Below are 55,564 nucleotides of genomic sequence, written 5' to 3'. Positions count from 1 at the left end.
GGCTCGCGGTCAGCCGCTCCCGGGAGTACGAGGCCGACCAGACCGGCTCGCAGCTCACCGGCGACCCGCTGGCCCTGGCGAGCGCCCTGCGCAAGCTCGAAGCCGGCACGAAGCAGCTCCCGCTGCCCCCGGAGCCCCGGATCGAGACGGCGAGCCACATGATGATCGCCAACCCGTTCCGGCGGGGCTCGGGCAACATGTCGCGGCTTTTCTCCACGCACCCGCCGATGGCGGAACGTATCGCCCGGCTGGAGCGCATGGCCGGCCGCGACCTGGGCCACTGAACGGGGCCCCGGCCGCTCGGGTAGCGTGAGGCGCATGTCAGGTGCTTCTGGAGCCGGCTGCGCCGGTGTGACGAGGACGCCCCGCTAGCGGCGGGGCGCAGGTCACCACTCTTCCGTACGTCCGCACGTGATCCGCAGCCGGATCCGTGCGCCCGCGTACGTGCTCGTGTGCGTTCACACGTTCCGTCGCTTCGCGATTCGACCGGAGCGGCCCCTTGTGCTGCCCGGAACCCGTCTTCCGAGCAACGGAGCTTTCAGGTGCACCCGAAAACTGTTACCCCGGCGCGCGCATGGCTGGTGCTGTGCTGCATGGCCATGCTGCAGTTCCTCATCGCGGTCGACGTGACCGTGGTCAACGTCGCGCTGCCGTCGATCGGCGCCGACTTCGCGGCGGACGACCGCCGGCTGACCTGGGTGGTCGTCGGATACACGATCACCGGCGGCGGGCTGCTGATGCTCGGCGGCCGGCTGGGCGACGTCCTGGGCCGGCGCCGCGTCCTGCTGTCCGGCACCGCGCTCTTCGGCCTCGCGTCGCTGCTGGCCGGGCTGGCGCCGTCGTTCGGCTGGCTCGTGGCGGCGCGGCTCCTCCAGGGCGCCGGCGAGGCGGTCGCGCTGCCGGCGGCGATGGCGGTGGTCGTGCTGATGTTTCCCGAGGGGCCGCGCAGGTCGCGGGCGCTGAGCGTCTGGGGGGCGGTGGCCAGTTGCGGCCTCGTCCTCGGCTTCGTGCTCTCCGGGGTGATCACGGAGCTGTTCGGCTGGCGGTGGATCTTCCTCGTGTCCGTACCGTTCATCGTGGTCGTCCTCGCGGCGGCGCTCCTCCTCGTACCGGCCGATCCGCCCGCGCGCCGCACCCCGACCGACCTGCCCGGCTCGCTGCTGCTGACCGCGGCGCCGCTGCTGTTCGCCGTCGGGGTCGTGGAGGCGGGGGAGGAGGGCGGCGCGCTGCCGTGGCTGCCGCCCCTCGCCCTGGCCGGTGCGGCGCTCGCGGCGGTCGCCTTCGCCGCGGTGGAGCGCCGCTCGGCCAACCCCCTGGTGCCGCCGGGCTTCTTCCGCAACGGCCCGCGGGTCATGGCGAACCTGGCCACGGCGCTGCTGAGTGCGGCGCTGTCGACGTCGTTCCTGCTGTTCACCTACTACTTGCAGGACCACCTGGGCCTCAGCCCGCTCGACGCGGGGCTGACGATGCTGCCGCTGGCCCTCACCCTGATCGGGGCGTCGGTCCTCGTACCCCGGCTGCTGGGCCGCTGGGGGGCGCGGATGTGCGCGCTGACCGGGATCGGGTTCACGGCGCTGGCCCTGGTGGTGCTCGCGTGGGTGACCCACGCCGGCGGGGGGCGGGCGGCGACGGTCCCGGCGATGCTGCTCGTCGCGGCGGGGCTGGGGTTCGGGATCATCGGCCTGCAGTACGCGGCGGTCAGCGGGGTGACGGAGGACGACGCGGGCATCGCCTCGGGCGTCCAGCGGGCGGCGGACCAGTTGGGGGGAGCGACGGGCGTCACGCTGTACGTGGGCGTGGGGTTCGCGCCGGGGCTGGGCGCTGAGAACCCGTTCGTGACGAGCAGCGCGCTGGCGGTCGGCGGGCTGGCGGCGGCGGGGGCCGTGGCGTGGCGGATGGGGGCGGGCCGGGCGGTGCGGTAGGCGGCCGGGGGCGCCGGGCCCTCCCACACCCGGCGCCCCCGCACCCCCGCTCCCGCTCTCGCACCCCCGCCTCCTGGACGGTGCGCGGGCAGAGCCTCCTCATCCCTCCGTGGCCCAGGCGGGCTCCGCGGGCTCCTCGGCCGGGGGCGCGGTGAAGCGGCGGGTGGCCGCGGCGACCGCGAAGGCCGCGACGGCGATGCCCAGCGCGGTGAGGACCGCCGCCTGGACCGGGAAGCGGTCGATCGCGACGCCGCCCGCGAACGAGCCGAACGCGACCCCGGCGTTGATCGCGGAGGCCGGCAGCGACTGCGCGAGCCCGCCGCCCGGCCCGGCCAGGCCGACGACGCGGTACTGCAGCGAGGGCGCCATGCCGAAGACGCAGAGGCCCCACACCAGCATCGCCGCGGCCACGACGACCGGGTGCGCACCGAGGACGTACAGGGTCAGCAGGGTGACGGCACAGCCCGCGGTGCCCGCGACCAGGGTGCCCGCGGCGTTCCGGTCGGCGAACCGGCCGCCGCCGAAGGAGCCGACGGCCGTCGCGGCGCCGTACGCGAGCAGGAACACCCCGGCCGCCGCACCGGAGACGCCGGTGACCTCCGCGAGGAACGGCACGATGTACGTCAGCGCCGCGTAGGTGGAGGCGAACACGAGGAAGCACAGGCCCAGGACGGCCAGGACCCGCGGCGCGAACGCGTGCCGGGCCTGGTCGGCCGCGCCCTCCTTCGCCGGCGGCACGGACGGGACCAGCGCCACCGCCGCGGCCGTGGCGGCGCCGGCGAGCACGATCACGGCCGCGAACGTGCCGCGCCACCCGAGGAGGTTGCCGGCCACGGTGCCCAGCGGCACGCCGAGGGCGGCCGACACGGAGACACCGGAGATGACCACCGCGATGGCGCGGCCCGCCCGCTCCGGCGGGACGCTCGCGAGGGCCACCGCGAACGCGGTGGCGTCGAAGAGCCCGGCCGCCGCACCGGTCAGGGCCCGGCACGCGAGCAGCACGCCGAAGCTGCCGGTCGTCACCGCGACCACGTTGCCCAGGATGAACACGAGGAGCGCGCCGACGAGGACGGTGCGCTTGTCCAGCCGCATCGTCAGCGCGGTCAGGAGCGGCCCGCCGAAGGCGAGGCCGAGCGCGTACGTCGTCACCAGCGCGCCGGCCGAGGAGACCGGGACGCCGAGGTCGCGCGCCATGACGTCGAGCACGCCGACCACGAGCAGCTCCGCGCCGCCCATGACGAACATGCCGAGGAACAACGTGCCGAGCACGCGGTTCGACCGCCGCGAGCCGCGGGAGCCTGCCTGGGTATTCACGGGTCCTCCTTCCGGTGCGGCGGCACCGGGTGCGCCGCCGCTGCCCCGTGGTCGGCGGCGTGTCCCGGAACCGGACACGGGACCTGGTGAAGAATCGGCCGGAGGCGGCATGTCCGGTCCGGCGCGGTGGCGACGACCACGGGGCGGACGGTGGGACGACGGGTCCCGCCCGGCGAGGAGGAGCGAACCGTGAAGTACCTGCTGATGGTCTACGCCTCGACGGAGGACTGGGAGGCGCTGAGCGAGAGCGAGCGCGCGCGGGAGGACGCGGAGTACGAGCAGCTGCTGGCCGACTGCACGGCGTCCGGCGAGTGGCTGGCCGGCGATCCGCTGGCCGGCCCGCCGGCCGGCCGGGCGGTCCGGGTCCGCGACGGGCGGACGCTCGTCACCGACGGCCCGTACCTGGAGCTGAAGGAGCACATGGCCGGCTACTGGCTCGTCGACTGCGAGTCCATCGAGCGCGCGGTGGAGATCGCCGCCAGGTTCCCGGACGCCCGGCACTGGGGCGTCGAGGTCAGGCCGCTGCTCGGCCCCGGCGGCGCGGCGGACGCGCTCTAGCCGTGGTCACCGAGGCCCGGCTGGAGGAGCACCTGCGGGAGCTGCTCCCGCAGGTGCTGGGCGCGCTCACCCGCCGTACCGGCGACTTCGACCGGTCCGAGGACGCGGTCAGCGAGGCGATGCTGGCGGCGGCGCAGCAGTGGCGGGCCGAGGGCGTGCCGGCCGACCCGCGCGCCTGGCTGGTCACGGTCGCGAGCCGCCGGCTCACCGACATGTGGCGCTCGGAGTCCGCGCGCCGCCGCCGCGAGCTGCGGACCGCCGAGGCGGAGGCGCGGCTGACCGGCCCGGTGGAGTACGGGGCGGACGACACCGCCGACCTCCTCTTCCTCTGCTGCCACCCGGACCTGTCGCCGGCGTCCCAGGTGGCGCTGACCCTGCGGGCGGTCGGCGGGCTGACGACCGCCGAGATCGCGGCGGCGTTCCTGGTGCCGGCCGACACCATGACGCGGCGCATCTCCCGCGCCAAGCAGGCGGTCGCGGCGGCGGGCGGCGGGTTCGGGGTCCTCGACGCCGCGACCAGGTCCGCGCGGCTGCCGAGCGTGCTGCGGGTGCTCTACCTGATCTTCAACGAGGGCTACGCGGCCGCCACCGGCGACCGGCTCGCCCGGGTGGAGCTGTCCGGCGAGGCGGTCCGGCTGACCCGCCGGCTCCGGGAGAGCCTGCCGGAGGAGCACGAACTGGCGGGCCTCCTCGCCCTGATGCTGCTCACCGACGCGCGCCGCCCGGCCCGTCTCGACGCGGACGGCGGGCTGGTGCCCCTGGAGGCGCAGGACCGGAGGCTGTGGCGGCGCGAGCTGATCGACGAAGGGGTCGCGATCCTCACCGGCGTCCTGCCGCGCCCGCCGACCGGCCCGTACCAGCTCCAGGCGGCGATCGCCGCCGTCCACGACGAGGCCGGGCTGGCGCGGGACACCGACTGGCCGCAGATTCTCGGGCTCTACCGCTTCCTGGAGCGGCTGGACCCGAGCCCGATGGCGCGGCTCGGCCGCGTGGTCGCCCTCGCCATGGTCGAGGGCCCCCGGGCCGGCCTGGCCGCCTGCGCGGAGCTGGCCGGGGAACTGGGCGACCACCACCGGTTCTTCGCCGTACGCGCCCACCTGCTGGAGGAGTCGGGGGAGTCGCGGGCCGCCGTCCGCGCGTACCGCGAGGCGGCACAGCGCACCGCGAGCCTGCCCGAGCGCGACTACCTGACCCGCCGCGCCGACCGGCTCGGCGCCGGACCGCACTGACGTGCCGCGCCTGCGGCGGGGCGGTGCCCGGCCGCAGGCGGCTCACGCGGCCCGGCCCTGCTCAGCGGTCCCGGGGAAGTGCGCCGAGGAGACGGCTGCGGACGGCTTCCAGCGCGGCGATCTTGTCTTCCACGTCGGCGAGCCTGTGCGCCATGACCCGCGCGCTCGCGGGACAGACGGGACCACCGCTCATCTCCTCGTCGAGACAGGGCAGGAAGGCGCGGACGTCGTGGGCGGTGAGGCCGAGCGAGAGCAGCAGCCTGATGTTGCCCACCTGGCCGACCGTCGCCTCGTCGTACTCCCGGTACCCGTTCGAGGCCCGATGGGGGTGCAGCAGCCCCTGCTGCTCGTAGTACCGCAGGGCGCGAACGGTGGTGCCGGCCCTGTCCGCCAGTTCCCCTATCCGCATCGCGCCATCCCTATCCGGCCGCACCCAGCCCGCCGTCGACCCGGATGATCGTACCGGTGAGGTAACCGGCTTCGGGGCGCGCCGCGTTCACGATCCACCAGGCGATCTCCTCGGGTTCCGCGATACGGCCGAGGGGGATCCGGGCCCGGAGCTTCCTGCCCTCCTCGGCTATCTGCTCGTCCGAGAACCCGGCGTGGGTCAGCACCGGCGTCGCCGTTATCCCGGGCGCCACCGACACCACGCGAACGCCGCGCCGGGCCAGCTCGACGGCCCACGTGTGGGTCAGGTGGTCCAGGGCCACCTTCGTGGCCCCGTAGACCGAGTTGCCCGGCCAGCCGTAGTGGGGCGGGATGGACGTGATGTTGACGATGGCGCCGCCGTCCTCCAGGTGCGGCAGGGCATGTTGGGCGAGGAATACCGGGGCCAGGAGGTTCGTGGCGATCTGTGCCGCGGCGACCTTGCGGTCGATCGCGCCGAGAGGAGCCGGACGTGTGATCGCGGCGTTGTTGACCAGGACGTCGATGCGACCGAACGCCTCCAGCGCGGCGGCGACGACGTCGGCCGGGGCATCCGGCTCGGCAACGTCGGCCACGCACGTCCGGATACGCGGATGTGATGCGGCGGTCTCCGCCAGGCGTTCGGCGGTCCGGCCGACGACGAGGACCTCGGCCCCCGCGGCGGCGAACAGCCGGGCGGTCGCACGGCCGATCCCGGTGCCTCCACCGGTGATGACCACTGCCCGGCCGTGGAGGGAGTTCGTCTCTTCCATGGCCGGGACGCTAAACCCTGACCCCGGCGTCAAGGTCAAGGCCAAGGTGCCGCATCGGACATCGAATCCGGCGAACCCCCGCGGTCGGCGCCGGCATTGTCCGACCTGTCTGGCAGGCTGCGTCCGTGGCAGAGCTCATGGGAACCCAGAGACCGGCGCGCAGGATCCTCGACTGCGACGAGGCGATCGCCGTACTGGAGCGCGTTGTCCCCGGGCTGGTGGAACTCCGCCGGCGGGAACCGGCCGTGTTCGACTGGCGGGCGGTCGAGGAAGGAATCGGAACGGCACTGCCGTCCGACTTCAAGACGCTCGCCGAGTGGTATCCGGCCTTCGAACTGGACGACTTCCTGGGCGTCTTCACTCCATGGCCGGGGGAGGAAGGCGACTGGGTCGAAGCGAAGGTCAAGGAAGACACGGACTCCGAGTACCCCACCGACCTGCGACCGGCGGCGCTCACCTCGACGCACCTGATGTCCTGGGGGGACTCGAAGGAGGGCGACAGCTTCTTCTGGAGCGTCCTCGGGGACGACCCCGAGCAGTGGCCGGTCACCATCTGCTCCCGCAACAGCCCCTGGTGGCACTACGAGGGCGGAGTGGTCCAGTTCCTGGCGGAGCTTTGCGAGGGAACCCTGGAGCCCTGGGCGCTCCCTCCGGTCCGGCCCGAAGTCACCGGTTGGGGTGTGGCCGGCGGCGGCTGGCGGATGCGGGAGGGGCTGGACTAGGGCCCTTCCCAGGGGGGCATCTGTCCGACAAGGTGGGAATGGCGGTGTCCGCCCAGACCAGGATCCGGAAGAAGCGCTCTGACCGCGCTCTAGCCGCCCGCTTCGACCCGTCCGCCCGCCGCGGCCTCCTGCGGTGTCAGTTCCTCCCCGCGCCGCAGTGCCTCCTCGGCCTCCGCCGCCCCCAGGCCCGCGCGGATCCGGTCCGCCGTCCGGTCCACATCCCCCCGTTCCGCCGGCGGCAGCGGCGCGCCCGTGGCGCGGCGGGCTGCCGCCGCGGCGCCCAGGAGCAGGGCCGCCTCCCGCAGGGCGGCCGGGGTGTCCGTCAGGGTGCGGGCCGCGGACAGGCCCTCCAGGGACAGGGCCAGCGCGCGCGGGTCGCCCGTCGTCAGGGCCGTCTCGTAGCCCTCCTGCTGGAGGGCGCGGGCCCGCGGCGCGTCGCCGCGCAGCTCGGCCACGAAGCCCAACTCGGCGAGGACCAGAGCGTTGGCGCCGTTCAGGCCGACCTCGCGGTGCCAGTCGAGCACGGCGCGCAGATGCGACTCCGCCGCGTCCAGCCGGCCGTCCCGGCGGGCCGTGAGCGCCAGCCCCAGGCGGGCGTTGATCTCACCGGCGCGGAAGCCGATGTCGGCCGCCGCGCGCCGCGCTCCTTCGTGGTGGTCGTACGACGCCGCCAGGTCGTCCGCGAGCAGCGCGGCCCGGCCCAGGCCCGCCAGCAGGTCCACCGCCTGCGGTGACGCGCCGAAGCGGCGGGCGACGTCGAGTCCGTCGCGCCACAGCTCCGTTGCGCGGGCGTAGTCGCCGTGGATCTCCGCGAGCGAGGCCAGCGGGTACACCGTCCACAGCTGGGAACACGCGTCGCCCACGCCCCCGAACAACTCCGCGCTGCGCTCCGCCGCACCCGCCGCCGCGGCCAGGTCGCCCTTCAGCAGCCGCTGCACCGCCCGGTCCCCGAGAGCCGCCGCCTCGCCCCAGCCGTCGCCCTGCTCCCGGAAGGCGGCGAGGGCACGGCCCGTCAACTCCTCGCCCTCGGCCATGCTCCCCGTACCGCACAGCGTGTGCCCCAGGAACCACCCCGCCCACGCCGGGCCCCGCCAGCCCGACATGCCGTCGTCCCCCTCCGCGCCACCGCGGGTCTCGCGCCGCGCGCGGCTCCTCTCGTACGCCCGGACGGCCGCCGCGATCCGCGCCGTACGCTCCGTCCCGTCCCCCGTCAGGATCGCGAACCCCGTCCGCCACACGTCCACCCGCGCCCGCAGCGCCGCTTCGCCGGAGTCGCCGGAGTCGCCCGGGGCGCCCGGGCCGCGCGCGTCGCTCCCGCCGCCTGCCGGCAGCGCCAGCGCGTCCGTCGCCGAGCGCAGCGCCTCGGCGAGGCGACCGCGCAGCACCCAGTACCACCCCAGCGCGTCCACCAGCCGCAGCGCATCCGGCGCGCTGCCCCGGCGCGCCGCCGTGGCCAGCGCCGTACGCAGGTTCGCGCTCTCCGCGTCCAGCCGCTCCAGCCAGGCCAGTTGCGCCGCCCCGCGCAACTGCGGGTCCGCGCGCGCGGCCAGGCCCGCGTACCACTCCAGGTGCCGTGCCTGTACGGACTCCCGCTCGCCCGCCTCGTCCAGCCGCTCCAGGCAGTAGGCGGCGACCGACTCCAGCAGCCGGTAGCGCGAGCCGTCCGGCGCCGCGACCACCAGCGAGCGGTCGACCAGCCGCGCCATGATCCCCAGCACGTCCTGCGCCGCCACCCCGCCGCCCGCGCACACCGCTTCCGCGGCCTCCAGCGTGCAGCCCTCCGCGTGCGCGGCGAGCCGCCGCAGCACCGCCCGCTCCGGTGCGGTCAGCAGCTCCCAGCTCCAGTCGATCACCGCCCGGAGCGTCTGCTGCCGCGCCGGAGCACCGCGCTGGCCCGCGGACAGCAGCCGGAAGCGGTCGTCGAGGCGCTGCAACAACTGGTGGACGCCCAACGCGCGTACGCGCGTCGCCGCCAGCTCCAGCGCCAGCGGGATGCCGTCCAGCCGGCGGCAGATGGCCTCCACCGCCGCCCTGCCCGCCGCGTCGAGCGTGAACCCGGGCGCGGACGCGGCGGCGCGCGCCGTGAACAGCTCGCGCGCGCTGTCCGGGGCGAGGGGCGGCACCGCCCACAGCGTCTCCCCGGCGAGCGCCAGCGCCTCCTGGCTCGTCGTCAGCACGGTCAGGCCGGGCACGCTGCGCAGCAGCAGCTCCACCAATTCGGCGGCCTCGTCGACGACATGCTCGCAGTTGTCCAGTACGAGCAGCATCCGGCGGCCGGCGAGCGCCCCGGCCAGCCGCCCCGCCGTACCGGGATCCGCCTCGCCCGCGGGGCGCCGGCCCCACGTGCCGTCGTCGCGCAGCCCGAGCGCGGCGGCGGCGGTCTCGGCCAGCCGCCCGTGCGCACGGGCCGGCGCGTCTCCCGCACGGACCCGCCCGTCCGCCGTACGGACCCGCCCGTCTTCCGTACGGACCGGCCGGCCGCCCGCGCCCGCCGGCCCGCCCTCCGCGCCGGCCAGCTCCACCAGCCACTCGCCGTCCGGATACGTCCCGCGCAGCTTCTCCATCACCGCCAGCGCGAGCCGCGTCTTGCCGACCCCGCCCGGCCCCGTGAGCGTGACGAGCCGCCGCTCCGCCAGCAGCCCCGCCACCTCCCCGACGTCCTCGTCCCGTCCGACGAGGTCGCCCAGCGGGGGAGCGATGAGGTTCGTCCGCGCCGGGGCCGCCGCGGGCCTGCGCGCGGCGGCGGCCGGTGCGTCCAGCTCCGCGTCCTGCCGGAGCATCGCCCCGTGCAGCGCGGCGAGCGCCGGGCCGGGGTCGAGCCCCAGCTCGTCGGCGAGGCGGGCGCGCAGGTCCTCGTACCCCGCGAGGGCCTCGCTCTGGCGGCCCGCCCCGTACAGCGCCCGCAGATACACGGCGCGCAACTGCTCCCGCAGCGGATGCTGCGCCACCAACTCGGCCAGCTCGCCCACCACCTCGGCGTGCTCACCCAGCTCCAGCCGCGCCGCGGCCCGCGCCTCCGCCGCGGCCAGCCGCTCGTCCGCCAGCCGCGCCACCGCCGGCTGCGCGAACGGCTCCCCGGCGAAGTCCGCGAAGGCGGGCCCGCGCCACAGTGCCAGGGCCTCGTCCAGCAGGGCGATCCGCCCGGCGGCGTCCGGTGCCGTACGGGCACGGGCGGCCAGCCGCGCGAACCGCCGGGAGTCCAGGGCGTCCGGGTCGTTCAGGGCATCCGGCGCGTCGGCGGCAAGGACGAGCTGATACCCCGGGGCGCGCGTGGCGACCAGGTCCCGCCCGCCGGGCTCCGCGGCCTCCAGCACGGCCCGCAGCTGCGAGACCTTCGCCTGGAGCGACCGGGCCGGGTTCCCGGGCGGCTCGTCGCCCCACAGGTCGTCGATCAGCCGCGACGTCGCGACCGGCTGCCCGGCGTGCGCCAGGAGGGAGGCGAGGAGGGCGCGCACCTTCAGCTCCGGTACGCGCACGGGCACGCCGGCGTCGGTCCACACCGCCGTCTCGCCCAGCACCCCGAATCGCATGCCGATCACGGTAACCCAGGCCGCCGACACCGCCCCCGACCTGCCTCGGAGCCCGGGAGGGGCCGCCCCGGGGGACCGGGAGGGCCGCCCGGGGAGACGGGCCCGCACACCCGGCCCGCCCGGCCCCGCACACCCCCCGGGCCCGGTCCGAACAGGACCCGAGCCGGATCCGATGCGGTGCCCCGGACAGTGAGATGCACCGGACGAGGAACCCCCGGCCGGCAGGACCGCGAACGAGGAGCCGCACATGTCCGCCCACACCCACCCGGCGACCACGGCCACCAAGGCCGCCCCCGCCCCCGTGCCCCACCGCCTCACCGGCAGGACCGCCCTCGTCACCGGCGGCAGCCGCGGCATCGGCCGCGCCATCGCCGAGCGCCTGGCGGCCGAGGGCGCCCGCGTCGGCGTGCACTACGCGACCAACGACGTGGCGGCCAAGGAGACCGTCCGCACCATCGAGGCGGCCGGCGGCACCGCCTTCGCCTTCGGCACCGAGCTGGGCCGCCCGGGCGACGCGGCCGCGCTGTGGCGGGAGTTCGACGCCCACGCGGACGGCCTCGACATCCTCGTCAACAACGCCGGCGTCAGCGGCCCGGGCGAGATCCACCAGGTCTCCGAGGCCGGTTTCGACGAGGTGTTCGCGGTCAACGCCAAGGCCCCGTTCTTCCTCATCCAGCAGGGCCTGGAGCGCCTCCGCGACGGGGGCAGGATCGTCAACATCTCGTCGGGCGTCACCAGGACCGCCTTCCCCGCGATGGTCGCGTACGCCGCCGCCAAGGGCGCGATCGACGTACTGACGCTGACGCTCGCCCAGGCCCTCGGCTCCCGCGGCATCACCGTCAACGCGGTGTCCCCGGGGACCATCGAGACCGACATCCACCCCTGGCTGGCCGACCCCCGGGCCCGCGCCCACGCCGCCGCCTTCTCCGTCTTCGACCGCGTGGGGCGCCCCGACGACGTGGCCGACGTGGTCGCCTTCCTCGCCTCCGCGGACGCCCGGTGGGTGACCGGCCAGAACATCGACGTCAGCGGCGGCTCGGGCCTCGGCATCTGAACACGCCCCCCGCGTATTCCCGTTGCGCACACTCCTGGAGAGACCTCATGTCCCACACGCTCCTGGTCGTGGCCCACCCGCGCTCCGACTCCCTCACCGCGCAGGTCGCCGCCGGACTGCAGGCCCGGATACGGGACGGCGGCGGCACGGTCGACGTCCTGGACCTGTACGCCGAACGCTTCGACCCGCGCCTGTACCCCGAGGACGAACCCGACTGGGAGAACCGCGACAAGCGGTACTCCGCCGAGGTCCACGCCCACATGGACCGCATCGCCGCGGCCGACGACATCCTCGTCGTCTTCCCGGTGTGGTGGTACGCGCCGCCGGCCATCCTCAAGGGCTGGATCGACCGCGTCTGGAACTACGGCTTCGCCTACGGCCGCAGCACCCCGCGGCTCGCCGCGAAGCGGATGCTGTGGCTGGGGCTGGCGGGCGCCACGGCCGCCGAGTACGCCCGCGACGGCCTGGACACCGCGCTGGACACGCAACTGCGGGTCGGCATCTCCGAGTACAACGGCATCACCGCGTCGGCGGTGCGGCTGCTGCACGGCACGGAGCTGACGGGCGTGCCCGTACACGTACGGCCCGCGCGGGTGCGGGAGACGCTGGCGGCGGCGGAGGCCGCCCGGCGGGAGGTCCTGGGCAACGGGCCACGGCACCACACCCGGCAGCGCGATCCGCACCACACCCAGCCCCGTCCCCAGCAGCACACACCGCAGCGCGGCACGGCAATCGCGCGCGTGGAGGCCACCTCATGAGCACGAACGCCAACACCCTGACCCCCGACCGCCGCACGCCCCCACCGCGCGCCGGAGCCCGCCAGTGGCTCGGCCTGGCGCTGCTGCTGGTGCCGGTCGCCCTGATGACCGCCGACCTGGGCGTGCTCTGGCTCGCCACCCCGTACCTCGCCGCCGACCTGCAGCCCAGCGGCTCCGAAGTACTGTGGATCACCGACATCTACGGGTTCCTCACCGCGGGCACCCTCGTGATCATGGGCACGCTCGGCGACCGCGTCGGCCGCCGCAGGCTGCTGCTGGCGGGTTCCGCCGGGTTCATGGTCGCGTCGGTGGTGGCGGCGTACGCGCCGAACGCCGCGACCCTGATCGGCGCCCGCGCCGTACTGGGAGTGGCCGGCGCGGCCGTACTGCCCTCCACCCTCTCCCTGATCAGCCACATGTTCGCCGACCCGCGGCAGCGGGCGACGGCCATCGCGATGTGGGTCACGGCCCTGTCCGCGGGCCTGGCGGCGGGGCCGATCGTCGGCGGCGTACTGCTGGAGCACTGGTGGTGGGGCTCGGTGTTCCTGATCGGGCTGCCTGTGATGCTGCCGGTGCTGCCGGCCGCACCGCTGCTGCTGCCGGAGTACCGCGACCCGGACCCCGGCCGCCTGGACCTGCCGAGCGTCGCGCTGTTCCTGGCGTCGGTGCTGCCGCTGGTCTACGCGGTCAAGCACACGGCGGAACACGGCCCGGGCCCGACGGCCGGGCTGTCCACGGCGGCGGGCGCGGCGGCGGTGGCCGCCTTCGTACGCCGGCAGAACCGGCTGGCGGACCCGCTGCTGGACCTGGCGCTGTTCCGCCGCCGGGAGTTCACCGGAGCACTGCTCACCCTCCTGTTGGGCATGACGGCGCTCAACGGGGTCGAGTACCTGGTGCCGCAGTACCTCCAGGCGGTGACGGAACTGTCGCCGCTGGCGGCGGGGCTGTGGCTGGTGCCGGGCGCGGCCGGGCTGGTGGCGGGCTCGCAGCTCACACCGGTTCTGGCGAGGCGGTACCGCCCGGCGTGGGTCCTGGTGGCCGGCCTGCTGATCTCCCTCGCCGGCTACGCGATGCTGACTTCGGTGACGGGCGTCGGCGCCACGGCGACGGGGCTGACGGTGGTCATGTTCGGCGTCGCCCCGATCAGCGTCCTGGGCACGGCCCTCGCCGTGGGCGGCGCACCCCCGCCGAAGGCGGGCGCCGCCGCCGCGACCGGCCAGACGGCGTACGACCTGGGCCTCGCGCTCGGCATCGCGGTGACCGGCAGCCTGGCGGCGGCGGTCTACCGCAACGAGATGCCCTCCGACGCCCCCGCAGAGGCCCGCGACACCGTAGGCGCGGCCCTCGACACGGCAGCCGCCCTGCCCGGCCCCGAACGCGCCGCGGCCCTGGCGGCAGCGGCGAGGGACGCCTTCACGGCGGGCCTGCACACGGCGGCGGCGGCAAGTGCGCTGGTGGCTCTGGTGACGGCGGCGGTGGCGGCGGCACTGCTGCGGCGGGTACCGCCGATCACGGGGGAGGAGGAGCAGGAGGAACCGGAGGAGGAGAAGCAGGTACTGACGACCTGATAAGACGGCCGAAGCCCGGAGCCGAAGAGGCCCCGGGCTCCGCCACGAGGCCCGGGGAGCGGCCTGCCACCAGGCATTCGCGATGGCGGTCGCCGCATCCACGCCGTGCGTGTCCCGCGGATGTCAGGTCCCGCCGCCGGTGTCGATGCCGTCCCGGACCGTCTCGTAGATGCCCACGTAGTCGTTCCAGCGGTCCGCCGGGGCAGACAGGTACAGGGCGAAGTGGCGGCCGTCGGCGGTGTCGAAGCCGAAGTTGATCGCGCGAAAGCGACGCTCCTTGCCGGCGAAGGTGAACTCCCAGACCGCCGCGGCCTGTCCCCGGTGCTCCACACCGTCCAGACGGATCCGCTCGTAGCCGGGGAGTTTTCCCTCCGCCTGAGAGGACTCCTCGTTCTGTGCCAGGTTGGCCTTCGGGCCGACATCCTCGAAATCGGTCACGCCGATCTGCAGTCGCACCGTGTCGGTGGGGTCTATGTACAGTGCGTCGCCTCCCTCCGAGCCCTGTCGCCAGCCCTTGGGCACGGGCATCGCCAGCCCGGGACCGAGCGGTTCGGCCATCTCGTACCGCGGGCCGGGCGGAGCGGACGCGGTGTCGCTCTGCGACCCCTCTGGTGTGCCCGCGGAGTCGGAGGAGGCCGGTGAGCGGTCTTGCGTCCCCCCGGGGGAGAGCGACGCCCCGGGGGCAGATGCGTCGGGCGCGGAGTGCGAATCCCCGTCCTGAGCACGCAGATACGTCAGGACCCCGCCCGCGACCGCCACAGCGAGCAAGAGGGCCAGTCCCGCGTACAGCGCGGGTCGGCGTGTGTGCGTGCCGGCGGCGGTGGCCGCACCGGCGCCACTCCCGGCCGGCGGCAAGGACGCGGATCCGGTGTGCCGTTGCGCGGCGGGCCGCCGTTCTTCCGGGGCGGCCTGCCTCACTGGTGCGTCGGAGACCGCAGCGGCCTCCGCCTGGGAGGGGACCGGCAGCCCCGTGGTGTGTGCACCCGGCGCGGGAATCTGCACGGTAGCGGCCGTCGTCCCGTCCGCGGCCGCGGCGCGCAGGCGCTGTTCGGCCTCCGCGGCGGAGGGCCGTGAATCCGGCTCCTTGCGCAGGAGTTCGGCGACCAGTTCGGCCACCGGGCCGCGCGTGGTGAGCGGTGGAAGTGGGTCGGCGGCGATCGCGTACACCGTCTCCATGGCGGTGTCGCGGCGGAACGGGCTGTGACCTTCGACCGCTTCGAAGAGGGTCGCGCCAAGTGACCACAGGTCCGAAGCGGGGCCCTGGGTCCGGCCGCGGACCCGCTCGGGGGCGAGGTAACCGACCGAACCCACGATCTCGCCGGTCCTGGTGAGGGTGGATGCGCCGCTGGACATGGCGATACCGAAGTCGGTGAGCACCACCCGGCCGTCCGCGCTGAGCAGGACGTTGCCCGGTTTCACGTCGCGGTGCAGCACGCCCGCCGCGTGCGCGGCGCGCAGTGCGGCCGTCATCTGGTGGCCGATCCGGGCGGCTTCGGCCGGGGGCAGGGGCCCCTGTTCCTTCAGCACGTCCGCAAGGGTTCTGGAGCGGACGTATTCCATGATGATGCACGGCGACGGGCCGTCTGCAACGCCGGACGGGGCGGCGGTGTCTGCCGTGCCGTCGACTACATCGTGCACGACGACGACGTTCGGGTGGGTGATCCTGGCAGCGCTGCGAGCCTCGCGGCGAGTGCGTTCATGGAGACGCTCGCGTTCGTCCTCGGCGAGTTGCGGGGGGACTCGTATTTCCTTTAACGCCACTTCTCGGCCGAGGAGTTCGTCTTCGGCCCGCCAGACCGTGCCCATGCCACCGGTGCCGAGCAGTTCCTGGAGCCGGTACCGTCCGGCGATCACACGGCGGCCCTGCGGCATGTGACCGTTGTCGGGTCGCTTCGGTGTCCCACCAGCTCTTGGCATCGCACGACCTCCTGCGGCTGCTGCGGCCCCCCGTGGGCCGTGTCCGGTCAAGATATCCGCAGAGTCGGCACCGTCACCCCCGGGGCTCGTCGGCGGAGGAGGCGTGCAACAGGGCCGTGGAGCTCAGGAGCCGGGTCGCCCGCTCCATGAGCCCGTCCGGTCCTGAAGCACGTCGCACAAGGGCGAGTCCGGGCAGTCCAGGGCCGGTGAGTGCGGCTCTCCGGTCATGCCGCGAGAGCGAGGTCGTGCATGTGGGCGTCCCCCTTCCCGTGCGGTCGCCGACCGCCCTCAACACCCCGGCCGCACGCCGGGGATGCCCAGTTCACCGCCTTCTGCAAGACGCTTCAGAACGCCCCGCAGAACCTCAGACCCGGCGGATCTGCATCACCGCCACCCTCGCGTCGTGGCCGTCCACGTGCATCGGCACCACCTTCGTCCACCGCAGCCGCAACTGCGTGCCGTTCGTGCCCGGCACCCATCCGATCTGGTCGATCCCGCGCGCGAACGCGCGCTTCTCGTAGTTGGGCAGGAGCAGCGGCATCGGGGTGCGGTTCACGTCTCCCGTCCAGATCACCGGGAAGCCGCGGGCGCGCCAGTACCCCAGTACCTCGTCGCGGTGCTTGCGGAAGTGCCGTCGCCACATGTCGTCCCGCCACGCCTCGTGCGGGTCCTGCGTGCCGTTGAACGCCCCCGCCACGTAGTGGGTGTTGGCGAAGACGAACCTCGCCCGGGGATCGTCCGCCCGTGCCAGCACCGCCTCGGTGATGACCCGGTGCGGCGAGACCCCCGCCTTGCCGCCGTGGACGAAGGTGACCCTGCGGTCGACGATGTCGTACGCCTTGGGGATCGACATCGGCACCCTGCGGGCGCGGCCCTCCTGCTCGAAGATGTTCCGGTAGGCGCTGCCGAAGTACTGGTTGATCCAGCGGGGCTCCTGGTTGTCGCTCCCGTCCCCCTCGCCGATCTCCTGCCAGCCCACCAGCGGTCTGGTCAGCTTGCCGTCGATCGTCACGGCGTGCCGGACGTCCCGGATGGCGCGTTCCCGCTGTCCCATGTTCTTGCGGCCGATGTTGGCCGTGATGACGACGAGCCGCTGCCAGCCGGCGGCCGCTTCGGCGCTGTTCGCCGCGTCCGCGCTGTCGGCCGCGGCCAGGGCGCCGGCCGTGCCGGCCAGCGCCGTGCCGGCGAGGGTCGCGCCGCCGAGTCCCAGGGCGCGCCTTCTGGTGATCGCTTCCATGACTTCTCCCTCCGCGGGCTTCGGGTGCGGTCCCTACTGGACGTAGTAGCCGTCCGCGTTCAGGCGCAGCGCGCCGTTCATCGGGTAGCGGGGGCCGCCGTCCCACCAGTGCCACACCACCCGGAGGGTGCCGTCGGGGACGGCGAAGACGTCCATGCCGCCCGGCCCTCGGTGGTTGGCCGGCAGGCCGCGGTACGGGCCGAGGCCGCCGGAGCCGGTGTAGCCGAAGTACGGGCGCTCCACGCCGTTGCGGAGGGGCTTGCAGCGCGACGAGGGGAGCGGGGTGGTGCCGCACTCGGCGATGCCCGTGGCGTAGCGGGCGCTGTCCCAGTTGTTGCCGGAGTACATCAGGTACCAGGTGCCGTTGGCCCGCCGCCACATCGACGGGTTCTCGACGACGTGGGTGCCGCCGCTGGTCCCGCGGGTGTCCCAGGTGATGTCGGTGCTCTTGAGCACGTCCCGGCGGGTGCTCCAGACGGCCCGGCCCTCGCCGTCGGTGCGTACGGTCGAGACGCCGGTCTCGGCGCCGGCCGCGATCGCGTCGTCCCGGTAGGTGACGTACATGGTGCTGCCGCTGACGAAGGGGTTCGCGTCGATCGCCCACCGCCCGCCCGGCGGGCAGGCCCACTCGCCCGCGCTGCGGAACGGGCCGCGGGCCGACGCCGCGACGGCCCGGCCGATGCACTTCTGCCCGGAGCCCTTGCGCGAGGCGGTGTAGAACATGAAGTAGCGGTCGCCGTAACGGGCCACGCCGGGGGCCCAGATGGCGCCGCCCGGCTCTGCCCAGGCGCCCGGCCCGCCGGGCAGCGCGTCGCCCGAGGCGCAGTCGGTCATGCCGACCGTGTTGCCGGAGCCGTGGACGAGTACCGGGACGTAGAGCCGCCCGGTCGCGCCCTCGCACCGCTTCCCGCGGCCGGCGGGCACCGTGGTGCCGTAGGTGACGTACCGGCCGTCCTTCGCCCGCACGGTGTCCGGATCGGCCAGTTGGAAGGACGACGGGTTCGCCGCGGGGGAGAACGTGCCGTCAGCGGCAGGAGCCGACGCGGCCGGCGAGGGCGACGGTGCCGAGAGCGCCAACAGCGCCGGCGGGGCCGCGTCGGCCAGCGGCGCCGCGACGGCCAGGGCTGTGGCCGCGCTCATCACGGCGAGCAGTCGGCGGGTACGGGTGCGCACGATTCTCCCCTGTCGTCGGTGTCACCGCCGATTCAAGGGGGCTCGCATACAAAGCAGATACACGCCGCCGGCGCCCGCCGCCGCCCCCCGGAGCCCCGTCAGCGCGGGGCGTAGCCGAAGCGTTCGTCAGTGGAGACGATCTCGCGGCCCAGGGGCATGAGCGAGATCGGGATGAGCTTCAGGTTCGCCCAGCCGAAGGGGATGCCGATGATCGACAGGAAGAGCGGGATGCTGGTGATCAGGTGGCCGAGCGCCAGCCACCAGCCGGCGAAGATCACCCAGATCACGTTGCCGACGACCGACGGCGCGCCCGCCCCCGGCCGCTCCACCGTCGTGCGGCCGAACGGCCACAGCACGTACCCCGCGATCCGCAGCGACGCGATGCCGAACGGGATCGTGATGATCAGGATGAAGCACACCAGTGCGGCGATCGTGTACGCGATCGCCATCCAGATTCCGCAGAAGATCAGCCACAGGACGTTCAAGAGCAGATTGAACAGCTTCATGATCGGCACCTCTCCCGGGGCTCTTGCCTCTGTACGGTCCGTCGACACCAGTATCGGCGCGTGAGGCGCCGGGACGGAAACGCAGGACGTACGACACGGGGAATGTCCCGCGCCCCCCGGCGCGGGACATTCCCGGGCTGCTCCCGGCCGGACCGCCCGGCGGTTCCGACCGCCGGGCGGCCGGACCGTCAGACCCCCACCGGGGTACGGTCACTCTCCGGCGCCGCCGCCGCCCGCACCACCGCCGGCTCCGGCTCCCGGTGCCGGTGGATCAGCAGCGCGATCGCCGCCCCCAGCCCCACCGCCGCCGCGCCGACCCACAGCGCCGGCGTCAGGCCGTCGACGAAGCCCTGCCCCGTCTCGTAGCCGCCCTGGGCGGAGAAGACCGCCGCCAGCACCGCGATGCCCAGCGCACCGCCCAGCTCGCGCAGCGCGTTGTTCGCCCCCGACGCGATGCCCTGCTCCTCCGGGGCGACGCTGGACAGGACGACGTTCGCGGAGGGCGCGAAGTACATCGCCATCCCCACGCCGCTGACCGTCAGTGCCGGCAGGATCGACCCGTACGAGAAGCCCACCTCGATCGCCACCGCCCAGAGCGCCAGCCCCAGCGCCTGCAGCGCCAGACCGGCCGCGATGATCGGCCGGCCGCCGATGCGGTCGGAGAGCGCGCCGGCGATCGGGGTGACGATCAGCGGCATCGCGGTCCACGGCAGCATGCGCAGGCCGGCCTCCAGCGGCGAGTAGCCGCCGACGCCCTGGAGGAACTGGCTGAGCAGGAAGATCGAGCCGAACATCCCGATGAACATCAGCACGCTCGCCGCGTTGACGGCGCTGAAGCTGCGGTTGCGGAAGAGGCGCATGGGCAGCATGGGGTTCTTGGCGCGCAGTTCGTACGCGACGAAGGCGGTCAGCAGCACCGGCGCGGCGATCAGCCCGGCGAGGACGGGGGCGGCGGTCCAGCCGTCGGCGTTGCCGCGGACGAGGGCGTAGATGAGGCCGAAGAGCGCGGTGCTGGCGAGTACGGTGCCGGGGATGTCGAGGCGGTCGTTCGGGCCGTGGCTCTCGGCCAGCTTCAGCCGGACCAGCGGGATCAGGGCGATGCCGACGGGCACGTTCAGCCAGAAGATCCAGTGCCACGAGATGTGCTCGGTCAGCGCCCCGCCGACCAGCGGCCCGGACGCGACGGCCAGGCCCTGCACCGCGCCCCAGACGCCGAGTGCCATGCCGCGGCGGGCGGCCGGTACGGCGGCGGAGAGCAGGGTCAGCGACAGCGGCATCAGCAGCGCGGCGCCGACGCCCTGCGCGGCGCGGGCGGCGACGAGGCCGTCGATGCCGGTGGCGAGCGCGGCGGCGGCGGAGGAGGCGGTGAAGATGCCGATGCCGACGGCGAACATCCGGCGGCGGCCGAAGCGGTCGCCGAGGGAGGCGCCGAGCATGAGGAGGACGGCGAAGGTGAGCGTGTACGCGCTGACCGTCCACTCCAGGTCCTCCATGCCGCCGCCGAGGTCGTCACGGATGGCGGGGAGGGCGGTGGTGACGACGAGGTTGTCGAGCGCGCCCATGAAGCTGGCGAGGCTGGTGAGGAGCAGGGCCCAGAAGGTGGCGCCGGGGCGGCGGCGTTCGCCGGTGGGGTGGGTGGTGTCGGACATCGTCTCTCCAGGTAAGTTATTGATCAATAACTTCTGTGGGCATGCGGGGGCACGGGAGTGCCGGGGTTCGGGGGTTACGGCCTACGGGTTGCGGGTCACGCCCGCGGCAGGGTCTCGGGCCAGAAGCCCTCCCACACCCGGTCCTTCGGCGGGTAGCCGAGCGCGACGAGGGTGTTGATCAGCATTCCGTACGCGAGGAAGGTGGTGGTCGTCTCCGCGTCCCCCTCCAACGCCAGCAGTGCGACGTCGTAGAGCTGCTCGGACCACGCGGCCCGGATCGGCCTGCCGAACTCGTGGTCGCCCGACGACTCGGCCGAGGCCACCGCGACGTACATCTGCATCTGCATCAGCAGCAGGTCGCGGTCCTCGATGAGCCGCTGGTACGCCGCGGCCATCACCTTCTCCGCCCTGTCCGCCGGCACACCCTCCGCCGCGGCGCGCAGCACCGCGGCCGTGTCCTCGATGCAGCGCAGGGAGGCGGCGAGGAAGATGGCGCGCTTGTTGGGGAAAAGGCGGAAGAGGTACGGCTGCGAGACGCCGACCCGCTTGGCGATCGACTCGGTGGACGTGCCGTGGTAGCCGCCACGGCCGAACTCAGTGATCGCCGCACGGATGACGCTCTCGCGTCGCTCGTCTGCGCTCATCCTGACCATGGGCAGTAAGTTATTGGTCAATCACTAACTTGTCAAGCGGAGGGCCCGGGAGTCGTACGGGCGTGCCGTACGACTCCCGTACGTACCCCCGTGCGGCACTCGTTCGAGGGCCACGCCCCCGGGATGGCCCACTACCCCCGGGATCACCCGCGCCCCGCTACGCCAGTCGGACGACGGCTCGCGACATCCCCAGCACCTTCTGCCCGCCGCTCGTCGCCGTCAGGTCCACCCGGACCGTACGCGCCTCGTCGTCCAGCTTCTGCGCGACCTTCGCCGACACCTCGATCACCGCGCCCGCGCCGTCGTCCGGCACGACCACCGGCTTCGTGAACCGCACCCCGTAGTCCACCACCGCGCCCGGGTCGCCCGCCCAGTCCGTGACCACCCGGATCGCCTCGGCCATCGTGAACATGCCGTGCGCGATCACGTCGGGCAGCCCGACCTCTTTGGCGAACCGCTCGTTCCAGTGGATCGGGTTGAAGTCCCCGGACGCGCCCGCGTAGCGCACCAGCGTCTCGCGGGTCACCGGGAACGACTGCGCCGGCAGCTCCGTGCCGACCTCGACGGCGTCGTACGCCACCTTCGCCACCATCGGCCCTCAGCCCTCCTCGGCGGCGCGGGCCACCAGCTTGATGATCGTCGTCACCACGTGCTCGCCCGCCTCGTCGCGGATCTCGCCGCGCACGTCCATGATGTCGTTCCCGGCCATCGACCTGATCGTCTCGATCGTCGACGTCACCGAGAGCCGGTCCCCGGCCCGTACCGGACGGCTGTACGCGAACTTCTGGTCCCCGTGCACCACGCGGCTGTAGTCCAGCCCCAGCTGCGGGTCCTCGATCACCTGTCCCGCCGCCCGGAACGCGATCGCGAACACGAACGTCGGCGGCGCGATCACGTCGGGGTGGCCCAGGGCCTTCGCGGCCTCCGGATCGGTGTACGCGGGGTTGGCGTCGCCCACCGCCTCCGCGAACTCGCGGATCTTCTCCCGGCCCACCTCGTAGGGGGCGGTGGGCGGATAGCTCCGGCCCACGAAGGACTGATCGAGCGGCATGAACTCTCCTGTCGCGCGGGCGGTGGCCGGGAGGCGGCGGTCAGCAGGCGGGGGCCGGCGGCCGGTAGGCGCTGGTCGGCAGGCGGTGGCCGGTGGCCGGCCGGGCGGTGGTCGGCATCGCTGCCGAGGCGCTTTCGCTGCGGAGGCGCGTCCGGTGCCGGATCCGGTGCCGGACGCGGAGTGAAGCGCGGCGAACCCCTCGTCCCGAACGGGACGAGGGGTTCGATGGCCTGCGTTCAGCGGGTCTCGCGGTGCGCCGTGTGGGCGTTGCAGCGAGGGCAGTGCTTCTTCATCTCCAGGCGATCCGGGTTGTTGCGCCGGTTCTTCTTGGTGATGTAGTTCCGCTCCTTGCACTCCACGCAGGCCAGCGTGATCTTCGGGCGGACGTCTGTGGCAGCCACGTGAGTGCTCCTTGACGGACGGACAACTTCTTCAACGCAGAAAGAGTAGCCGACCGAAGGTCCGAGCCTGCAATCGGCTACATGAGGTGAGTAGCGGTGACCGGACTTGAACCGGTGACACAGCGATTATGAGCCGCTTGCTCTACCGACTGAGCTACACCGCTGCGATGCTCTGCGCCTCCCAGGATAGCGAGGTGCGAACCGCATCAGAGCCCCAAAACGGAATCGAACCGTTGACCTTCTCCTTACCATGGAGACGCTCTGCCGACTGAGCTATTGGGGCGAGCGATGAAGACACTACACGCTGAGCGGCCGAAGGTGAAATCAGTAACCCGCCCTTGATCGTGCCCGCCCGCACGTGCCGATCACCGCCGGTGGGCGGACCTGCCGGTTGCCGCGCCGGTACGACTTATCCCCTCCCCCTCCCCTCCTCCGCGGCGCGCGTGCCCGCCCCACCTAGGCTCGTTCGCGCCGTCTGGTGCAGTTTGATGGCTTCTGACTGTGATGGCGCTTTTTCTGATCTCGGTTATGCGATTTTGCTCACATCGGGGATGTTTACCCTGACCTGCCCGCAGGAGTCACATGCCCGCCAGCAGCCCCCCGCAGCAGCCTCGGCACGGGTCCGCCGCGGGGGGTGAGGGCGCACCGGTGCTGTGCGGTGCGCGGCTGGCCGACGGCAGGACGGTGGACGTACGCCTCGGGGGCGGGCGGATCCTGGCGGTGGGGACGGCGGGCAGCCTGGCTGGGCCGGAGGGCGGGTGCGGGGCGCGGGTGGATCTCGGGGGGTATGTGCTGCTGCCGGCGCCGGTGGAGGCGCACGCGCACCTGGACACGGCGCTGACGGGGGAGTCCCCGCGAGGCTCCGGGTCTGCGGGGACTTGCGGTTCTCCGGGTTCTGCCGGGTCCTCGGGGTCTTCCGGGGCTTCCCGGTCCCCCGGGTCTTCCGAGGCTGTCGTTGCCGGTGTGCAGCGGCGCGCCGTCGAGGCCGCCCTCCTCCAACTCGGGCACGGCGCCACCACCTTGCGCACGCACGTACGCATCGGCGGCGGTGCCGGGCTCGACCACCTCCGCGCCGTGCTCGCCGCCCGTGCCGCGCTGCGGGGGCTCGCCGACGTCGCGGTGGTGGCCGCGGCCCCGGTGCTGACCGGCGCCGCGGGGGCCGGGGGCCGGGCGCTGCTCCACGACGCCGTCGCCATGGGCGCCACCGCGGTCGGCGGCTGCCCGGACCTGGACCCGGATCCGGCGGGCCACACGGATGCCGTGCTGCGGGTGGCCGCGGAGTACGGGTGTGCGGTCGATCTGCACTGCGACGGTGCGGATCCCGCACGGCTCGACCGGGTGGCGGCGGTGGCGGGGGAGCTGCGGTGCCGGGTGGCCGTCGGGCCGTGCGGCGGGCTGGCGCGGGTGCCGTACGAGACGGCGGCGGGGGTGGCGGAGCGGCTGGCGGGTGCGGGGGTGGGGGTGGTGTGTCTGCCGCAGGGCGACTGCGGCGCGGTGCGGGGGGTGGGGCCGGGGCGGGGTGGTGCGGGTCGCGGTGCGGGGGCGCGGCCGTTTGCGTACGCCCCCGTGCGGCTGCTGCGCGCCGCCGGTGTGCGCGTCGCGGCGGGGAGCGGTGCCGTACGCGACGCCGCGAACCCCGTGGGGCGCGGGGATCCCCTGCAGTCCGCGTACCTCCTCGCCTCCAGCGGGGAGGCCGACCCGGCGGCGGCGTACGAGGCGGTGGCCGGGCAGGCACGGGCGGTGCTGGGGCTGCCGGAGGTGCGGGTGGAGGCGGGTTTCCCGGCGGAACTGCTGGCGGTGCGGGGCGACTCCGTCGCGGATGCGCTGTCGCTGGGGTACAGCCGGGTCGTGATCCACCGCGGCCGGGTGGTGGCCCGTACGAGCGCGGTACGGGAGTACTGCGACTCCGGCGCCGCGGACCCGGCGCTGCCGCGGCAGGGCCTGCGGCGTACGGCGGGCTGACGGCTACGGGCTGAGGGCTGCCGGCTCTCGCGCGGCGGCCGACTGCCGCGGGCTCACCGTCTCGCGGCCCGGCAGGGCTGTCAGAGGAGGCGCATACCCTTGGGCGGGTGTGAGGGGCTCTGCTGGGTGGCTCTGTTGAGTGTGCAGCGGGGTGCGTGCCGTACGGCGTACGCCGCATGACGCGCGGCTTGCGCGGTCACGCGTTACCGTCGGTCCCATGCGCATCGTCATCGCTGGAGGACACGGTCAGATCGCCCTGCGGCTGGAGCGGCTGCTCGCCGCCCGGGGCGACGAGGCCGCCGGCCTCATCCGCCGCCCGGAACAAGCCGACGACCTGCGGGCCACCGGTGCCGAACCCGTCGTCTGCGACCTGGAGTCCGCGGCCGTCGACGAGGTCGCCCGGCATCTCGAAGGCGCCGACGCCGCGGTGTTCGCCGCCGGTGCGGGACCCGGCAGCGGCGAGACGCGCAAGGACACCGTCGACCGCGGCGCCGCCGTGCTCTTCGCCGACGCCGCGGAGGCCGCCGGGGTGCGGCGCTTCGTCGTCGTCTCCTCGATGGGCGCCGACCGCGAGCCGCCGCCCGGCACGGACCCGGTCTTCGCCGCGTACCTGCGGGCGAAGACGGCCGCGGACGACGCCGTACGGGCCCGGGCCGGCCTCGACTGGACGATCCTGCGCCCCGGCCGGCTGATGAACGACGCCGGCACCGGCCTGGTCAACCTCGCCGAGCGGACGGGCCGTTCCGAGGTCGCGCGCGACGACGTCGCTGCGGTGCTGGTCGCGCTCCTGGACGAGCCGCGGACAGCGGGGCTGACGCTGGAACTCGTCGGCGGCGGCACCCCGGTGCTGGAGGCCGTCGAGGCCGTCGCGGGCACGGCGACCGCATAACCGCGGAACGCGGCCGCGCCCCGGCCCCGGGGCCGGGCACCCGCCCCGGGGGCCGGCGGCATCCGCCCCGGTCCCCGGCCCCGGCACCCGCAACCCCCAACGCCCCCACCCATCACCCCCCGCACATACCGCCACGCGCCCTTGTGCTCCCCCCGGGGCTGTAGTGCGCTGAGCCCCATGGGGAACAGGAGCACCGCCACACTCGTCGCCGTCCTCGCCGCCGGAGCCCTCCTCGCGGGGTCCACCGGCCTGCCCGGCACGTCCGCCCCGCCTGCCCACGCCGCCGCCCCGCCCGGTCCCGCCGCCGCGGCGGGCGCCGAAGCCCGGCTCGGGGTCGACCTCGACACCGTCACCATCCCCGAGCTGCAACGCCGCATGCACCGCGGCTCCCTCACCGCCACCGCCCTCACCCGCGCCTACCTCGGCCGCATCGACGCCGTCGACCACAAGCTCAACTCCGTCCTGCGCACCGACCCCACGGCGCTCCGCCAGGCCGCCGCCAGCGACGCCCGGCACCGCCGCGGCCGGACCCGCGGCCCTCTCGACGGCATCCCCGTCCTGCTCAAGGACAACATCGACACCCGCGACCTGCCGACCACCGCCGGCTCCTTCGCCCTCGCCGGACGGCCGCCCGCCGACGACGCCGCGCTCGTCACCCGCCTCCGCGAGGAGGGCGCCGTGATCCTCGGCAAGGCCAACCTCTCCGAGTGGGCCAACTTCCGCGCCGCCAAGCCGACCTCCGGCTGGTCGGCCGTCGGCGGGCAGACCCACAACCCGTACGTCCTCGACCGCAACCCCTGCGGCTCCTCCTCCGGCTCGGCCGCCGCGCTCGCCGCCTCCCTCTCGCAGGTCGCGATCGGCACCGAGACCGACGGCTCCATCGTCTGCCCGGCGGGGATGAGCGGCGTGGTCGGGCACAAGCCGAGCCTCGGCGTCGTCAGCCAGGACGGCGTGGTCCCCATCTCCGCCGAGCAGGACACCGCCGGCCCGATGGCCCGCAACGTCACCGACACCGCGCTCACCCTCGCCGCCCTCGCGGAGGACGAGTCCGTACGGACCTCCCTCCCGTCGTACGCGGCCCTCGCCCGCCCCGGCGAACTCCGCGGCAAGCGCATCGGGCTGTGGCGGCTGCCGGTCCTCGGGCCCGAGGTGGACGCGCTGATGACCCGTACGGCCCGGGAGCTGCGGCGCGCGGGCGCGGTGGTCGTCGAGGTGGCGCCGCCGTATCAGGACCGGCTCGGGGAGCTGGAGTTCCCGGCGCTGCTGACCGAGTTCCACCGGGACATCGACGCCTACCTCGCCACCCGCGAGGGGCCCGCGGACCTCGCCGGGCTGATCGAGTTCAACCGTACGCACCCCGAGGAGCAGACCTGCTTCGCCGGCCAGGAGCTGTTCGAAGAGGCGCTCGCCGCGCCGCCGCCCACCGACCCGGCGTACCAGGCGATCCGCGCGGAGCTGAACGACCTCTCGCAGCGCTCCATCGACGAGACCATGGCCGCCCACCGGCTCGACGCCATCGCCGCGCCGGCCAACCCGCCCGCGTGGACGTCGGACTGCGCGCGCGGCGACGACGACGTGATCCCGTCGTCCACGCCGGCCGCGGTGTCGGGGTATCCGTCGCTGTCCGTTCCGGCGGGGTTCGTCGGTGAACTGCCGGTCGGGCTGCTGCTGATGGCCGGGGACCGGCAGGACGGCGAGCTGCTGGAGCTGGGTGCGGCGGTGGAGGGGCGGCTGGACGCCTGGCGGGCGCCGCGCTACCTGCCCTCGGTGGGCGCCGGCGAGTGAGCTGCCGCGGCGTCAGCGGCCGCGGGTGGGCAACTGCGCAGTGCCTAGTGCAGGGAGAGGAGCAGAAAAGTGAGCGGCCGGGGGCGCGCAGCCGCGGGGTGAGCAGTGCCGCCTGCTACACCTCCGCGCCCAGCTGCTCCCTGAACGCCTCGGCCCCCCGCCGCGTCACCCGCACCGCCCGCCCGGACCCGACCCGCCGCACCCACCCCCGGTCCAGCGCCGCGGCGCACAGCGCCGCGCCCAGCGCCCCGGCCAGGTGGGGCCGGCGCTCCGTCCAGTCCAGGCACCCCCGTACGAGGGGCCGCCGGGAGCCCGGCGGCCGCTCGTAGCCCAGGGTGTCGGCCAGCCATGCCCGGCCGTCCGCCGTGACCGCGAGCCCCGCGTCGGTGGCGACCAGGCCGCGGGCGACCATCGCGTCGGCCAGGGCCACGCCCAGGTGCCCCGCCAGATGGTCGTAGCAGGTACGGGCCCGTCCCTCGGCGCTGAGCCGCACCGACTCGCGCAGGTTCCGCGGCTGCGGGGCGCCCGGGGCGTACGACGCGACGGCTTCGATCAGGGCCGCCGCCTCCGGGCCGGCGAGCCGGACGTAGCGGTGCCGGCCCTGGCGCTCCTCGGCCAGCAGCCCGCCCGCGATGAGCCGGGAGAGCTGCTCGCTGGCGGTGGAGGGCCGCACTCCCGCGTGCCGGGCCAGCTCGCCCGCCGTCCAGGCGCGGCCGTCGAGCAGCGCCTGGCAGAAGGCGGCCCGGGTGCGGTCGGCGAGGAGTCCGGCGGTCTCGGCGAGTGGAGGCATGAGGCCATGATGGCGCAGGGATGGTTCGGGGACCGCCGAACCGTTGTGGACCTAGCGTCGGGGCCATGACGCACACGACGCACGAGTTCGACCGCTACGCCGACATCGTGGCGGCGCTCGCCGATCCGGCGCTCGTCCCGGAGCTGCCGGCCGCGGACGGCGGCCGCGCGGGGGCCGGGGTGGTGTGGTTGCGCGCCACCGTGGCCCGCTTCAGCTCCGGTGAGGCGCACCGGCGGCGGCGCGCCCTGGTGGAGGCCGAGCTGGCCCGGCTGGAGCCCGCCGCCCTCCGCCGGGCGGCTGCGGCGGGGCCGGACGGAGAGGAAGGGGAGGAGGGGGAGGTCCGGGTACGGGTGGTGCGTACCCTCGCCGAGGCGCTGGGGATGCCGGAGCCCGCGGCGGTCGCGGAGGCGGTGACCGCGGTGGCCGGCGCGTACTTCGGAGGCGCGGACCCGGCCGCGGACGAGGCGGTGGAATGGCTGGTGGCGCGGCTGGCGCCGCCGCCGGCCGACGATGCGGCGCTGGAGGCCGCCGCGAACCGCATCGGGCTGCTGGTGCAGGCGTGCGCGGCGACGGCTGCGCTGGTGGAGGCCGCGGCCGGCAGCGACGTACCGCAGGCCCGGCTGCTCCGGGAGGCGCCGCCGGTCGCGGCCATGCGCCGGGTCGCCGCCCGCGCCACCCGGGTCGCCGGCCGGGAGATCGCCGAGGGCGACGTGGTGCTCCTCGACCTCGCGACCGCCAACCGCGTGCACCCCGTGCCCCTCGCCTTCGGCGCACCGCCGCGCGTCTGCCCCGGCCGGGCGCACGCCCTCGCCCTGGCCGACGGCCTGCTCCGCCGCCCGCGGACGCCCTTCGCCCGGCTCCACGACCAGGAGGCCCCGCTGCTGCTGCCCAACGCCTGGGACCACGCCTCCGCGGCCGCGCTGGCGGCGCGGGGCTTCCGGGCGGTCGGCACCACGAGTCTCGGCGTGGCCGCTGCGGCGGGTCTGCCGGACGGGGCGGCGGCGACCGCCGGGGAGACCCTGGCGCTGGCCCGCCGGCTCGGAGGGGGCTCCTTCCTGTTCACCGTCGACATCGAGGGCGGTTTCAGCGACGACCCGGAGGAAGTGGCCGGGCTCGCCCGCGCGCTGTACGACGCGGGCGCCGCCGGGATCAACCTCGAAGACGGCCGTACGGACGGCACCCTCGCCCCGGTGGAGCTGCACGCCGCGAAGATCGCCGCGGTCCGGGCCGCCGTGCCCGCGCTGTTCGTGAACGCCCGCACCGACACCCACTGGCTCGGCCGCCGCACGGACGAGACCGCCGCGCGCCTCGCCGTGTACGAACAGGCCGGTGCGGACGGGGTGTTCGTGCCAGGGCTGGCCGACCCCGACGGGATCGCCGCCCTGACGGCGACCCTCACCGTCCCGCTGAACATCCTGTACGCGCCGGCCGGACCCACCCTCGCGGAGCTGGCCGCGCTGGGCGTACGCAGGGTCAGCCTCGGGTCCCTGCTCTACCGCGCCGCCCTGGCGGCGGCCGTGGCCGCCGCGAGCGCCGTCCGCGACGGCCTGCCGGTGGCACCCGCGGCCCTCTCCTACGCGGACGTGCAGGCCCTGGCCGGGCCCGGCGTCACTGTTCCCGCAGCAGCTCCGCCAGCGCCGGGAGCACCTGCGAGGACCAGCCGCCGCCCATGATCCGGTGGGCCCGGCGCTGGAGCGGGTCGTCGGGGTCGAAGCCCGCGTGGACGAGGAAGAGGCGGGTGCCGCGGCCCTCGGGCACGAGGGTCCAGGTGATCGTCCAGTCGGCCGCCCCGCCCGCGGCCCCGGGTTCCGTCCCGCGGCCGCCGGCCTCCGCCCCGCCGCCGGGTTCCGCGTCGCCCGCGGCGTCGGTCCAGCGGACGCGGAGCATCCGCTCCGGTTCGTACGCGAGGACCTCCTCCGCCACCGTGCCCGAGAAGCCGGTGCCGGGGCGGGGGAGCGCGTGCATCGTGGTGCGGTGGCCGACTTCGAGGCGGAAGTCGCCGGGCATGAGCCAGCGGGCGCGCAGCGCGGGCTCGGTGAGGGCCCGCCACACCGTGCGGGGCGGGTGGGGGAGGAAGGCGTCGAGCCGGATCTCGGTGGGGTCGGCGGGCTCGGGAAAGCCGGGGACGCTCATGCCCCGGTCCCGGCCCCGCCGCCGTCCCCACGGTCCCCGGGACCCGCGGTGCCCGCAGTGCCCACGGAGTCCGCGGGGCCCGTACGGTCCCCGCCGCCGTCCGCCTCCGGCAGGTCGTCCAGTACCTCCGCGAGCCCCGCCAGCTTCGCTCGCCAGAACCGCTCGTACGGCCCCAGCCAGTCCCGTACCTCCGTCAGCGGCGCCGCCTCCAGCCGGTAGATCCGCTGCCGCCCGGCCCGCTCCTCGCTGACCAGCCCGGCCTCCCGCAGCACCTTCAGGTGCTCCGAGAGGCTGGGCCGCCGCATGTCGAAGTGCGCCGCCAACTGCTGTACGGGCTGGGGGCCCTCGTCGCGCAGCAGCCGCAGCACCTCGCGCCGTACGGGACTCGACAGCGCGCCGAAGACGCGGTCCTCGCCGCGGGTGTCCTCGGCCGTCGGGGTGGCAGGCAAGACCGCCGTCTCCTCTCTCCCCGGAGCGTCAGCCCTCGGCGGAGAGCATGAACCGGTTGCCGTCGGGGTCCTCCAGCGTCGCCTGGCGGCCCCACGGCCGGTCGTCCGGGCCCTCGACCTTAGCGCCCGCGGCGCGCAGAGCGGCGCAGTCGCCGTCGAGGTCGGCGCTGACGAGCGCCGTGCCGTGCCCGCTGCCGGGGGTGAAGCCCTGCTCGGCGGCGGCGAGTACGAAGTGGGTCTGGGCGCCCCTGGGCGCGACGGCGAGCCAGCGGACCGGGCCCATCTGCCGGTCGGCGACGACGTCGAAGCCGAGGGCGCCGGTGTAGAAGGCCTTGGCCCGGTCCTGGTCGGCGACGGGCAGGGTCACGAACTGCGCATGGGTGATGTTCATGGCGCCGATGATACGTAGGAAATCTCCTACGTATCAAGCCGGGCCCGGCACCGTGGGCGGCGGCGGGCCCGGCGGCCGGGGGTTCTCGTCGCCGTCGTACGCCGCGAGCGCCGACTGCCGCAGCTCGAACAGCCCGGCCAGCTCCGCCGCGCCGATCCGCTCCTGCGCGAGCAGCACGGCCGCCCTCGCCTCCATCGCCGCCCACGCCTGCCGCGACCACTTGTTCGCCAGCCGCCGCCGCTCGCTCCGCAGGAACGCCGCCCCCGCCGCGAACCCGGCCGAGACCAGCGTGCCCAGCGCCGCCGGTACCCGGGCGTCCGCGGACGCGAGCGCGGCGGCGCCGGAGACCGCGGCGAGCAGGGCGGCGGGGAAGCCGAGCGCGATGTCGGCCTTCGCCCAGAACTCGGCTCTGCGGTGGGCGAGTCGCCGCTGCCGCGCCGCGTCCTCGCGTAACCGCTCTACCTCGCCGCGCAACCGGTGCGCGGGCTCGTCCGGTACGGACGGCGGGGTGCCGCCGGTGCTGGTGGCCATAGTCGATTGCAGCACGGCCGGCCCGGCACGGAGGCTGGGCCGGGGCGACAGACCTGGGCGCGTGCGGTCGTCGGCTTCCGCCAACAGCCCGTGTCCACGGCGGAGTTGCGGGCCGCCGGGGCGGCTGCCCGTGGAGCGGGCCGGGCCCCTCGGCCCCGCCCGCTCACCGGTACCGGCGCGTCCCCGCCAGCCACGCCCCCGCCACCACCGCCAGCGCCGCACCCGCCGTCGCGGCCTGAGCCGCGCCCAGCGGCAGCAGCACCCCGCCGAGCAGCGTCCCGAGCCCGATGCCGGTGTAGATCGCGGAGGCGTTGAGCCCGACCACCAGCGCCGTCTCCTGCGGCGCGGCGGAGATGAGCCGGTGCTGCTGCGGCGGGGTCTGGCACCAACTGCTCGCGCCCCACGCCACCATCGCCGCCGCCGTCAGCGGCAGGAAGCGCACCCCCGCCGCGGCTGACACGGCGATGGTGCCGAGACCCGCCGCCATCAGCGCGTACCCGGTGCCGAGCACCCGCACCGCGCCCCAGCGGTCGGTGGCCAGCCCGGCGGCGAAGTTGCCGGCGACCGCCCCGACGCCGTACAGGCACAGCATCCACACCGCCCCCGAGGCGCCGACGCCGACGTCCGCCAGGACCGGCACGGTGTACGCGTAGACGGTGTACCCCGCGCCCATGCCGAGCGCGGTGAGCGGCAGCACGGCGAGCACCCCGGGCCGGCGCAGCGCGCCCAGCCGCGCCCGCAGCGGCACCGGCGCCCCGCCGGGCAGCGGGGGCATGACGGCGTGGACCCCGATCGCACACACGGCGCAGAGCGCGGCGACGAGCCCGAGGGCCGTACGCCAGTCCACCGCCCGCTCGGCGAGCGTGCCCAGCGGCACGCCCAGCGCGGTGGCCATGGTGAGCCCGCCGATGACGACCGCCAGCGCCCGCGCCCGCCGCTCGGGCGGCGCCAGCGCGGCGGCGACCGCGCCCGCGCCGGGCGTGAACGCCGCCGCCCCGGCCGCCGCGAGGACCCGGCTCGCCATCAGCAGCGCGTAGGTGGGCGCGAGCGCGGAGCCGAGGTTGGCGGCGGCGAGCACGAGGAGGGCGCCGACGAGGAGCGTCCGCCGCGGGACGCGGGCGCAGGCGGTGGCGAGCACGGGGGAGAGGACGGCGTACGCGGCGGCGAAGACGGTGACGGACTGCCCGGCGGCGGACTCGGAGACGTCGAGGGAGCCGGCCATGGCGGGGAGGAAGCCGGCGACGACGAAGGCGTCGGTGCCGACGGCGAACGTGCCGAGGGCGAGGACGAGGGTGGCGGAGAGCCCGCGCGCCGGGGCGGCTCCCGTCGGGTCCGCGGATGCATTGACCGGGATATCTGACATCCCCATTCCTTTCGTGCGTCGCGTACGGGATACGGGTGAAGGGGGTGCGGGGTGAAGGGGTGCGGCGTGACAACGGGTGCGGCGCGGCGGTGCGTTCCGCGTTCAGCCCGCCAGCCGGGCGTACTGCCGCCGCGTGCGCTCCGCGCTCGCCTTCGGCGCGGCGGCCATCAGGTCGGCGACCGTCTGCCCCGCCAGCTCGCGCCGCCAGGCCAGCTCCGCCCGGCGCATCGCCGTGGCCACCCCGCACGGCCGGGCGAACTCCCGCTCCGCGCCCTGCCCGCCGTGCCCCTGCTGCCGGATCTCGGTGCAGACGAACGGTTCGAGCGGGCCCTCCAGGGCGGTCACGACGTCCATGAGCGTGATCCGCTCGGGCGCCCGCGCGAGCGAGAAGCCGCCGCGGGCGCCGGGTGTGGAGGCGAGGATCCCGGCGCGCGCGAGGGCCTGGAGGCGCTTCTTCAGGTACTCCTGCGGCAGGTCGAACCAGGCGGCCAGCTTGCGGATGGGCACCGGCCCGGAGTCCCGCAGCCACGCCAGGGTCAGGCAGCTGTGCAGCCCCCACTCGACGCCTTCGCCCATGTTCATGAACGGGATACTACACATCCCGGTTCTCTGCTGTTGCGGCGGCCACCGCCTACGGCACGTACCCCTCGACGACCTGCCGCGCCTCGTCGTACAGATACGGCCCCTCGGACCGGACCGGCACGGGCCCGCCGGGCTGCAGATCCCGCAGCTGGCCGGACGACAGCGCGTACACCACCCGCCCGAGCCCCGACCGCGCCAGCGCCCCCGCGCACATCCCGCACGGCTCGCAGCTCGTGTACATCGTCGTCCCCGCCGCGGTCCCCGCGTCCAGCTCCCGGGCCGCCCGGCGCGCGAGCTTCAGCTCGGGGTGCGCGGTGATGTCGTCGTCCGTGACGGTGGTGTTGCGGTCCTCCGCCAGTACGTCCCCGCCGGGCCCCACCAGCAGCGAGCCGAACGGCCCGTCGCCCGCGTCCCGCGCCTCGCCCGCCAGCTCGAAGGCCCGCCGCAGGAACCGCTCCTCGTCGCCGTCCACCCTCACCACTCCCTTCGCGTCCACCGCCGCCGACAGGGGGATTCAACCCGACCCCGCCGCCCCGCGACACCCGCCGCGCCCGCCTTGACCAGCGCATTTCACCGGCTTTCAGAAGGGCCGCCGCCGCTGAAACGGTGCTGAAAGGCCGTTGAGCGCGGCGCCCCGCACGCTACGGGGCATGACGACGACCACCGACACACCCGCCATCGCCGCCACGGGGCTGCGTAAGTCGTACGGCGACAAGACCGTCCTCGACGGCATCGACCTGCACGTGCCGGAGGGCACCGTCTTCGCCCTCCTCGGCCCCAACGGCGCCGGCAAGACCACCGCCGTGAAGATCCTGTCCACCCTCATCACCGCCGACGCCGGCGCCATCCGCGTCGCGGGCCACGACCCGGCCGCCGACGCCGACGCCGTACGCGCCGCCATCGGGGTCACCGGCCAGTTCTCCGCCGTCGACAACCTCATCACCGGCGAGGAGAACATGCGCCTCATGGCCGACCTGCACCACCTGCCGCGCGGCGAGGGCCGCCGCGTCACCGCGGAGCTGCTCGCGCGCTTCGACCTCACCGACGCCGCCGGCCGGCCCGCCGCCACCTACTCCGGCGGCATGCGCCGCCGCCTCGACATCGCCATGACACTCGTCGGCAGCCCGCGGATCATCTTCCTCGACGAGCCGACCACCGGCCTCGACCCGCGCTCCCGCCACAACATGTGGCAGATCATCCGCGAGCTGCTGACCGACGGCGTCACCGTCTTCCTCACCACCCAGTACCTGGAGGAGGCCGACGAACTCGCCGACGGCATCGCCGTACTGCACGGCGGCCGGATCGCCGCGCACGGCACCGCCGCCGAGCTGAAGCGGCTCGTCCCCGGCGGCCACGTGCGGCTGCGGTTCGAGGACCCCGGGGCGTACGAGCGGGCCGCGGGCGCGCTGCGCGAGACCGTACGCGACGACCAGGCGCTGACCCTCCAGATCCCCAGCGACGGCACCCAGCGGGAACTGCGCGCCATCCTCGACTGGCTGGACGCCGCCGACGTGCACGCCGACACCCTCACCGTCCACACCCCCGACCTGGACGACGTCTTCTTCGCCCTGACCGCCGTGCCCGAGAAGTCCGAGAACTTCGACAAGTCCGAGGAGACCGTCCGATGAGCACCCTCTCCCTCGCCGTACGCGACTCGTCCACCATGCTGCGCCGCAACCTGCTGCACGCCCGGCGCTACCCCTCCATGACCCTCAACCTGCTGCTCACCCCGGTCATGCTGCTCCTGCTCTTCGTCTACGTCTTCGGCGACACCATGAGCGCCGGCCTCGCCGGCGGCACCCCCGACCGGGACGTCTACATCGCCTACGTCGTGCCGGGACTGCTGCTCATGACCATCGGCAGCACCACCATCGGCACCGCCGTCTCCGTCGCCACCGACATGACCGAGGGCATCGTCGCCCGCTTCCGCACGATGGCGATCCACCGCGGCTCCGTGATCATCGGGCACGTCCTCGGCAGCGTGCTGCAGTGCATCGCCAGCGTGGTCTTCGTCGGCGCCATCGCCGTGGCCATAGGCTTCCGCTCCACCGACGCGACCGCCCTGGAGTGGCTCGCCGCCTTCGGGCTGCTGGTGCTCTTCGCACTGGCGCTGACCTGGCTCGCGGTCGGCATGGGGCTCGTCAGCCCGAACGCCGAGGGCGCCAGCAACAACGCCATGCCGCTGATCCTGCTGCCGCTGCTGTCCAGCGCGTTCGTGCCGCTCGACGCGATGCCCGGGTGGTTCCGGCCGGTCGCCGAGTACCAGCCGTTCACGCCGGCCATCGAGACGCTGCGCGGGCTGCTGCTGGGCACGGAGATCGGGCACGACGGGTGGCTGGCCGTCGCCTGGTGCGTGGGGCTGGTCGTCCTCGGCTACCTGTGGTCCAAGGCCACGTTCAACCGCGACCCCAGGTAGCCGAGATGAGCCGGTTGGCCACCTCGCGCAACTCGTCGCGCCCCAGGGCGGCGTACTCCGACACCGCGTCGGCGTACGCCGCCCCGTCGGCGTCCCGCGCCGCACGGCGGGCGCGGTCGACGGAGAGCGTGGGGTGGAACCCCTGCGGTACGTACAGCCGCTCGGCGAGCGCCAGGAGCCGTACGGCGGAGGTGTCGCCCCGGGCGAGGCGGACGAGGCCGAGGCAGAGCACGGCGGTGCCGTCGACCCCGGCCTCCGCGGGCACCTCGGCCGGGCCCTGGGGGGCGGGACGGGGGCCGGCGAGGAGCAGCGCGTATATCCGGCTCTCCAGCAGGGCCACGAGATCGGCGACGGGCTCCAGGCGGCCGGCGTAGGCGTGGGCGGCGACGGCCGCGGCGGCGATGTGCAGGCCCCAGGAGTCGGCGAGCGGGTCGGGGGGCGGCGCGGCGGGCGGGTACTCGGCCTCGTACGAGGCCGCGACGGGCGGGTACTTCGCCTCGTGCGCCGCTGCGGCAGGCGGGCGGTGTGCCTCGTGCGCTGCTGCGCCCGGCGGGTACTTCGCATCGTAGGAGGCCGGGGCCGAGGCCGCGGCCTGCTGGTACGTCCCCTCCGGCGGACGGCCGGACCGCAGCGTCTCCACCGCCGTACGCCACCGCTTCAGCCCCAGCTCCGTCAGCCCGCGCGACAGCGCGATCTCCCCCCACGCCGCCGCGTCCGCCGCCACCAACTGCGGCTGCTCCGCCGCCGACCGCGCCTCCTCCACCCGCCGCAGCCACTCCTCCGCCTCGTCCGGCTCCCCGCGCTGGAGGCACGCCAGCACCAGCCCGCGCCGCAGCCCCGTCGTCGGCGACTGGTCGCTCAGGTGCGCCATCGCGTCCAGCGCCGCCAGCAGATACCCGTACGCCTCCTCGCCCAGCCCGGCCTCCATGCACAGCTCGCTGCACCGGGAGTGGGCGAGGAGGCTGAGGGAGGGGTTGGGTTCGGCCTCGACCGCGGCGAGCATCCGGCGGGCGGCGGCCAGCGCGCGCTCCGGCTCGTGCGCGTGCTCCAGCAGGTAGCTGGCGACGCACTCCGCGATGCAGGCGAGCAACGGCGCGTCGCTCGCGCGGAGTTCGTCGAGGGCGCCGTAGTCGGGCGCGCGCATGTCCGGTACGGCGCACAGCACGACGGCGAGCGCCCGCAGGAGGGTGTCCGGCTCGGCGGGGGGCAGGCGGCGCAGGGTGGCGAGGTGGCGCGGGTGGAGGGGCCCGTAGCCCATGAACGGGGCGGCGGTCGCCAGCGCGCACAGGGTGCGGGTGACCTCGGTGTGGCGGGGGTCGGGGCGGTAGTGCGACAGCGGGCGGGCGGTGTCGGCGGCCAGGGCGAAGGTGCGGTGGAAGCTCGCCGAGTCGGTGGTCCACACGCCGGCGAGGACTGCGCCGGCCGCGGCGGTGGTGGCGTGGTCGCCGCGGGCGAGGGCGTAGCGCAGCGCGAGGACGAGGTTGTCCTGCTCCGCGCGCAGCCGGGGCCAGTGCCGTAGCGGCTCCCGGCCGAAGAGCGCGTCGTGGTGGGCGAGGCCGAAGTCCCGCGCCCAGCCCAGGAAGCGCGCGGTGACCGTCTCCTCCTCGCCGGCCGCCGCGCGCTGCGCGGCGCTGAACTCCCGCACCGTCTCCAGCATGTGGAAGCGGATCCCGGCGGCGGTGTCGCCGGCCTTCAGCAAGGACTGGTCGACCAGCTGCTCCAGCAGTTCGAGCGCGTCGTCGTCGTTCAACAACTGATGTGCCGCTTCCGCGGTGAAGCCGCCGGGGAAGACGGACAGCGCACGCAGCGCGGCCCGGGCGTCCTCCTCCAGGAGGTTCCAGCTCCAGTCGACGACCGCGTGCAGCGTACGGTGCCGCTCCGGCGCGTCCCGCGACCCGCCGCGCAGCAGCGCGAACCGGTCGCCGAGGCGCCGCGCGATCTCCGCTACGGACAGCACCCGCACCCGCGCCGCCGCCAGCTCCACGGCGAGCGGCAGCCCGTCGAGGTGCCGGCACAGCTCGGCGACGTCGGCGGGCGGCAGCGCGACGCCGGGGCGGGCGGCGCGGGCGCGCTGGGCGAAGAGCTCGGCCGCGGTCGCGGCGCTGAGCTGGGGGAGGTGGTGGACCGCTTCGGAGCTGAGCCCCAGGGGAGCGCGGCTGGTGACGAGCACGCGCAGGTCGGCGGCGCTGGTCAGCAGGTCCCGTACGAGGTCGGCGGCGCCGCGGACGACCTGCTCGCAGTTGTCGAGGACGAGGAGCGCGGGCTGCCCGGCGAGGGCGGCGAGGATGCCCGCGCGGGCGTCCGCACCGGCGCTGCTGCTGCCGCCGCCGAGGGCGGAGGCCACCTCCCCGGCCACGTCCTCGTCGGCGCGGACGCCGGCCAGCGAGACGAAGTGCACGAGCTGCTGCTCCGCGCGCCGGCTGACGGCGTACGCGAGCCGGGTCTTGCCGAGCCCGCCGGGGCCCACGATCGAGGTGAGCCGCGAGGAGTGCAGCAGGGCGTCGACGGCGGCGAGGTCGGCGTCGCGGCCGAGCAGGGGGTTGGGGTCGTGCGGCACGCCGTGCCGGACGGCGGGGGCCCCGGCCCGTAGCAGCTCCTGGTGGACGGCCTGGAGCGCGGCGCCCGGGTCGGTGCCGAGGCCGTCGCGCAGCTCGCGCCGGTACGCGTCGTAGCGGGCGAGCGCCGCCGCGGGCCCCGCCGACGCGGCCTCGGCGCGCAGCAGTTCGCCGAGCACCTCCTCGTCGCGGGGCGCCCCGTCGAGGACCCGCGCCAGCGGCCCGGCGGCCTCCGCGCGCCGGCCCACCCGCGCGAGGGCGAGGGCCCGGGCCCGTACGAGCGCCGCGTACACCGGCGCCCGCGCGGCCCGCAGCTCCGCCACCGGATCCCCCGGCACGCCCGCCCCCTCAGGCGCCGCGTCCCAGTACCCGAGCCCCTCCTCCGCGGCGGCCAGCGCCGCGGCGTGCTCCCCGGCCCGTACGGCGCGCGCCGCGTCCTCGGCACACCGCACGACGACCTCGGTGTCCACCTGCCCGGCCGCCAGCTCCAGCCGGTAGCCGGCCGGCGTGCTCACGACGACACCGGCCCCGACCCGGGCCCGCGCCCGCGACACCAGGATCCGCAGCGCATTGGCCGGATCCCCGGGCAGCTCCTCGCCCCACAGCCCGTCCACGAGCCGCGCCGCACTGCACCCGCCCCGCAGCTCCCCGGCGAGCAGGGCGAGCAGGCCGCGTACCCGCGGCGCCGTGATCTCGCGCCCCCGGAACGCGACGTGCGACAGGAAGGTCAGCTCGACGCGGTCGCTCACGGCGTGCGACCGACTCCGCCGGGCGGCCCGCCGTAGGGCACGGCCCGGGGCCTCCGCAGCGGCAGGGACACCGGCGCGGGGCGCGTGACGGTGGTGTCGATCACGGCGGCGGCTCCCTCCACGAGGAACAGGTGTGCGGGCAGCCTATAGCGAGGGCTTACGGGCCACCGCTCCGAAATCGTCGACGGCGGCGGGGGCGCCGACGTCGGCGGCCTCGGGGCGCCACAGCGACACGGACACGAGCCCGGGCTCCAGCATCTCCAGCCCGTCGAAGAACCGGGCGAGCTGGGCGGGACTGCGGTTGACACGGGGATTCTCACCGGCCTCGTTCCACTGCCGGATCATCTCCCGCATCGCGTCCGGCCGGACGACCTCGGTGTCGTCGCACAGCACGAGGAAACTGCCCCCCGGCAGGGCCGCCATCAGTTGCCCGACGATGCCGTACGCGGTGTCGTCGGTGACGTGCGCGATGGTCCCCAGCAGCACGAGCGCGACGGGCCGGCTCAGGTCCAGCGTCTTGCGCGCCTGGGCCAGGATGGCGTCGGGGTCGTGCAGATCGGCGTCGATGTAGTCGGTGGCGCCCTCGGGCGCCGAGGCGAGCAGGGCACGGGAGTGCGCGAGGACGAGCGGATCGTGATCGACGTACACGACCCGGGACCCGGGGGCGACGCGCTGGGCGACCTCGTGGGCGTTGTCGGCGGTGGGCAGCCCGGTGCCGACGTCGAGGAACTGCCGCACCCCGTGCTCGGCGGCAAGACACCGCACGGCCCTCTTCAGGAACCCCCGCTGGGCCCGCGCGATCTCCACGATCTGGGGGTTCGCGGCGGCGATCTGGTCGCCGACCTCGCGGTCGGGCCCGTAGTTGTCCTTGCCGCCGAGCCAGTAGTTCCAGATCCGCGCCGAATGCGGCACCGAGTCGTCGACCAGCGCGTGGTTCTCTCCCATGGCAGCCACCCCTCTGCGGCACGCGAGCAGTGCGCACAAGGTATCCCCGCCGGCGCGCTCGCGACGAGACGCCCGCCCCGGTCAGCGCGGCACGAGCCGGATGGTGGCGGCCTGGGCCTGCGGAGTCACGACGCTGCCGAAGATGTCGTCCGGGTAGCGCCCGTACTTGGCCCGGTACGCGGCATCCACCCGAGGCGTGAGGTCACCCCCGTCCGCCCCGTCCGCCACATCCACGAAGGCGACGTCCTTGTCGACCCCACCGGCCCGCACATGCCCGGCCAACTGCGCCCGGGTCCCCCGGAACCACGGCCCCTGCGAGCCCTTCACGGACCGCACGTAGACGTCGTCCCCGTCACGCACGACCCACATGGTCACGGGATCCCGCAGACTGCCGTCACCGCGCAGGGACTGCAGATTCAACTCCTCCGCGGTCCCGATCCGCTCCAACTCCTCAGCCGTCCACGCCGCCATAACCGCTCCTCGTCTCACGCCCCCGAGAACAGCCCGTCAGTGCGGAACCTAGCCCAGTGCACAAACCCCCGCACTCCCACCCAAGCCGACCGGGTGTGCGGTGAAGCTCGCGGCGCAGGATGCGGCACACCGGGGCAATCCAGCCGCCGACGGGCACACGAAAGGGCCCGCGACAGCATTCACGCTGGTCACGGGCCCTACTCAGGATGGTGGCGGCGCCAGGATTCGAACCTGGGAAGGCTGAGCCGGCAGATTTACAGTCCCCCGTGGAAAGCACCCCTGACCTGCTGTTCTCCGGCGTCGGCTGGTGTCTGCCCCACACCTGCCCCACCCGGGTCATCGTGGCATGAACCCGGGCTTCTCCCGCGCCAGCGCGTCCAGACGTGCCAGGTAGTCTTGCGCGCCAGCTTCCTTGCTGTACCGCCGTCGCATCTCTGCGGCCAATTCACGGCTGGTCATGATGAGCGACGGGACAGATTTCCGATCACCTTCGAGGGCTCGTTCCCCCATAACCAATGCCTGTTCCAAGTCGCCTTCACGTGCTGCCGTGACTCCCAGGGTGACGCGAGCCTCTGCATTGCGCATTGGTGACCGTTCATGGCCGTCGAAATCAGTCCCCGCCCTCAAGACTTCTTCAGCCAGTGTGCGGGCAAGCTTGTCTTCGCCGACCAGCCGATAGCAGTCCATCGAATAGAAGTCGAACTTTGAAGGGTCCACTACGAAATGGTTGTCCAGGTTCTCGGGGTGCGGCATCCCTTCGAGCATCCGCCGCCCCTTGTCCAGAGCAACCTCAACCTGTCGCCTGTCCCCGAGGCGGGCCCACGCCTTGGCTTCCTGGGCAGCGAGCTGAACCGCCACGCCGTGGTGTGGCGCCGCTTCAGCCCCTGCTTGCGCTGCGGCAACAACGCCACGATAGTCACCGGTCGTGAGGGCGAACCACGCCCGCATCTCGTGTGCCCACCCGGCCACCTCGGCGTTGTCGGCCTCGTTCGCGAGGGATAGGGCAGCGCCCCTTGTGGCTTCAGCGGCGTGACGATTCCCCGTGTCGTATTCGACACAGCCGACAAGCAGAGCGAGCCAACCGGAGAGGGCCAAAACCTCTCGGTGCTGGGCGAGCGTAAGACTTTTCTTGTGGAGTTCGACAACGCGGCGTAGCCACTGCCGCCCCTCGATGAGCAATTGTTCGCTCGGCATGTACGGGTACTCAGAGCTGAGTCGGTCGGCCGTGATCCTCAGTGCGTCGAGCGTCGCATTGTCGACATCGGACTTTCCTAGCCGACTGACGATTTCTAGTGTTTCCATGCCGGTTGCTGCCAGGATCTCGCTTTCTCCGTCGCGTCGTGAAGGTGCGGGGAAAATGGCGTGCGTCACCGTGCCGAATGTGGCGGCGATGATTGGCTGGTAGAACTCGTTTGGCATCTGACCCGACTCCCAGCGCTTCCACTGGCGAATCATGCTGTCTTCCGCGGGGAGCTCCGACGGAGCGTGCGCCCGCAGTGCCCTGACTGCCTTCCGCTGAGACCAGTCACGCGCTGCACGCTCCGCGGCGATGCGCCGCGCCCACGTGGGCCTGTCGTCGGTCATGCGCCCTCCTCTGGGTGCCTATCCCGAGTGTCTCTCGCGTGTGGGGGCGACAGGGAAGGGGACAGGGGGGTGTCACCGGACATGTCCCCACCTCCGCTCCGCCGCCCCCTAGGTGTCAGCTACCTCACAACTCCCGTTCCTCGCATGCTGGTTGCAGATCACGAACCACCCGGAGCGGAGCCCTCTTCGAGCGCTGCGACCCGTTCGGTCAACGCCTGAACCTGGGAGCGGATTTCCTTGATCTCGTCACGTACGTCGCTGGTGGGCGCCCCGTCGCTGACGAAGTTGCCGAGGTTTCCGGCCGAGACGATCGCCCCTTCGGCCCGGAGTGCGGCTAGCCCGTTCTGGATGGTCTGGCTCGCGAATCCGAAGCGCTCCATCAACTCGCGTTGCGACGGGAGCTTGTCGCCGGCCTTCATCTTCGCGATGTCCTTGCGGAGCGCGTCTGCGACCTGCACCGCCTTCGGGATGGGTCCTCCTGTGACAGCCATGCTCTGAGGGTACCCACCACAGCGAACTAGCGCGCATCACCGCATGAGGGTTGTGCACCACAGCAGACTAGTGCAAGCTAGTCAGCAATCGGGTCCAAGCCCGAGGACCTTGTCAACTGAACACATGCACCCGGAGCCATGACGCGCTGGCGCCTCCGAGCAAGAGATCTGCGGAGGGGCGTCGTACAGGTGGCGTCCTCTGGTCACCCGGGATCAGGCAACAGCGACAAGCCGTAGGCCCTGCCTGTGCGACTCGTACGCACCTCTTCCGCGGAGACGAGACATGCCGCCCCTCACCGGGGCGGACACGTGATCCACGCGCGCAGGTGAGACAAGGGCAAAGATCGCGGGCCCCGTCAGCCCCTCTCGAAAAGACGGACCGCGTGGCCGATGGTCACGCCCGCTGTGACCTCGCCGGGGCGGACCGGAGCCCGGTCCGTCGCGGCCGGCTGCCTCTCCCGCCCGTACCCCGGCCCGCAGATGCGGCGGGGGGACGGTCGGGGGCGCGGGGAGTCGGAAGGTCCGGCACCAAAGTGCACGGCCCCGGGTGGCACCCCAGGGCCGTGCCACAGGCACCTGTGTTGGAGGCACCTGTGGTCACGAGTTTGACAGAAGCGGAGCGCGAAGAGCTTTCGCGGCAGGTCAAGGACGCGAACAAGCGGTCCGAGGACGACGTACGTGCACGGGGTCGCGGGTGACCGCGGGCGCCGGGTACACGCCTGACCCGGCGGCAGAGCACTCGCAGCAATACGGCGAGTCCGTAAGCGCGTGGATCGCCAGCGCGGACCCGCCCATGACGGGCAGCGAACTCGCCTGGGCACAGGAACAGGCGCGCACCGCCCAGACGGACGCTGCACACCTGACCGACCAGTCCTGACCCCGGGCCCGGCACCCGCCGGCCCGGTTACTCGAAAGCCCCGGCATCCACGCCGTGAGGGCGCGGGATCGAATCCCGCCCGGGGCACCCCGTTCCCGCTCAGCACGACGACCACGGCCCGCGCTTCGGCGGCCGGTTGCCGTTTCTCCACCCACACGGCGCGCACCCCCGGAGGGGCATCTCCGGGGGTGCTGTCGGGCCGTCCCACGTGAAAGGACAACGACCCATGAACAGTATTGCCGCACCCGAAGTCGCCGACTCCGGTGACACGTCCGGCCGTGAGCCGACCGCGGCGGAGTTGGACGCGATCGAAGCCGAGATGCCCGTCATCCACGCGGAAGTCGCCTACCTGGAGGCGCAGATCACCGTCCTGGACCGGGTGCCGGGCGAGCTGGACACCCGGCGTCTGCGCCGGGCCCGCCGCCGGATGCTCACCGCCCGCCGCACGCTCGCCAACAGCCGCACCACCGACATGGCGGGCGGTGCGGCATGAGCGCCCGGGAGGCGAGCCTTGCCGCCGCTCATGCGGAGGTGAAGGCGGAGATCGCCCGTATCGACACCAAGGCGAGCCTGTTACTGGCGCTCATCGCCGCCGTCCTCGCGGGGGCCTGGACGGTCGGCAGCAGCGCGCCGCTGACCGTCCAGGCCGGCGTCCTGGGCGGAACGGGTGTCGGGCTGCTGGTGGTCGCCGTCGCGCTGCTGCTGCGGGCGGTACGCCCGAACACGCACGGCGGGCACGGCTTCCCGCTGTGGGCCACCCTCACCCCGGACGAGATCCGCAGCCGGCTGCCCGATGACCAGGCCGCGGACATCGCGAACCTGTCCCGCATCGCGCTGGTCAAGTTCAAAGCGGTCGGCCGTGCTGTCGACCTGATCCGCACCGCTGGCGCGTTCTTCTTCACCGCTGCGCTGCTCACGCTGGGAGGTGCCGCATGAGCCGGGCGTTGACGGTGGACGGGCTGTCGGTGGCGGTGCGGGCGCTGCGCCTGTTGGCCGCTGACTTCTCGCACTTGCCCGCTCCGGATGTGCACGTGTCGACCGTCTTCCCGAGGCGGCTGGAGCTGTCGTTTCACGGCGACGAGGACGAGCGGTACAGCTTCGCGGCGTTCGAGGCGTGGCGTGATGCGCTCGGTGTTGACACGGGCGCGGTGACCTTCAACCTCCAGGCCGACGGCCGTACCCGGGTGCTGCGCGTGCTGGCTGAGTACGCCGGTGCGCAGGTGGAACTCTTCGCCTACGCCCCCGTGCCTGAGCTGGTGGGGGGTGCGGCATGAATTTCTCCACGATGAGCCCGGGGCAGATCCGGTCGGCTGAGCGCACGCTGTCGGTGGGCACGTGGGGCATCACGATGGGCGCGATGCTGTTCTCGGTGCTGACCGTGACGCCGCTGGTTCGCGGTGTCGCCCCGGAGGGCTGGGAGTGGACCGCGCCCATTCTGCCGCTGGTTGTCGACGCGGCCGTGGTGATCGTGGTGCGGCTGGACTCCACCGTTGCGCGGTTGGGTGGGACGGCGGGCCGGTGGCCGGCGGTCCTGCGCTGGCTGACCGGGATCATGACCCTGGCTCTGAACGTCGGGCATTCCGCTTTGCATGGCGATGCGGTGGGGGTGGCCGTTCACGCGGTCGCGCCCACGCTGCTCATCGTCACCGCCGAAGCCGGTCTTGCCTACCGCCGGGCGATCACTGCCGCGCTTGAACGCATCGAGCGTGAACAGCGTGAGCAGCGCGAGCGTGAACGCCACGAGCGCGAGCAGCGTGAACAGGCTGCGAGGCGCGAGCGTGAACAGCGTCAGGCCGACGCTGAACGGCGCGAGCGTGAACAGCGTGAGCACGCAGAGCGGTTGGAGCAGCAGCGCGCGGAGCGGGAGGCCGCAGAGCGGCGTGAGCAGCGCGAGCATGAGGCGCGGCTGCGTCGTGAGGAGCTGGAACGCCAAGAGCGGGAGCGGGCCGAACAGCGCGCCTACGAAGCGGCCCGTGAGGAACGTGAACGCGCTGAGCGGAAGCGTCGTGAACAGGTGGAGCGCGAGCAGCGTGAACACCGTGAACGGCAGGCTCGTGAACGCGCTGAGGCTGCCGGGCGTGAACGTCTCGCCAAGCCGAATGGGGTGGCCGGGCGCAAGCCGGTGAACACCGCCGTGGTGGCGAAGATGAACGAGGGCGAAGCGCTGGAGGCGGTGCGTGCCGGGGCCGCTGCTGGGCATTCCGTTCGGCAGATCGCGCAGCACACCGGTTGGTCCGTGGGCTGGATCAGTGCCCGCCTGCACGAGGCCCGTGACGAACCGGTGGCGTCCTGATGTCCGCCGCGTTCGGTAAGTGCTACGACCCGCAGGGGGTGCGCTACGGCATCCCGACCTACCCGTGGCGCTTCGCGCCGGATGGCCTGGCGACCCGTCGTCAGCTCCGGGCCCGCGGGCTGCGGCCGGGCGGGCAGGACATCGCCGCGCAGGTCATGCGCGCGAACTGCCGGCGCGGTGGGGTGCGGGTGGCGTACCTGTACCGCTGCGACCTGGCCAAGCCGGTACGGCCGATGACCTCCCGCAAGTGGGCCGCGCTCGCTTTGGCGATGCTCGCCCGCCGCACCTGCCCGCAATGCGGCAAGGACGCCGGGTACTGCATCCCCCGCTCCCTCGGCATGTGCGTGCCCTGCGCCTACCCCGAGGAACAGCGCGCTGCCTGAACACCCGAATCCCGGGTCCGGCCGGTCGACCTTCCACAGCAAGCCGGCCGGACCCGTCGACTCCCGAAGGAGTAGCTACATCGTGACCGAGACGACGATGTTCACGCCCGCCGGGGACCCGGACGGCGTGGAACAGCCGGCGGCCAACGTGCTGCCGTTCCCGCTGAAGAAGACGACCGATCCCGCCCCGGACGCCCCGAGCGAGGGGGCGGTCAAGCCCGGGGAGTGGGAGGCCGAACTGCCCGACACCGACGACCCGGAGGCCGAGGGGCTGAGCGACGGGGCGCCGGTCGACCCGCCGCGGGAGGTCTACCCGCCGTCGGTCGCGGAGTGGATGCAGGCCAAGGACAAGGCCCGGTTGCCGGTGCTGCCGGACTGGGTGAAGCTCCCCGACCAGCGCACGGCCGTGCGCAAGTGGGCGGTGCGGCACTACTCGGCTGTGGCTGGCTATCACGCGGTCCGTCTGCCGCTGGTCTACACGCCGAAGATCTGCGCGTACGCGCCGCGTGGCGCGTGGCGTTGGTCGACGTCGGTTGGCCGGTGGGTGTTCGACGCTGAGGGCAAGTCGCTGCGGCTTGCGGCCGTGGCCGATGAGGACGCGGCGGAGTACCTGAGGCTGTCGCGGCAGCGCAACGACCGGGTCAGGCTGCGGGGGATCGTGGCGACGCTCGCCGGTTTCATCGGCCTGGCCGCTGCGATGACCGTGTACGTCATGGCGCCGTCGTGGCTGTTGCTGCTGTCCATCGCCGCCCTGACGACCACGCTCGGGGTGGCGGGGGCGCCGGCGGACCGGCCGCTGATCGACAGGGCCAAGGTGACGTTCCGCAAGCGCAAGCTGTCCTCGGACATCGTCATCCGGGCACACGAGGTTGCGGGTCTGACCAGCAAAGACCAGACGATCGCGTTCCCGCGGCCGATCGGCCGTGACGGCGACGGCTGGCGCGTGATTGTCGATCTGCCCTACGGCAAGTCCTTCAAGGACGCGCTCAACGCTCACACCAAGCTCGCGTCGGGTATGGACATCGCGGCCACTCAGCTCTTCTTGGACAAGGACGAGTCGAGTGAGCGCAGGGTGTCGTACTGGATCGCCGACCGTGACCCGCTGGCCGTGCCGTCGGGCAAGTCGCCGCTGCTGGGGGCGACGCGGGTGGACTTCTGGAAGCCGTTCCCGTGGGGTGTGGACGAGCGCGGCAACCCGGTCATGGCCACCATGCTGTGGCTGTCGCTGCTGGTGGGCGCGGTGCCGAGGCAGGGCAAGACGTTCTCCGCCCGCACGATCGCGCTGGCCGCCGCGCTGGACCCGTACGTGCGGCTGTACGTGTTCGACGGCAAGGCATCGCCGGACTGGCGCAAGTTCACCAAGGTCGCCCACCGCATCGCGTTCGGCATCGTGCCCAAGGACGGGTTCGACCCGGTGGTGCACCTGCTGACCTCGCTGCGGGAGCTGAAGGCGGACGTCGAGGACCGCTACCACCGGCTGTCTGAGCTGCCGCTGCACATCTGCCCGGAGGGCAAGCTGACCCCGGAGATCAGCCGGGACAAGAAGCTGAACATGCCCCTGACCCTGTTCGTGATCGATGAGGTGCAGGAGTACCTGCAGCACCCCGAGCACGGCAAGGAGATCCTGTCTCTGCTGGTCTACCTCGCCCGGGTCGCCCCCGCCGTGGGGGTGTCGGTGATGACGTCCACGCAGAAGCCGGACGACAAGGCGTGCCCCTCGGAGCTGCGCGACCAGCACCAGGCCCGGTTCGCGCTGCGGGTCGGCGCCTACCAGGTCTCGGACACCATCCTCGGTGCGGGCTCGTACTCGGAGGGTCTGGATGCGTCGAAGCTGCTGAAGTCCCACAAGGGTGTGGGCCTGCTCAAGGGCATGTCCGACGACTCCGGGATCGTGCGCACCTACCTCGCCGACGGCCGCGACGCCGAACGCATCCTGACCCGCGCCGCCGCTCTGCGGGACGCTGAGGGCACCCTGACCGGCGACGCGGCCGGCGAGGCACCCGCGCCGGAGGTGTCCGCGACGATCCTGGACGACGTCGCGGCCGTCCTCGGCAAGGGCGAGGCCAAGGTGTGGTCCGAAACCCTCGTTGACCGCCTGGCCGACCTGCGCCCCGAGACCTACGGGCCGTGGTCTGAGCTGGACGCCAAGCCGAAGGCCGAAGCGCTCACCGCCGCGCTCAAGCCGTTCGGCGTGGCCACCGAACAGATCAGCCGCCGCATCGACGGCAAGACGGTCAACAAGCGCGGCATCAAGCGCGACGACCTCACCGCCGCGATTACGGAGCGCAACAAGAAGCGGGACGCCGGATAGGTCCCCCGGAGTCGCTTGCGCAAGCATCGCCCGTCGCTTGCGCAAGCGACCCCGCTAGCGACCAAAACCGCACCTGATCAGGAAGCTAGCGAACAGCGACTCACCTGCGGAAACCCTTCAAACCCTGCCTGAGAGGCACCTCATGAGCCTTCCCCTACTCGCTTTCACCTGCCTGACGCTAGTCACCCTCTGTTACTGCGGTAAGTGCTGGCTGAGCCCGTTCGGCCGCTGCCGCAAGTGCCGCGGCTTCGGCTACGCGGTACGCACCACCCGCCGCGGACGGCCCAAGCGCGGCCGGGACTGCCGCCGTTGCCGCGCCACCGGCCGCCGCATACGCACCGGCCGCTGGCTCTACAACCGCTGGGCCCGCATCCACCGCGCCGGCACCGACCAGTCCCGCACGGAGGTCACGCGATGACCGTCAGCCTCTCCCTCGTGCTCATCCTCGGTGTGGCCGTGCTCGCCGCGCTCAAGATGCGCTCGGTCACCCTCGGGGCTGCCGTCGTCGCCGCCCTGTTCGGCTTCTACGTCGCCGGCACCGACGCCGCGCCCACCGTCAACGAACTCGTCACCGCGCTCGCCGACGCCGTCCGCGACATCGGCACCTGACAGGAGGCAGCGCCATGAACGAACCCGTCCTTCGGCCGGGCCCGCCGACCGCATCGGCGTACGACCCGGCATCGGTGGACCTGTACGCGCCGGGACCCGCGGCGGTGGAACTGGCCGCCGACCGCGGACCGGTGGTGTGGGTGCCGGACGCCTACGGCCGCATGGTCCCCATGCCCAAGCACCTCGCCCCGCCCGCGATCGTCCGCCCCGAACCGCGCGACCTCACCCCGCTCCCGCTGCTGGACCCCATCGCACAGCGGTTCCTCGCCGCCGGCGTCGGCGGCGGCGCGGCGTCCGCCGGCGTCGGCTGGGGCATCGGCCAGGCCATCAGCGCTGCCGCCGGCTTCGGCTCCGGCACCGTCATGTGGATCGCGCTCGCCGTCCTCGCCTGGCGCATGCCCGTACGCACCATCGCCGACGGCCGACGCGGCAGCACGGTCCACATCCGTAAGGCCGTGTTCAAGCGCGGCCACTTCCACGGCTAGGCACGCCCGGGGCGACCGTCCGATCTCGCCAAAGACACGCGGTCGCCCCGGCCAACCAGCCCCAATCGGACCCGTTGGAGGACTCCAGCATGACCCAACCCACGGACATTCGGCGAGTGCCGGCCACGTTCCGGCCGTTACTGCTGGACCTGTTCTCATGCGCCGGCGGCGCCGGCACGGGCTACGCCCGCGCCGGATTCGACGTGCGCGGCTGCGACATCACCGACCGACCCAACTACCCCTTCCCCTACCACCAGGGCGACGCGCTGAGCTACCTCGCCCACCTGATCGCCACCGGCGAGATCCGCCGGTACTCGTTCGTGCACGCCTCCCCACCCTGCCAGCACGGCTGCTCGCTGACCGTCGGCACGAACCAGTCCCAGGGATGGGGCGGCACGCACGTCGACCTGGTGGCGCCCACCCGTGAACTGCTCGACAAGACCGGTCTGCCGTACGTGATCGAGCAGCCCAACGGCCGCGCGGAGATCCGCAAGGATCTGACGCTGTGCGGGGAGATGTTCGGTCTCGGGGTGATCCGGCACCGCAACTTCGAGTTGGGCGGCTGGCGCATCGAGCGGCCGGCGCACGTGCCGCATCGGGGCCGGGTGCGCGGCTACCGGCACGGCCGCTTCTACGACGGCCCCTACGTCGCCGCCTACGGCAACGGCGGCGGCAAACCGACCGTCCCGGAGCTGCAAGCGGCCCTCGGCATCGACTGGACCGACGTGCGCGAGGAACTGACCGAAGCCATCCCCCCGGCATACGGCGAGTTCATCGGCCGCGCCGCGTACGCGCTGGTGAACGCCGGCCGTCTGGGGGAGGCGGCATGAACGACTACCTTCCTGCCGCCCTCGGACTTGCCGCATCCGGCATCCCTGTCCTGCCCCTTCGGGTGGGGAAGGTGCCGTTCGGCAACTGCCGCCGCTGCGCGGGGAACGCGTGCGGCGGCCGGCCGAACATGAAGACGCCCGGCCCCTGCACCTGCCCGGCGCCGTGCCATGCCTGGGCTGCCGCCACGACCGACCGGGACGTGATCAGTTCCGGCATCTGGCGGCGGGCGTGGGTGCAGGCGGCTGCGGTCGCCTATCACCCGGGCGGGGCCGGGCTCACGGTCGTTGACCTCGACGACGCCGACGCCGTGGCCTGGGCCCGCGAGAGCCTGCCGACGACTCAGACCGTGCCCACCACGCGGGGGGAGCACTGGCTCTACCTCGGGCGGATGCAGTCCGCCAACGCGGTGCGGCCCGGCGTCGACATCAAATCCACGATGGCCTACGCCCGCTGGCTCGGCTTCGGCACCGGCACCATGACGACGCTGCCGGACGCGGTGCGCGCACTGGCCGCCAAGGAGCCGCCCCCGGCCCGCCCGGCGGGGGCCGTCGTCGTGGCTGTGCCGGGCGGAAAGGGCCCGTGCCGGCACCGCACGCCTGCGTTCCTGGAGCGCGGTATCGCGATGGGCGTGCAGCGCATCGCCGAAGCGTCCAGCGCGGTGCACGCGACGGTCTACGGCACGTTTCTGGCCGTGCTGTCCGTGCACGGCGGGTGCGGCTGCCTCACCGACGCGCACGTCGCGCGGCTGTTTACCGCCGCACAGGCCAAGGGCGAGACGGTCCGGCACTGCACCGACGCATGGACCAACGCCCGCACCAAGTTGGGACTGTAGCCATGTCCGAGGACGACAAGACACCGGCACGCGCGATCATCACGGACTACGCGCAGGAGCACTTCCGGTACTTCCGCACCGCCGACGGCACCGTGTACGCGCAGCGCAACGGCCACCCCGTGGCCCGCCCGATCCGCTCTCAGGGCACCTCGGGCAGCCACCGCCAGGAACTCATGGTCGGCCTGTTCCGCGACGGATACGGCTCGTTCAACGGCACCGCGCTCAAAGAGGCGCTGGACCTGATCGAGGCCCTGGCGATGAGCCAGGACGTACAGCAGGTCCACATCCGGGTCGCGCCGGGATTCGACGGCGCGACGTGGCTGGACCTGGGCCGCAACGACGGCAAGTCCGTCCGCATCCACCGCACCGGCTGGGACATCCTCACCCCCGACCCGGCAGAGGTGTGCTGGCGCCGCACCCAGCTCACCGGCGAGCTGCCGCTGCCGACGAAGGACACGGACGGGAAGGGCATCGACCTGCTGTTGAGGCTGTGCAACTTCGCCACCGCCGAGACCGAATGCCTGGCCGTGGCCTGGCTCATCGGCTGCCTAGAGCCGTCCGTGCCCGTCCCCGCCCCGTTCCTCACCGGCCCGCAGGGCGCGGGGAAGTCGACAGGCGGGCGGATGCTCGTGCGGATCATCGAGGGCATGAGCGCCGACCTACGCCGCGCCCCGAAGGACGAAGAGAACCTGATCGCGGCGGTGGCCGCCGGATGGGTCACCGCGCTGGACAACCTCTCGCACGTGGCTCCGGATCTGTCCGACCTGATGTGCTGCATCGTCACCGGAGCCGAGACCATCAAGCGGGCCCTGTGGACTGACGGCGACGTCTTCCGCGCCCGCTACCGCCGGCCGCTGCTGCTGACCGGTATCGACGTGGGCGTCATCCGGCCCGACCTCGCCGAGCGGCTGCTTCCGCTCCGCCTCGAACGCCCCCGCACCCGGCGCACCGAAGCGGAACTGTGGGCGGAGTTCGGCGAGGTGCTGCCGGTCATCCTCGGCTCGCTGCTGGACCTCACCGTTCAGGTCCGCGCGGCCGAAGCCGAGATCCCCACGGACCTGCGGATGGCCGACTTCGCGCACCTGTGCGCGCAGCTCGACGCCGCAACCGGGCTGGGAGCTCTCAGCGCGTACCGGGCGAGCCTGGACGACCTCAACGACGACGTCATCGAGGGCGACCTCCTCGCGCAGACCGTCCTCCAGCACGCCGCCGGCCTGGCGCCGGGTGATGAGGAGCGGATGACGTCTGCCGAGTGGCTGCACTGCCTCACGCGCCTGTACACGGGCGAGGAACTGCGTCCCCTGCCCAAGGGGTGGCCCACCACGGGAAAGGTCCTCTCCGACCGCCTCAAGCGCCTTCAGCCCACCCTCGCCGCCCGCGGCGTCCTCATCGACTGGGGACGCATCAACAAGGCCCGCTACATCGAGATGACCCGCCCCACCGCGCCGCCCCCGCACCAGCAAGAGCAGATGCACTGACCGCCGCCGCGGCGGCGGCTCGCAAGCAAGAAGAGCACCACGCCGCGGGTGCTCTTCTTGCTGTTCGGCGGCTTGCCGCCGCCCGAGGGTCGCGCCGCGAAGCGGCTCCTTCTTCACGCTCTGACCACAACGCACCCCGTACAGACATCTCCCTTCCTTCTGTCCGAAGAGAAGAACGCTGCGTCACCTGCGTCACCCACAGACCGGAAACGCCCGGTGACCTGCCGCAACGCCAGTGACGCAGGACGGCAAATCCTGCGTCACCCCGCGTCACCTGCGTCACCGGATGACGCAGCCGTGCGTCACCGGTGACGCACCCTCGAAGCCCTGCGTCACCCCAAACCAGCAGGTCAGGCCCCACAAGTGACGCAGATGACGCAGTGACGCAGAAATCCGCACTTCGGACAGGAACGAGCCCCGCCAAGGAGGCCACCCCATGGCACGCCCCCAGATGCTCAAGCTCCGCGAAGTCCTCACCGAGATCGGCATGAGCCGCGCCGCCTTCTATCGCATGCGCGCCCGCGGCAAGGCACCTCGACTCGTCAAGCTCCCGAACGGTCACCTGCGGTGCCGGCGCAGCGACCTGGACGACTGGTGGAACGGACTCGACACCCCGGCGTACTGACCACCACGGGGCCCGGCTTTCGCCGGGCCCCGTTTGCAAGAAAGGGCCCCGATGGGGACGACGTACGACGTGCGTGTCTGGTCGGTCCGGCAGCGTAAGGACCGGGGCCAGGCTTCCGCAGAGCTGCGCTGGAAAACCGGCGGTACGGCTCACTCTCAGACCTTCAGGACCAAGACGCTTGCCGAAGGGCGTCGGGCCGAACTGCTCCGGGCGCTCCACGCAGGCGAGCCCTTTGACGAAACGACCGGCCTGCCGGTCGGTGAGCTGCGGCGGCAGAAGGACGTGAGTTGGTATCACCACGCTCGCGACTACATCGCCATGAAGTGGCCGCACTCGCCAGGATCGACCAGGCGCACGCTCGCGGAAGCCATGGCCACCGTCACGCCCGCGCTGGTGAAGGAGACCAAGGGCATGGCTGACGCAAGAGTTGTACGAGCGGCCTTGTACGGCTGGGCCTTCAATAAGAACCGGTGGCAGGAGGAACCTCCGTCCGACGTGGCGAAGGTTCTCGACTGGTTTGAGCGCAAGTCGCTGCCAGTCTCGGCACTGGCCGACCGTATGCACGCCCGTGATGCGCTCGACGCGTTGACGAAGAAGCTCGATGGCACGACGGCGGCTGGCAGCACGATCCGGCGGAAGCGGGCCATCTTCTACAACTCCCTCGGATACGCCGTTGATGGCGAGCGGTTGGCGAGCAACCCACTCGACCAAATCCAGTGGAAGGCCCCGGAACAGGTCGAAGAAGAAGTGGATCCGGCCTGCGTACCGAATCCGCGACTCGCCGTTGCTCTGCTGGACGCGGTACGGGCCCAAAGTCCGCGCGGCCGGCGCCTGGTGGCCTTCTTCGGCTGCATGTACTACGCGGCAGCACGTCCGGCCGAAGTCATCGGCTTGCGGTACGAGGACTGCGACCTTCCTCGCCGTGGCTGGGGAGCTCTCCGGCTGCGAGAGACGCGCCCGCGCTCGGGGTCGGCCTGGACCGATACCGGGCGCCCGCACGACAAGCGCGGGCTCAAGCACCGGCCCCGGAAGGCGGTCCGGGTCGTGCCTATCCCACCCGAACTCGTCGCCTTGCTGCGCTGGCACATCACCGCGTACGGCGTCGCTTCGGACGGTCGGCTGTTTCGTACGCAGCGCGGTGGGCTCATCCAGGACACCGGGTACGGCGAGGTGTGGGCGGAGGCCCGCAGCCGGGCCCTGACGCCCGCACAGAGCGCTTCCCTGCTGGCCAAGCGACCATACGACCTCCGGCACGCCGCCGTGTCCACGTGGCTCAGCTCCCGTGTGGAGCCGCAGGAGGTAGCCCAGCGGGCAGGGCACAGCGTCGCCGTGCTGTTCCGCGTCTACGCAAAGTGCCTGGACGGTTCGGCAGCCACGGCGAACGCCAGGATCGAAACTGCGCTACGAGCCGCGCGGTAGGCCGTGGGGCTGCCCCACACCTGCCCCACAGCGGCTGGTCAGGACGCGAGACTGGGTGAGACACACCGGGGCAATCCGGGGTGAACTGGTCTCACCAGTGGAGTGCGCATACGAAAGGGCCCGTGACAGCGTTCGCGCTGGTCACGGGCCCTTTTCGTGAGTGTGGCGGCGCCAGGATTCGAACCTGGGAAGGCTGAGCCGGCAGATTTACAGTCTGCTCCCTTTGGCCACTCGGGCACACCGCCTGGGGATGTCGCCCGGTCCGGCCGCTGGGGCCGTCCGGCAACGTCGTAAACCATACCCGATGGCCGGGGGTGGTCCGCCACTCGGTTGTGGGGCTCGTGGGTCGGGTGGGGTGGCTAGGCTGGGGCACGGCCCCGGGGACCGGGGTGCGGTATCAGGGAACCAGTGCACGAGGAGCGCACCGAAGATGGCCGACTCCAGTTTCGACATCGTCTCGAAGGTCGATCGGCAGGAGGTCGACAACGCTCTCAACCAGGCCGCCAAGGAGATCTCGCAGCGCTACGACTTCAAGGGCGTCGGCGCCGCCATCGCCTGGTCGGGGGAGCGGATCGAGATCCGGGCCAACGCCGAGGAGCGGGCCAAGGCCGTGCTGGACATCTTCCAGTCCAAGCTGGTCAAGCGGGGCATCTCGCTGAAGGCGCTGGAGTCGGGGGAGCCGCAGGCGTCTGGGAAGGAGTACAAGCTGTACTCCACCATCAAGGAGGGCATCTCCCAGGACGACGCCAAGAAGCTGGCGAAGATCGTCCGCGACGAGGGGCCCAAAGGGGTCAAGGCGCAGGTGCAGGGTGACGAGTTGCGCGTGACCTCAAAGAGCCGGGACTCGCTCCAGGAGGTCATCTCCCTCCTCAAGGGCAAGGACCTCGACTTCGCCGTGCAGTTCGTCAACTACCG

At 73.5% G+C, this 55,564-nt stretch carries 55 protein-coding genes and 3 tRNA genes (1 of these 58 cut by a window edge); 29 read left to right on the top strand and 29 right to left on the bottom strand.

The window, feature by feature from the left end:
• Positions 1-284: the 3' portion of a zinc metalloprotease HtpX gene (htpX, locus tag LG396_RS25205; protein ID WP_018834937.1), read on the top strand. 586 nt of this gene lie to the left of the window's left edge; the window shows 284 of its 870 coding nt (coding positions 587-870); its start codon lies beyond the left edge, outside the window; the stop codon is at positions 282-284.
• 309 nt (positions 285-593) lie between these two features.
• Entirely contained in the window at positions 594-1,922 is a 1,329-nt protein-coding gene (locus LG396_RS25200) for an MFS transporter (protein WP_225796509.1), read from the top strand.
• 99 nt (positions 1,923-2,021) lie between these two features.
• On the opposite strand, the gene LG396_RS25195 is transcribed toward LG396_RS25200, so the two are convergent.
• Entirely contained in the window at positions 2,022-3,236 is a 1,215-nt protein-coding gene (locus LG396_RS25195) for an MFS transporter (RefSeq protein WP_225796508.1), read from the bottom strand.
• Positions 3,237-3,425: 189 nt separating this feature from the next.
• On the opposite strand from LG396_RS25195, the gene LG396_RS25190 reads away from it, so the two are divergent.
• The gene (locus tag LG396_RS25190; protein WP_037748935.1) at positions 3,426-3,794 is read left to right on the top strand and encodes a YciI family protein; all 369 of its coding nucleotides are present in this window, start codon (positions 3,426-3,428) and stop codon (positions 3,792-3,794) included.
• 2 nt (positions 3,795-3,796) lie between these two features.
• Positions 3,797-5,023 carry an RNA polymerase sigma factor gene (locus tag LG396_RS25185; RefSeq protein ID WP_225796507.1) on the top strand — a complete coding sequence of 409 codons (1,227 nt, stop codon included), beginning with the start codon at positions 3,797-3,799 and terminating at the stop codon, positions 5,021-5,023.
• 61 nt (positions 5,024-5,084) lie between these two features.
• On the opposite strand, the gene LG396_RS25180 is transcribed toward LG396_RS25185, so the two are convergent.
• Both LG396_RS25180 and LG396_RS25175 read right to left on the bottom strand, forming a co-directional pair.
• Complete coding sequence (locus tag LG396_RS25180) at positions 5,085-5,432, bottom strand: MerR family transcriptional regulator (protein WP_225796506.1); 348 nt, start codon at positions 5,430-5,432, stop codon at positions 5,085-5,087.
• A gap of 10 nt (positions 5,433-5,442) precedes the next feature.
• Complete coding sequence (locus tag LG396_RS25175; protein ID WP_225796601.1) at positions 5,443-6,168, bottom strand: SDR family NAD(P)-dependent oxidoreductase; 726 nt, start codon at positions 6,166-6,168, stop codon at positions 5,443-5,445.
• Positions 6,169-6,326: 158 nt separating this feature from the next.
• On the opposite strand from LG396_RS25175, the gene LG396_RS25170 reads away from it, so the two are divergent.
• Positions 6,327-6,923: a hypothetical protein gene (locus tag LG396_RS25170; protein ID WP_225796505.1), complete on the top strand. Its 597-nt coding sequence runs from the start codon at positions 6,327-6,329 to the stop codon at positions 6,921-6,923.
• 89 nt (positions 6,924-7,012) lie between these two features.
• Here LG396_RS25170 and LG396_RS25165 read toward each other — a convergent pair whose 3' ends face one another.
• Entirely contained in the window at positions 7,013-10,453 is a 3,441-nt protein-coding gene (locus LG396_RS25165; protein ID WP_225796504.1) for an AfsR/SARP family transcriptional regulator, read from the bottom strand.
• 247 nt (positions 10,454-10,700) lie between these two features.
• Between LG396_RS25165 and LG396_RS25160 the strand changes: the two genes are divergently transcribed.
• Genes LG396_RS25160 through LG396_RS25150 form a run of 3 tightly spaced genes read left to right on the top strand, consistent with a single transcriptional unit; the run spans position 10,701 to position 13,833 of the window.
• Positions 10,701-11,507, top strand: coding sequence for an SDR family oxidoreductase (locus LG396_RS25160; protein ID WP_018853489.1), 807 nt, complete (start codon positions 10,701-10,703; stop codon positions 11,505-11,507).
• A gap of 47 nt (positions 11,508-11,554) precedes the next feature.
• A complete protein-coding gene (locus tag LG396_RS25155; protein ID WP_225796503.1) occupies positions 11,555-12,265 on the top strand; it encodes an NAD(P)H oxidoreductase in 711 nt (236 codons plus the stop codon).
• Entirely contained in the window at positions 12,262-13,833 is a 1,572-nt protein-coding gene (locus tag LG396_RS25150; RefSeq protein WP_225796502.1) for an MFS transporter, read from the top strand. Before LG396_RS25155 ends, LG396_RS25150 begins: the two co-directional genes overlap by 4 nt.
• 123 nt (positions 13,834-13,956) lie before the next feature.
• Here the strand turns inward: LG396_RS25150 and LG396_RS25145 are convergent, their stop codons facing one another.
• The 11 genes from LG396_RS25145 to LG396_RS25095 form a co-directional block, all read right to left on the bottom strand.
• Complete coding sequence (locus tag LG396_RS25145) at positions 13,957-15,801, bottom strand: serine/threonine-protein kinase (RefSeq protein WP_504968350.1); 1,845 nt, start codon at positions 15,799-15,801, stop codon at positions 13,957-13,959.
• 313 nt (positions 15,802-16,114) lie between these two features.
• A complete protein-coding gene (locus tag LG396_RS25140) occupies positions 16,115-16,987 on the bottom strand; it encodes a hypothetical protein (RefSeq protein WP_225796501.1) in 873 nt (290 codons plus the stop codon).
• 33 nt (positions 16,988-17,020) lie between these two features.
• Positions 17,021-18,160, bottom strand: a complete 1,140-nt coding sequence (locus tag LG396_RS25135) for a family 43 glycosylhydrolase (RefSeq protein WP_225796500.1) — start codon at positions 18,158-18,160, stop codon at positions 17,021-17,023.
• A gap of 98 nt (positions 18,161-18,258) precedes the next feature.
• Positions 18,259-18,666: a YccF domain-containing protein gene (locus LG396_RS25130; RefSeq protein WP_018834921.1), complete on the bottom strand. Its 408-nt coding sequence runs from the start codon at positions 18,664-18,666 to the stop codon at positions 18,259-18,261.
• Positions 18,667-18,854: 188 nt separating this feature from the next.
• Positions 18,855-20,315 (bottom strand): DHA2 family efflux MFS transporter permease subunit, encoded by a 1,461-nt coding sequence (locus LG396_RS25125; protein ID WP_225796499.1) that lies wholly within the window; start codon positions 20,313-20,315, stop codon positions 18,855-18,857.
• A gap of 95 nt (positions 20,316-20,410) precedes the next feature.
• Positions 20,411-20,959 (bottom strand): TetR/AcrR family transcriptional regulator, encoded by a 549-nt coding sequence (locus tag LG396_RS25120; protein ID WP_372483563.1) that lies wholly within the window; start codon positions 20,957-20,959, stop codon positions 20,411-20,413.
• A 166-nt stretch (positions 20,960-21,125) separates the two neighbouring features.
• Positions 21,126-21,560 (bottom strand): MaoC family dehydratase, encoded by a 435-nt coding sequence (locus tag LG396_RS25115; RefSeq protein ID WP_018834918.1) that lies wholly within the window; start codon positions 21,558-21,560, stop codon positions 21,126-21,128.
• 6 nt (positions 21,561-21,566) lie between these two features.
• Entirely contained in the window at positions 21,567-22,019 is a 453-nt protein-coding gene (locus LG396_RS25110) for a MaoC family dehydratase N-terminal domain-containing protein (protein WP_018841992.1), read from the bottom strand.
• 236 nt (positions 22,020-22,255) lie between these two features.
• Entirely contained in the window at positions 22,256-22,420 is a 165-nt protein-coding gene (gene rpmG / locus LG396_RS25105; RefSeq protein ID WP_003948671.1) for a 50S ribosomal protein L33, read from the bottom strand.
• Between the two features lie 91 nt (positions 22,421-22,511).
• Positions 22,512-22,584 (bottom strand) — tRNA-Met (locus tag LG396_RS25100).
• A gap of 46 nt (positions 22,585-22,630) precedes the next feature.
• Positions 22,631-22,703 (bottom strand) — tRNA-Thr (locus LG396_RS25095).
• Between the two features lie 299 nt (positions 22,704-23,002).
• Here LG396_RS25095 and LG396_RS25090 point away from each other — a divergent pair.
• From LG396_RS25090 to LG396_RS25080, 3 genes are all read left to right on the top strand, one after another.
• On the top strand, positions 23,003-24,382 hold the full coding sequence (locus LG396_RS25090) for an amidohydrolase family protein (protein WP_225796497.1): 1,380 nt from the start codon (positions 23,003-23,005) through the stop codon (positions 24,380-24,382).
• A gap of 217 nt (positions 24,383-24,599) precedes the next feature.
• Positions 24,600-25,271, top strand: a complete 672-nt coding sequence (locus tag LG396_RS25085; protein WP_225796496.1) for an NAD(P)H-binding protein — start codon at positions 24,600-24,602, stop codon at positions 25,269-25,271.
• A 177-nt stretch (positions 25,272-25,448) separates the two neighbouring features.
• The gene (locus LG396_RS25080) at positions 25,449-27,056 is read left to right on the top strand and encodes an amidase family protein (protein ID WP_225796495.1); all 1,608 of its coding nucleotides are present in this window, start codon (positions 25,449-25,451) and stop codon (positions 27,054-27,056) included.
• 115 nt (positions 27,057-27,171) lie between these two features.
• Here the strand turns inward: LG396_RS25080 and LG396_RS25075 are convergent, their stop codons facing one another.
• Positions 27,172-27,846: an ArsR/SmtB family transcription factor gene (locus LG396_RS25075; protein ID WP_225796494.1), complete on the bottom strand. Its 675-nt coding sequence runs from the start codon at positions 27,844-27,846 to the stop codon at positions 27,172-27,174.
• 65 nt (positions 27,847-27,911) lie between these two features.
• Between LG396_RS25075 and LG396_RS25070 the strand changes: the two genes are divergently transcribed.
• Entirely contained in the window at positions 27,912-29,519 is a 1,608-nt protein-coding gene (locus LG396_RS25070; protein WP_225796493.1) for an isocitrate lyase/PEP mutase family protein, read from the top strand.
• Here the strand turns inward: LG396_RS25070 and LG396_RS25065 are convergent.
• From LG396_RS25065 to LG396_RS25035, 7 genes are all read right to left on the bottom strand, one after another.
• Positions 29,455-29,979: an SRPBCC family protein gene (locus LG396_RS25065; protein ID WP_225796492.1), complete on the bottom strand. Its 525-nt coding sequence runs from the start codon at positions 29,977-29,979 to the stop codon at positions 29,455-29,457. The two genes, LG396_RS25070 and LG396_RS25065, sit on opposite strands and share 65 nt — an antisense overlap.
• Positions 29,976-30,428, bottom strand: a complete 453-nt coding sequence (locus LG396_RS25060) for an ArsR/SmtB family transcription factor (protein ID WP_225796491.1) — start codon at positions 30,426-30,428, stop codon at positions 29,976-29,978. The genes LG396_RS25065 and LG396_RS25060 overlap by 4 nt, the downstream gene beginning before the upstream one ends.
• Before the next feature lie 28 nt (positions 30,429-30,456).
• Complete coding sequence (locus LG396_RS25055; RefSeq protein ID WP_018834908.1) at positions 30,457-30,819, bottom strand: VOC family protein; 363 nt, start codon at positions 30,817-30,819, stop codon at positions 30,457-30,459.
• A 33-nt stretch (positions 30,820-30,852) separates the two neighbouring features.
• Positions 30,853-31,350 (bottom strand): hypothetical protein, encoded by a 498-nt coding sequence (locus tag LG396_RS25050; RefSeq protein WP_225796490.1) that lies wholly within the window; start codon positions 31,348-31,350, stop codon positions 30,853-30,855.
• A gap of 163 nt (positions 31,351-31,513) precedes the next feature.
• Positions 31,514-32,713 carry an MFS transporter gene (locus LG396_RS25045; RefSeq protein WP_225796489.1) on the bottom strand — a complete coding sequence of 400 codons (1,200 nt, stop codon included), beginning with the start codon at positions 32,711-32,713 and terminating at the stop codon, positions 31,514-31,516.
• Between the two features lie 102 nt (positions 32,714-32,815).
• Positions 32,816-33,295: an RrF2 family transcriptional regulator gene (locus tag LG396_RS25040; protein ID WP_100299327.1), complete on the bottom strand. Its 480-nt coding sequence runs from the start codon at positions 33,293-33,295 to the stop codon at positions 32,816-32,818.
• A 49-nt stretch (positions 33,296-33,344) separates the two neighbouring features.
• Positions 33,345-33,767, bottom strand: coding sequence for a nucleoside deaminase (locus tag LG396_RS25035; protein ID WP_225796488.1), 423 nt, complete (start codon positions 33,765-33,767; stop codon positions 33,345-33,347).
• Between the two features lie 178 nt (positions 33,768-33,945).
• Between LG396_RS25035 and LG396_RS25030 the strand changes: the two genes are divergently transcribed.
• Positions 33,946-34,923 carry an ATP-binding cassette domain-containing protein gene (locus tag LG396_RS25030; protein WP_225796487.1) on the top strand — a complete coding sequence of 326 codons (978 nt, stop codon included), beginning with the start codon at positions 33,946-33,948 and terminating at the stop codon, positions 34,921-34,923.
• On the top strand, positions 34,920-35,711 hold the full coding sequence (locus tag LG396_RS25025; RefSeq protein WP_037748992.1) for an ABC transporter permease: 792 nt from the start codon (positions 34,920-34,922) through the stop codon (positions 35,709-35,711). The genes LG396_RS25030 and LG396_RS25025 overlap by 4 nt, the downstream gene beginning before the upstream one ends.
• On the opposite strand, the gene LG396_RS25020 is transcribed toward LG396_RS25025, so the two are convergent.
• From LG396_RS25020 to LG396_RS25000, 5 genes are all read right to left on the bottom strand, one after another.
• Complete coding sequence (locus tag LG396_RS25020) at positions 35,692-39,015, bottom strand: ATP-binding protein (protein ID WP_225796486.1); 3,324 nt, start codon at positions 39,013-39,015, stop codon at positions 35,692-35,694. The two genes, LG396_RS25025 and LG396_RS25020, sit on opposite strands and share 20 nt — an antisense overlap.
• A 144-nt stretch (positions 39,016-39,159) precedes the next feature.
• The gene (locus tag LG396_RS25015) at positions 39,160-39,960 is read right to left on the bottom strand and encodes an SAM-dependent methyltransferase (protein WP_225796485.1); all 801 of its coding nucleotides are present in this window, start codon (positions 39,958-39,960) and stop codon (positions 39,160-39,162) included.
• Positions 39,961-40,041: 81 nt separating this feature from the next.
• A complete protein-coding gene (locus tag LG396_RS25010; RefSeq protein ID WP_018834898.1) occupies positions 40,042-40,431 on the bottom strand; it encodes a DUF2255 family protein in 390 nt (129 codons plus the stop codon).
• A 336-nt stretch (positions 40,432-40,767) separates the two neighbouring features.
• Complete coding sequence (locus tag LG396_RS25005; protein WP_225796484.1) at positions 40,768-42,015, bottom strand: NsdA family TPR-like regulatory protein; 1,248 nt, start codon at positions 42,013-42,015, stop codon at positions 40,768-40,770.
• Positions 42,016-42,173: 158 nt separating this feature from the next.
• Positions 42,174-42,506, bottom strand: a complete 333-nt coding sequence (locus tag LG396_RS25000) for a GntR family transcriptional regulator (protein ID WP_225796483.1) — start codon at positions 42,504-42,506, stop codon at positions 42,174-42,176.
• Between the two features lie 1,103 nt (positions 42,507-43,609).
• Here LG396_RS25000 and LG396_RS24995 point away from each other — a divergent pair.
• The 14 genes from LG396_RS24995 (at position 43,610) to LG396_RS24930 (ending at position 54,649) form a co-directional block, all read left to right on the top strand.
• Positions 43,610-43,876 carry a DUF6284 family protein gene (locus tag LG396_RS24995; protein WP_225796482.1) on the top strand — a complete coding sequence of 89 codons (267 nt, stop codon included), beginning with the start codon at positions 43,610-43,612 and terminating at the stop codon, positions 43,874-43,876.
• Positions 43,873-44,319, top strand: a complete 447-nt coding sequence (locus tag LG396_RS24990; RefSeq protein WP_225796481.1) for a Pycsar system effector family protein — start codon at positions 43,873-43,875, stop codon at positions 44,317-44,319. The genes LG396_RS24995 and LG396_RS24990 overlap by 4 nt, the downstream gene beginning before the upstream one ends.
• Entirely contained in the window at positions 44,316-44,657 is a 342-nt protein-coding gene (locus tag LG396_RS24985) for a hypothetical protein (protein ID WP_225796480.1), read from the top strand. The genes LG396_RS24990 and LG396_RS24985 overlap by 4 nt, the downstream gene beginning before the upstream one ends.
• Positions 44,654-45,676 carry a DUF2637 domain-containing protein gene (locus LG396_RS24980; RefSeq protein ID WP_308190123.1) on the top strand — a complete coding sequence of 341 codons (1,023 nt, stop codon included), beginning with the start codon at positions 44,654-44,656 and terminating at the stop codon, positions 45,674-45,676. Before LG396_RS24985 ends, LG396_RS24980 begins: the two co-directional genes overlap by 4 nt.
• Positions 45,676-46,059, top strand: coding sequence for an RRQRL motif-containing zinc-binding protein (locus LG396_RS24975; RefSeq protein WP_225796479.1), 384 nt, complete (start codon positions 45,676-45,678; stop codon positions 46,057-46,059). The genes LG396_RS24980 and LG396_RS24975 overlap by 1 nt, the downstream gene beginning before the upstream one ends.
• An 82-nt stretch (positions 46,060-46,141) precedes the next feature.
• Positions 46,142-48,370, top strand: a complete 2,229-nt coding sequence (locus LG396_RS24970) for a cell division protein FtsK (RefSeq protein ID WP_225796478.1) — start codon at positions 46,142-46,144, stop codon at positions 48,368-48,370.
• Between the two features lie 142 nt (positions 48,371-48,512).
• Positions 48,513-48,788, top strand: a complete 276-nt coding sequence (locus LG396_RS24965; protein WP_225796477.1) for a hypothetical protein — start codon at positions 48,513-48,515, stop codon at positions 48,786-48,788.
• A complete protein-coding gene (locus LG396_RS24960) occupies positions 48,785-48,979 on the top strand; it encodes a hypothetical protein (protein WP_225796476.1) in 195 nt (64 codons plus the stop codon). Before LG396_RS24965 ends, LG396_RS24960 begins: the two co-directional genes overlap by 4 nt.
• A 14-nt stretch (positions 48,980-48,993) precedes the next feature.
• On the top strand, positions 48,994-49,464 hold the full coding sequence (locus tag LG396_RS24955) for a hypothetical protein (protein ID WP_225796475.1): 471 nt from the start codon (positions 48,994-48,996) through the stop codon (positions 49,462-49,464).
• Positions 49,465-49,553: 89 nt separating this feature from the next.
• A complete protein-coding gene (locus LG396_RS24950; protein ID WP_225796474.1) occupies positions 49,554-50,294 on the top strand; it encodes a DNA methylase in 741 nt (246 codons plus the stop codon).
• On the top strand, positions 50,291-51,127 hold the full coding sequence (locus tag LG396_RS24945; protein ID WP_225796473.1) for a bifunctional DNA primase/polymerase: 837 nt from the start codon (positions 50,291-50,293) through the stop codon (positions 51,125-51,127). The genes LG396_RS24950 and LG396_RS24945 overlap by 4 nt, the downstream gene beginning before the upstream one ends.
• Positions 51,128-51,129: 2 nt before the next feature.
• On the top strand, positions 51,130-52,605 hold the full coding sequence (locus LG396_RS24940; protein WP_225796472.1) for an AICE element replication initiation protein: 1,476 nt from the start codon (positions 51,130-51,132) through the stop codon (positions 52,603-52,605).
• Positions 52,606-53,041: 436 nt separating this feature from the next.
• A complete protein-coding gene (locus LG396_RS24935) occupies positions 53,042-53,230 on the top strand; it encodes a helix-turn-helix transcriptional regulator (RefSeq protein ID WP_225796471.1) in 189 nt (62 codons plus the stop codon).
• Between the two features lie 51 nt (positions 53,231-53,281).
• Positions 53,282-54,649: a tyrosine-type recombinase/integrase gene (locus LG396_RS24930; RefSeq protein ID WP_225796470.1), complete on the top strand. Its 1,368-nt coding sequence runs from the start codon at positions 53,282-53,284 to the stop codon at positions 54,647-54,649.
• A 163-nt stretch (positions 54,650-54,812) separates the two neighbouring features.
• Here the strand turns inward: LG396_RS24930 and LG396_RS24925 are convergent.
• Positions 54,813-54,894: transfer RNA gene (locus tag LG396_RS24925), tRNA-Tyr, on the bottom strand.
• A gap of 185 nt (positions 54,895-55,079) precedes the next feature.
• Here LG396_RS24925 and LG396_RS24920 point away from each other — a divergent pair.
• Positions 55,080-55,564: YajQ family cyclic di-GMP-binding protein (locus LG396_RS24920; RefSeq protein ID WP_018834895.1), on the top strand; the 485-nt coding region annotated here is incomplete at its 3' end.

Origin of the sequence: Streptomyces aculeolatus (assembly GCF_020400605.1) — a bacterium.
GTDB lineage: Bacteria > Actinomycetota > Actinomycetes > Streptomycetales > Streptomycetaceae > Streptomyces > Streptomyces aculeolatus.
This window is presented reverse-complemented; position numbering and strand designations above follow the sequence as displayed.

Excerpts from the sequence above, each read along its gene's own strand:
- LG396_RS25200 (WP_225796509.1), top strand. The coding sequence starts at position 594 with ATGGCCATGCTGCAGTTCCTCATCGCGGTCGACGTGACCGTGGTCAAC.
- LG396_RS25180 (WP_225796506.1), bottom strand. The coding sequence starts at position 5,432 with ATGCGGATAGGGGAACTGGCGGACAGGGCCGGCACCACCGTTCGCGCC.
- LG396_RS25165 (WP_225796504.1), bottom strand. The coding sequence starts at position 10,453 with ATGCGATTCGGGGTGCTGGGCGAGACGGCGGTGTGGACCGACGCCGGC.
- LG396_RS25160 (WP_018853489.1), top strand. The coding sequence starts at position 10,701 with ATGTCCGCCCACACCCACCCGGCGACCACGGCCACCAAGGCCGCCCCC.
- LG396_RS25155 (WP_225796503.1), top strand. The coding sequence starts at position 11,555 with ATGTCCCACACGCTCCTGGTCGTGGCCCACCCGCGCTCCGACTCCCTC.
- LG396_RS25150 (WP_225796502.1), top strand. The coding sequence starts at position 12,262 with ATGAGCACGAACGCCAACACCCTGACCCCCGACCGCCGCACGCCCCCA.
- LG396_RS25140 (WP_225796501.1), bottom strand. The coding sequence starts at position 16,987 with ATGGAAGCGATCACCAGAAGGCGCGCCCTGGGACTCGGCGGCGCGACC.
- LG396_RS25130 (WP_018834921.1), bottom strand. The coding sequence starts at position 18,666 with ATGAAGCTGTTCAATCTGCTCTTGAACGTCCTGTGGCTGATCTTCTGC.
- LG396_RS25125 (WP_225796499.1), bottom strand. The coding sequence starts at position 20,315 with ATGTCCGACACCACCCACCCCACCGGCGAACGCCGCCGCCCCGGCGCC.
- LG396_RS25120 (WP_372483563.1), bottom strand. The coding sequence starts at position 20,959 with ATGAGCGCAGACGAGCGACGCGAGAGCGTCATCCGTGCGGCGATCACT.
- LG396_RS25115 (WP_018834918.1), bottom strand. The coding sequence starts at position 21,560 with ATGGTGGCGAAGGTGGCGTACGACGCCGTCGAGGTCGGCACGGAGCTG.
- LG396_RS25110 (WP_018841992.1), bottom strand. The coding sequence starts at position 22,019 with ATGCCGCTCGATCAGTCCTTCGTGGGCCGGAGCTATCCGCCCACCGCC.
- LG396_RS25090 (WP_225796497.1), top strand. The coding sequence starts at position 23,003 with ATGCCCGCCAGCAGCCCCCCGCAGCAGCCTCGGCACGGGTCCGCCGCG.
- LG396_RS25085 (WP_225796496.1), top strand. The coding sequence starts at position 24,600 with ATGCGCATCGTCATCGCTGGAGGACACGGTCAGATCGCCCTGCGGCTG.
- LG396_RS25080 (WP_225796495.1), top strand. The coding sequence starts at position 25,449 with ATGGGGAACAGGAGCACCGCCACACTCGTCGCCGTCCTCGCCGCCGGA.
- LG396_RS25075 (WP_225796494.1), bottom strand. The coding sequence starts at position 27,846 with ATGCCTCCACTCGCCGAGACCGCCGGACTCCTCGCCGACCGCACCCGG.
- LG396_RS25070 (WP_225796493.1), top strand. The coding sequence starts at position 27,912 with ATGACGCACACGACGCACGAGTTCGACCGCTACGCCGACATCGTGGCG.
- LG396_RS25065 (WP_225796492.1), bottom strand. The coding sequence starts at position 29,979 with ATGAGCGTCCCCGGCTTTCCCGAGCCCGCCGACCCCACCGAGATCCGG.
- LG396_RS25055 (WP_018834908.1), bottom strand. The coding sequence starts at position 30,819 with ATGAACATCACCCATGCGCAGTTCGTGACCCTGCCCGTCGCCGACCAG.
- LG396_RS25050 (WP_225796490.1), bottom strand. The coding sequence starts at position 31,350 with ATGGCCACCAGCACCGGCGGCACCCCGCCGTCCGTACCGGACGAGCCC.
- LG396_RS25045 (WP_225796489.1), bottom strand. The coding sequence starts at position 32,713 with ATGTCAGATATCCCGGTCAATGCATCCGCGGACCCGACGGGAGCCGCC.
- LG396_RS25040 (WP_100299327.1), bottom strand. The coding sequence starts at position 33,295 with ATGAACATGGGCGAAGGCGTCGAGTGGGGGCTGCACAGCTGCCTGACC.
- LG396_RS25030 (WP_225796487.1), top strand. The coding sequence starts at position 33,946 with ATGACGACGACCACCGACACACCCGCCATCGCCGCCACGGGGCTGCGT.
- LG396_RS25025 (WP_037748992.1), top strand. The coding sequence starts at position 34,920 with ATGAGCACCCTCTCCCTCGCCGTACGCGACTCGTCCACCATGCTGCGC.
- LG396_RS25015 (WP_225796485.1), bottom strand. The coding sequence starts at position 39,960 with ATGGGAGAGAACCACGCGCTGGTCGACGACTCGGTGCCGCATTCGGCG.
- LG396_RS25010 (WP_018834898.1), bottom strand. The coding sequence starts at position 40,431 with ATGGCGGCGTGGACGGCTGAGGAGTTGGAGCGGATCGGGACCGCGGAG.
- LG396_RS25005 (WP_225796484.1), bottom strand. The coding sequence starts at position 42,015 with ATGACCGACGACAGGCCCACGTGGGCGCGGCGCATCGCCGCGGAGCGT.
- LG396_RS25000 (WP_225796483.1), bottom strand. The coding sequence starts at position 42,506 with ATGGCTGTCACAGGAGGACCCATCCCGAAGGCGGTGCAGGTCGCAGAC.
- LG396_RS24995 (WP_225796482.1), top strand. The coding sequence starts at position 43,610 with ATGAACAGTATTGCCGCACCCGAAGTCGCCGACTCCGGTGACACGTCC.
- LG396_RS24990 (WP_225796481.1), top strand. The coding sequence starts at position 43,873 with ATGAGCGCCCGGGAGGCGAGCCTTGCCGCCGCTCATGCGGAGGTGAAG.
- LG396_RS24985 (WP_225796480.1), top strand. The coding sequence starts at position 44,316 with ATGAGCCGGGCGTTGACGGTGGACGGGCTGTCGGTGGCGGTGCGGGCG.
- LG396_RS24980 (WP_308190123.1), top strand. The coding sequence starts at position 44,654 with ATGAATTTCTCCACGATGAGCCCGGGGCAGATCCGGTCGGCTGAGCGC.
- LG396_RS24975 (WP_225796479.1), top strand. The coding sequence starts at position 45,676 with ATGTCCGCCGCGTTCGGTAAGTGCTACGACCCGCAGGGGGTGCGCTAC.
- LG396_RS24965 (WP_225796477.1), top strand. The coding sequence starts at position 48,513 with ATGAGCCTTCCCCTACTCGCTTTCACCTGCCTGACGCTAGTCACCCTC.
- LG396_RS24960 (WP_225796476.1), top strand. The coding sequence starts at position 48,785 with ATGACCGTCAGCCTCTCCCTCGTGCTCATCCTCGGTGTGGCCGTGCTC.
- LG396_RS24955 (WP_225796475.1), top strand. The coding sequence starts at position 48,994 with ATGAACGAACCCGTCCTTCGGCCGGGCCCGCCGACCGCATCGGCGTAC.
- LG396_RS24950 (WP_225796474.1), top strand. The coding sequence starts at position 49,554 with ATGACCCAACCCACGGACATTCGGCGAGTGCCGGCCACGTTCCGGCCG.
- LG396_RS24945 (WP_225796473.1), top strand. The coding sequence starts at position 50,291 with ATGAACGACTACCTTCCTGCCGCCCTCGGACTTGCCGCATCCGGCATC.
- LG396_RS24940 (WP_225796472.1), top strand. The coding sequence starts at position 51,130 with ATGTCCGAGGACGACAAGACACCGGCACGCGCGATCATCACGGACTAC.
- LG396_RS24935 (WP_225796471.1), top strand. The coding sequence starts at position 53,042 with ATGGCACGCCCCCAGATGCTCAAGCTCCGCGAAGTCCTCACCGAGATC.
- LG396_RS24930 (WP_225796470.1), top strand. The coding sequence starts at position 53,282 with ATGGGGACGACGTACGACGTGCGTGTCTGGTCGGTCCGGCAGCGTAAG.